Annotated in this window: 62 protein-coding genes (1 of these 62 running past the window's edge); 22 read left to right on the top strand and 40 right to left on the bottom strand. The window is 58.2% G+C overall.

Annotation, left to right across the window (positions count from 1 at the left end):
- Positions 1-73: 73 nt before the first annotated feature.
- The 7 genes from VIN96_RS15210 to wrbA all read right to left on the bottom strand — a co-directional run bounded on the left by VIN96_RS15210 (position 74) and on the right by wrbA (position 4720).
- Positions 74-643, bottom strand: coding sequence for a NapC/NirT family cytochrome c (locus VIN96_RS15210; RefSeq protein ID WP_331897320.1), 570 nt, complete (start codon positions 641-643; stop codon positions 74-76).
- Between the two features lie 78 nt (positions 644-721).
- Positions 722-1450: a c-type cytochrome gene (locus tag VIN96_RS15215; protein WP_331897322.1), complete on the bottom strand. Its 729-nt coding sequence runs from the start codon at positions 1448-1450 to the stop codon at positions 722-724.
- A gap of 286 nt (positions 1451-1736) precedes the next feature.
- Complete coding sequence (locus tag VIN96_RS15220) at positions 1737-2108, bottom strand: hypothetical protein (protein ID WP_331897324.1); 372 nt, start codon at positions 2106-2108, stop codon at positions 1737-1739.
- Between the two features lie 84 nt (positions 2109-2192).
- Entirely contained in the window at positions 2193-2915 is a 723-nt protein-coding gene (locus tag VIN96_RS15225) for a hypothetical protein (protein ID WP_331897326.1), read from the bottom strand.
- Positions 2887-3306: an OsmC family protein gene (locus tag VIN96_RS15230; RefSeq protein WP_331897328.1), complete on the bottom strand. Its 420-nt coding sequence runs from the start codon at positions 3304-3306 to the stop codon at positions 2887-2889. Before VIN96_RS15230 ends, VIN96_RS15225 begins: the two co-directional genes overlap by 29 nt.
- An 88-nt stretch (positions 3307-3394) precedes the next feature.
- Positions 3395-4099, bottom strand: a complete 705-nt coding sequence (locus VIN96_RS15235) for a pirin family protein (protein WP_331897330.1) — start codon at positions 4097-4099, stop codon at positions 3395-3397.
- A gap of 18 nt (positions 4100-4117) precedes the next feature.
- Entirely contained in the window at positions 4118-4720 is a 603-nt protein-coding gene (gene wrbA, locus VIN96_RS15240; RefSeq protein WP_331897332.1) for an NAD(P)H:quinone oxidoreductase, read from the bottom strand.
- 112 nt (positions 4721-4832) lie between these two features.
- On the opposite strand from wrbA, the gene VIN96_RS15245 reads away from it, so the two are divergent.
- From VIN96_RS15245 to VIN96_RS15300, 12 genes are all read left to right on the top strand, one after another.
- The gene (locus VIN96_RS15245; protein WP_331897333.1) at positions 4833-5750 is read left to right on the top strand and encodes a LysR family transcriptional regulator; all 918 of its coding nucleotides are present in this window, start codon (positions 4833-4835) and stop codon (positions 5748-5750) included.
- 118 nt (positions 5751-5868) lie between these two features.
- A complete protein-coding gene (locus tag VIN96_RS15250) occupies positions 5869-6453 on the top strand; it encodes a DUF1285 domain-containing protein (RefSeq protein ID WP_331897335.1) in 585 nt (194 codons plus the stop codon).
- 27 nt (positions 6454-6480) lie between these two features.
- Positions 6481-7113 (top strand): CoA pyrophosphatase, encoded by a 633-nt coding sequence (locus VIN96_RS15255; RefSeq protein WP_331897803.1) that lies wholly within the window; start codon positions 6481-6483, stop codon positions 7111-7113.
- Between the two features lie 51 nt (positions 7114-7164).
- Entirely contained in the window at positions 7165-7494 is a 330-nt protein-coding gene (locus VIN96_RS15260; protein WP_331897337.1) for a hypothetical protein, read from the top strand.
- A gap of 85 nt (positions 7495-7579) precedes the next feature.
- Positions 7580-8797, top strand: coding sequence for a CCA tRNA nucleotidyltransferase (locus VIN96_RS15265; protein WP_331897339.1), 1218 nt, complete (start codon positions 7580-7582; stop codon positions 8795-8797).
- 499 nt (positions 8798-9296) lie between these two features.
- Positions 9297-9950, top strand: coding sequence for a cytochrome c3 family protein (locus tag VIN96_RS15270; protein ID WP_331897341.1), 654 nt, complete (start codon positions 9297-9299; stop codon positions 9948-9950).
- Positions 9951-9966: 16 nt separating this feature from the next.
- Complete coding sequence (locus tag VIN96_RS15275) at positions 9967-12126, top strand: molybdopterin dinucleotide binding domain-containing protein (RefSeq protein WP_331897343.1); 2160 nt, start codon at positions 9967-9969, stop codon at positions 12124-12126.
- A gap of 2 nt (positions 12127-12128) precedes the next feature.
- On the top strand, positions 12129-12989 hold the full coding sequence (locus VIN96_RS15280) for a 4Fe-4S dicluster domain-containing protein (RefSeq protein WP_331897345.1): 861 nt from the start codon (positions 12129-12131) through the stop codon (positions 12987-12989).
- Positions 12990-12992: 3 nt separating this feature from the next.
- Complete coding sequence (gene nrfD / locus VIN96_RS15285) at positions 12993-14459, top strand: NrfD/PsrC family molybdoenzyme membrane anchor subunit (protein ID WP_331897346.1); 1467 nt, start codon at positions 12993-12995, stop codon at positions 14457-14459.
- Position 14460: 1 nt separating this feature from the next.
- A complete protein-coding gene (locus tag VIN96_RS15290) occupies positions 14461-15015 on the top strand; it encodes a DUF3341 domain-containing protein (RefSeq protein ID WP_331897347.1) in 555 nt (184 codons plus the stop codon).
- Positions 15012-15617, top strand: a complete 606-nt coding sequence (locus VIN96_RS15295) for a cytochrome c (protein ID WP_331897349.1) — start codon at positions 15012-15014, stop codon at positions 15615-15617. Before VIN96_RS15290 ends, VIN96_RS15295 begins: the two co-directional genes overlap by 4 nt.
- Positions 15618-15619: 2 nt before the next feature.
- A complete protein-coding gene (locus VIN96_RS15300) occupies positions 15620-16660 on the top strand; it encodes a hypothetical protein (RefSeq protein ID WP_331897351.1) in 1041 nt (346 codons plus the stop codon).
- Positions 16661-16744: 84 nt separating this feature from the next.
- Here the strand turns inward: VIN96_RS15300 and VIN96_RS15305 are convergent, their stop codons facing one another.
- A complete protein-coding gene (locus VIN96_RS15305) occupies positions 16745-17200 on the bottom strand; it encodes a tRNA (cytidine(34)-2'-O)-methyltransferase (RefSeq protein WP_331897353.1) in 456 nt (151 codons plus the stop codon).
- 281 nt (positions 17201-17481) lie between these two features.
- On the opposite strand from VIN96_RS15305, the gene petA reads away from it, so the two are divergent.
- From petA to VIN96_RS15320, 3 genes are read left to right on the top strand one after another with little or no spacing between them, the layout of a single operon-like run.
- Positions 17482-18030: a ubiquinol-cytochrome c reductase iron-sulfur subunit gene (gene petA, locus VIN96_RS15310; protein ID WP_331897355.1), complete on the top strand. Its 549-nt coding sequence runs from the start codon at positions 17482-17484 to the stop codon at positions 18028-18030.
- 8 nt (positions 18031-18038) lie between these two features.
- Positions 18039-19283, top strand: coding sequence for a cytochrome b/b6 (locus VIN96_RS15315; RefSeq protein ID WP_331897357.1), 1245 nt, complete (start codon positions 18039-18041; stop codon positions 19281-19283).
- A 3-nt stretch (positions 19284-19286) separates the two neighbouring features.
- Entirely contained in the window at positions 19287-20123 is an 837-nt protein-coding gene (locus VIN96_RS15320) for a cytochrome c1 (RefSeq protein WP_331897359.1), read from the top strand.
- A gap of 85 nt (positions 20124-20208) precedes the next feature.
- On the opposite strand, the gene VIN96_RS15325 is transcribed toward VIN96_RS15320, so the two are convergent.
- Positions 20209-21138 (bottom strand): histone deacetylase family protein, encoded by a 930-nt coding sequence (locus tag VIN96_RS15325; RefSeq protein ID WP_331897361.1) that lies wholly within the window; start codon positions 21136-21138, stop codon positions 20209-20211.
- Positions 21139-21294: 156 nt separating this feature from the next.
- Between VIN96_RS15325 and VIN96_RS15330 the strand changes: the two genes are divergently transcribed.
- On the top strand, positions 21295-23988 hold the full coding sequence (locus VIN96_RS15330) for a GNAT family N-acetyltransferase (protein ID WP_331897363.1): 2694 nt from the start codon (positions 21295-21297) through the stop codon (positions 23986-23988).
- On the opposite strand, the gene VIN96_RS15335 is transcribed toward VIN96_RS15330, so the two are convergent.
- From VIN96_RS15335 to pgeF, 10 genes are all read right to left on the bottom strand, one after another.
- Positions 23989-24738 (bottom strand): class II aldolase/adducin family protein, encoded by a 750-nt coding sequence (locus VIN96_RS15335; protein WP_331897365.1) that lies wholly within the window; start codon positions 24736-24738, stop codon positions 23989-23991.
- Positions 24738-25841 (bottom strand): S-methyl-5-thioribose-1-phosphate isomerase, encoded by a 1104-nt coding sequence (mtnA, locus tag VIN96_RS15340; RefSeq protein WP_331897367.1) that lies wholly within the window; start codon positions 25839-25841, stop codon positions 24738-24740. Before mtnA ends, VIN96_RS15335 begins: the two co-directional genes overlap by 1 nt.
- A gap of 4 nt (positions 25842-25845) precedes the next feature.
- Positions 25846-26733 (bottom strand): S-methyl-5'-thioadenosine phosphorylase, encoded by an 888-nt coding sequence (locus VIN96_RS15345; protein WP_331897369.1) that lies wholly within the window; start codon positions 26731-26733, stop codon positions 25846-25848.
- A gap of 113 nt (positions 26734-26846) precedes the next feature.
- Positions 26847-28220 carry a S1C family serine protease gene (locus VIN96_RS15350; protein WP_331897371.1) on the bottom strand — a complete coding sequence of 458 codons (1374 nt, stop codon included), beginning with the start codon at positions 28218-28220 and terminating at the stop codon, positions 26847-26849.
- Positions 28221-28341: 121 nt separating this feature from the next.
- Positions 28342-29442, bottom strand: a complete 1101-nt coding sequence (gene ychF, locus VIN96_RS15355; protein WP_331897373.1) for a redox-regulated ATPase YchF — start codon at positions 29440-29442, stop codon at positions 28342-28344.
- Positions 29442-30059: an aminoacyl-tRNA hydrolase gene (gene pth / locus VIN96_RS15360; protein ID WP_331897375.1), complete on the bottom strand. Its 618-nt coding sequence runs from the start codon at positions 30057-30059 to the stop codon at positions 29442-29444. The genes ychF and pth overlap by 1 nt, the downstream gene beginning before the upstream one ends.
- An 18-nt stretch (positions 30060-30077) precedes the next feature.
- Positions 30078-30716, bottom strand: coding sequence for a 50S ribosomal protein L25/general stress protein Ctc (locus VIN96_RS15365; protein ID WP_331897377.1), 639 nt, complete (start codon positions 30714-30716; stop codon positions 30078-30080).
- Positions 30717-30882: 166 nt separating this feature from the next.
- On the bottom strand, positions 30883-31818 hold the full coding sequence (locus VIN96_RS15370) for a ribose-phosphate pyrophosphokinase (protein WP_331897379.1): 936 nt from the start codon (positions 31816-31818) through the stop codon (positions 30883-30885).
- Positions 31819-32064: 246 nt separating this feature from the next.
- Positions 32065-33024, bottom strand: coding sequence for a hypothetical protein (locus tag VIN96_RS15375; RefSeq protein ID WP_331897381.1), 960 nt, complete (start codon positions 33022-33024; stop codon positions 32065-32067).
- Positions 33021-33785 (bottom strand): peptidoglycan editing factor PgeF, encoded by a 765-nt coding sequence (pgeF, locus tag VIN96_RS15380; RefSeq protein WP_331897383.1) that lies wholly within the window; start codon positions 33783-33785, stop codon positions 33021-33023. The genes VIN96_RS15375 and pgeF overlap by 4 nt, the downstream gene beginning before the upstream one ends.
- A 151-nt stretch (positions 33786-33936) precedes the next feature.
- On the opposite strand from pgeF, the gene VIN96_RS15385 reads away from it, so the two are divergent.
- Positions 33937-34188 carry a hypothetical protein gene (locus VIN96_RS15385; protein ID WP_331897384.1) on the top strand — a complete coding sequence of 84 codons (252 nt, stop codon included), beginning with the start codon at positions 33937-33939 and terminating at the stop codon, positions 34186-34188.
- A gap of 25 nt (positions 34189-34213) precedes the next feature.
- On the opposite strand, the gene VIN96_RS15390 is transcribed toward VIN96_RS15385, so the two are convergent.
- From VIN96_RS15390 to rfaD, 3 genes are read right to left on the bottom strand one after another with little or no spacing between them, the layout of a single operon-like run.
- Entirely contained in the window at positions 34214-35302 is a 1089-nt protein-coding gene (locus VIN96_RS15390) for a class I SAM-dependent methyltransferase (protein WP_331897386.1), read from the bottom strand.
- A gap of 33 nt (positions 35303-35335) precedes the next feature.
- Entirely contained in the window at positions 35336-36130 is a 795-nt protein-coding gene (gene lgt, locus VIN96_RS15395) for a prolipoprotein diacylglyceryl transferase (RefSeq protein ID WP_331897388.1), read from the bottom strand.
- Positions 36131-36142: 12 nt separating this feature from the next.
- Positions 36143-37129, bottom strand: a complete 987-nt coding sequence (rfaD, locus tag VIN96_RS15400) for an ADP-glyceromanno-heptose 6-epimerase (protein WP_331897390.1) — start codon at positions 37127-37129, stop codon at positions 36143-36145.
- A gap of 161 nt (positions 37130-37290) precedes the next feature.
- Here rfaD and VIN96_RS15405 point away from each other — a divergent pair, with 161 nt between their 5' ends.
- From VIN96_RS15405 to VIN96_RS15420, 4 genes are all read left to right on the top strand, one after another.
- Positions 37291-37578, top strand: a complete 288-nt coding sequence (locus VIN96_RS15405) for an accessory factor UbiK family protein (protein WP_331897392.1) — start codon at positions 37291-37293, stop codon at positions 37576-37578.
- 282 nt (positions 37579-37860) lie between these two features.
- Complete coding sequence (locus VIN96_RS15410; protein ID WP_331897394.1) at positions 37861-38364, top strand: YbjN domain-containing protein; 504 nt, start codon at positions 37861-37863, stop codon at positions 38362-38364.
- Position 38365: 1 nt separating this feature from the next.
- A complete protein-coding gene (gene proC / locus VIN96_RS15415; protein ID WP_331897396.1) occupies positions 38366-39178 on the top strand; it encodes a pyrroline-5-carboxylate reductase in 813 nt (270 codons plus the stop codon).
- A 2-nt stretch (positions 39179-39180) separates the two neighbouring features.
- The gene (locus VIN96_RS15420; RefSeq protein ID WP_331897398.1) at positions 39181-39522 is read left to right on the top strand and encodes a tRNA-binding protein; all 342 of its coding nucleotides are present in this window, start codon (positions 39181-39183) and stop codon (positions 39520-39522) included.
- Here VIN96_RS15420 and VIN96_RS15425 read toward each other — a convergent pair.
- From VIN96_RS15425 to VIN96_RS15440, 4 genes are all read right to left on the bottom strand, one after another.
- Positions 39519-40313 carry a c-type cytochrome gene (locus VIN96_RS15425; protein WP_331897400.1) on the bottom strand — a complete coding sequence of 265 codons (795 nt, stop codon included), beginning with the start codon at positions 40311-40313 and terminating at the stop codon, positions 39519-39521. The two genes, VIN96_RS15420 and VIN96_RS15425, sit on opposite strands and share 4 nt — an antisense overlap.
- Positions 40314-40582: 269 nt before the next feature.
- Complete coding sequence (locus VIN96_RS15430) at positions 40583-41902, bottom strand: ATP-binding protein (protein ID WP_331897402.1); 1320 nt, start codon at positions 41900-41902, stop codon at positions 40583-40585.
- A 10-nt stretch (positions 41903-41912) separates the two neighbouring features.
- Entirely contained in the window at positions 41913-42617 is a 705-nt protein-coding gene (locus tag VIN96_RS15435; RefSeq protein WP_331897404.1) for a response regulator, read from the bottom strand.
- A gap of 43 nt (positions 42618-42660) precedes the next feature.
- Positions 42661-43173 carry a MarR family winged helix-turn-helix transcriptional regulator gene (locus VIN96_RS15440; protein ID WP_331897406.1) on the bottom strand — a complete coding sequence of 171 codons (513 nt, stop codon included), beginning with the start codon at positions 43171-43173 and terminating at the stop codon, positions 42661-42663.
- 156 nt (positions 43174-43329) lie between these two features.
- Here VIN96_RS15440 and VIN96_RS15445 point away from each other — a divergent pair, with 156 nt between their 5' ends.
- Positions 43330-44247, top strand: a complete 918-nt coding sequence (locus VIN96_RS15445; RefSeq protein ID WP_331897408.1) for a branched-chain amino acid aminotransferase — start codon at positions 43330-43332, stop codon at positions 44245-44247.
- Between the two features lie 67 nt (positions 44248-44314).
- On the opposite strand, the gene VIN96_RS15450 is transcribed toward VIN96_RS15445, so the two are convergent.
- The 14 genes from VIN96_RS15450 to VIN96_RS15515 form a co-directional block, all read right to left on the bottom strand.
- Positions 44315-44749 carry a cytochrome c gene (locus VIN96_RS15450; protein ID WP_331897410.1) on the bottom strand — a complete coding sequence of 145 codons (435 nt, stop codon included), beginning with the start codon at positions 44747-44749 and terminating at the stop codon, positions 44315-44317.
- 75 nt (positions 44750-44824) lie between these two features.
- Positions 44825-45667: an LOG family protein gene (locus VIN96_RS15455; RefSeq protein WP_331897412.1), complete on the bottom strand. Its 843-nt coding sequence runs from the start codon at positions 45665-45667 to the stop codon at positions 44825-44827.
- Between the two features lie 68 nt (positions 45668-45735).
- Entirely contained in the window at positions 45736-46392 is a 657-nt protein-coding gene (locus tag VIN96_RS15460; RefSeq protein WP_331897414.1) for an HAD family hydrolase, read from the bottom strand.
- Positions 46393-46401: 9 nt separating this feature from the next.
- Entirely contained in the window at positions 46402-46851 is a 450-nt protein-coding gene (locus VIN96_RS15465; RefSeq protein WP_331897416.1) for a molybdenum cofactor biosynthesis protein MoaE, read from the bottom strand.
- A gap of 6 nt (positions 46852-46857) precedes the next feature.
- The gene (moaD, locus tag VIN96_RS15470; protein ID WP_331897418.1) at positions 46858-47109 is read right to left on the bottom strand and encodes a molybdopterin converting factor subunit 1; all 252 of its coding nucleotides are present in this window, start codon (positions 47107-47109) and stop codon (positions 46858-46860) included.
- Positions 47106-48365 carry a gephyrin-like molybdotransferase Glp gene (gene glp / locus VIN96_RS15475; RefSeq protein ID WP_331897420.1) on the bottom strand — a complete coding sequence of 420 codons (1260 nt, stop codon included), beginning with the start codon at positions 48363-48365 and terminating at the stop codon, positions 47106-47108. Before glp ends, moaD begins: the two co-directional genes overlap by 4 nt.
- Position 48366: 1 nt before the next feature.
- Positions 48367-48963, bottom strand: a complete 597-nt coding sequence (pgsA, locus tag VIN96_RS15480) for a CDP-diacylglycerol--glycerol-3-phosphate 3-phosphatidyltransferase (protein WP_331897422.1) — start codon at positions 48961-48963, stop codon at positions 48367-48369.
- A 62-nt stretch (positions 48964-49025) separates the two neighbouring features.
- Entirely contained in the window at positions 49026-50996 is a 1971-nt protein-coding gene (gene uvrC / locus VIN96_RS15485; RefSeq protein ID WP_414675638.1) for an excinuclease ABC subunit UvrC, read from the bottom strand.
- A 399-nt stretch (positions 50997-51395) separates the two neighbouring features.
- Complete coding sequence (locus VIN96_RS15490; RefSeq protein WP_331897425.1) at positions 51396-51818, bottom strand: dihydroneopterin aldolase; 423 nt, start codon at positions 51816-51818, stop codon at positions 51396-51398.
- 35 nt (positions 51819-51853) lie between these two features.
- The gene (locus VIN96_RS15495; protein ID WP_414675628.1) at positions 51854-52678 is read right to left on the bottom strand and encodes an SDR family oxidoreductase; all 825 of its coding nucleotides are present in this window, start codon (positions 52676-52678) and stop codon (positions 51854-51856) included.
- A gap of 21 nt (positions 52679-52699) precedes the next feature.
- Positions 52700-53677 (bottom strand): calcium/sodium antiporter, encoded by a 978-nt coding sequence (locus VIN96_RS15500; RefSeq protein WP_331897426.1) that lies wholly within the window; start codon positions 53675-53677, stop codon positions 52700-52702.
- A complete protein-coding gene (locus VIN96_RS15505) occupies positions 53674-54177 on the bottom strand; it encodes an RNA pyrophosphohydrolase (RefSeq protein WP_331897427.1) in 504 nt (167 codons plus the stop codon). The genes VIN96_RS15500 and VIN96_RS15505 overlap by 4 nt, the downstream gene beginning before the upstream one ends.
- A gap of 10 nt (positions 54178-54187) precedes the next feature.
- A complete protein-coding gene (locus tag VIN96_RS15510; RefSeq protein ID WP_331897428.1) occupies positions 54188-55933 on the bottom strand; it encodes a divergent polysaccharide deacetylase family protein in 1746 nt (581 codons plus the stop codon).
- A gap of 69 nt (positions 55934-56002) precedes the next feature.
- Positions 56003-56444 carry the final stretch of a S41 family peptidase gene (locus VIN96_RS15515; RefSeq protein ID WP_331897430.1) on the bottom strand. Its footprint extends 938 nt past the window's final position, so 442 of the gene's 1380 nt are visible here — the last part of the coding sequence; its start codon lies off the right edge, out of view; the stop codon is at positions 56003-56005.

A 56444-nucleotide genomic window follows, 5' to 3' on the forward strand; every position in this document is an offset into this window, starting at 1 on the left:
GGAATAAGAACAACCCACAAATAAAACGGGGGCTCGGTTTCGAGCCCCCGTTTTTCTTTGCCAAGCCGACCGCTTAATCGTCGCGTTCGCGCTTGGGGCGTTTGTGCGCGACGCCTTTGTGGCAGTCGATGCAGGTTTCGCCGTTCTTTATACCTTCTTGCATTTTTTCACTGGAACGACGGCGCTGTTTTTCCCAGTGCATCGCTTCGAAGCTGTGACAATTGCGGCATTCGCGCGAATTGTTGGCTTTCATTTCCGCCCACACCCGTTCGGCCATGGCCAGGCGGTTGGCGTTGAATTTCTCCGGCGTGTCGATGGTTCCGAGTAGCTTGTGATAGAGCTCGTTGCTGGCCTTGATCTTGCGCCACAACTTGGCCCCCCACGGCTTGGGCACGTGGCAGTCGGAACAGATCGCGCGCACGCCCGATGGGTTGGAATAGTGCACGGTCTGTTTGTATTCCAGGTACACGTTGTCATGCATTTCATGACAGGAAATACAAAACTCCATGGTGTTGGTGTATTCCATGAAGGTGTTGAAGCCCCCCCAGAAAATCACCCCACCGAAACCGCCGACGATAAAAATAAGGCCAATGGAGAACCGTCGCGACGGGCTCCATAACCACTGCCAAAACTTACGTATCATTGATCGCTCACCTGAATGGATGCCCGCATTCGAAAAAGAAACTCCCCCTTGCCCGAAAGCAAGGGGGAGTTCTGAAAATCACTTCGTTTTCGGAAGCGTGACGCCATAGGCGAGAATGTCCGCCGCCACTTTCGGACCAAAGGCCCGCATGGCCGGCATGGTTTCCGCCGGTTGACCGTTCATGATCTTCTGCATGATTTCCCAAGGATTGCCGCTGCTCAATTCGCCAACGGTTTCTTCCATTTCCTTGGGCAAGGTACCGTCTTCGCCGTGACATTTGGCGCAAACGGTGTTGTAGATCGCAGCACCTTGAGCTGCATCGCCTTTGACCCCTTTGGTCGCATAGTCGATATAGTCGCGCATGTCGAACTGACCCTTGCTGACGAAGTTGGCCAGATCCATGTAATCCTGATCCGCCATCATGCCACCCATGCCATGGGTGTCATCCTTAATGATGGCGACGATCTTCGCCGGGTCGGCATTGGCCATGCCTTCCAACCCTTTGATGCCGGTGAGGTAAGAGCCTTTGGCGTATGCGCCGTCTTTGCCCTTCAAATCCCAACCGTGGCACGATTTGCAACGCCAGGTGACATCACCGGATTTTTTGGTGTTCGAAGCCGGCCATGCTTTGTGCGTGCCTTCCGGTTTTTTTGCCCCGATCACCTTGTACCACTTATCGTACAGCAAACCGCCGCGTGCGATGGACGATGCGTCTTCTGCCGTGGCCTTAGACACCGGCATGGCGACAATCATGAACGCAGCCGCAGCGCACGACAGAACGGCTGTCGTCATAACTTTCTTAAACATGGTGAACTCCCCTAATTCGGGCGTGATACGCCCAAAATTCAAACTCCCCCCCGCACGCAAACATGCAATGCGTAAGGCCCAAATCCGCCGAAGCGGCGCCTTTCTATCCCGAAACTGTCGGGTCGATTCCACGATTAACGATGACGCTAACCTCTCCCTCAGAAATCAACAAAATAATATTGTATTTATCGCCCGCAATCAACTCTTATTTATACGATTAACTGGACCGCTCTACTTATAATGGATTTTCCGTGAACAACTCGCTACTCGAAAAGGGCCGTTATGTTTACAGGAAACCTTCGCCATCCTCGTCGGGCGGCGGCAAAAACGTATTGTCGTCGGCGTTGAACAAATCGTCGACATAGGAAAACTCTTTGCGCAGACCGCTACGCGCCAACAGCTTGCGCTGCACCGGTTCGGGGAAATCGTTGAACATGATCACACCGCGTTCGATCAGCACGTTGATCAAATCTTCGATGACACGGATCAGGCCAAGATCCGATTCCATCAATTCGCGTTGCGCACGTTGTTCGGGACTATCGGCGGACAGGAAACGCCCGAGTTCCGGGTCGTTGGACCCGACCATTTCGCTGCCTTCGACCTCTTCGCTCAAAACGGCGATGATCCGCCCTTCGGCGTTACGCATCACATAAGGCATTTAGCATCCCCCTAACCAAATGGTTTCATTGTCCTTTATCACTCTAGCGATCCTGCGTGCCCATCGCAATCGCTGTTGTTTCCGTCATTGCCCCAAACTGATAACGCCAAACAATCCGTTTTCACCGACTTTGGTGTGAAATTCGTTTTCGATCACATGACCGTATCGACCGCGTTTGGTGTCGCGGCGGGTGTCGGTTTTGCGTGGCGGATTGACCGCTATGGGGGATGGGTCGAGATCGAACACCACGTCGTCGAACGTCATCGCGTCCCAGGACGGCGAAGGCCATGCTACGGCGGTGAAGCGATAGGCGCCGTCGTGACAGCTTGCGACGGTCCAAAAGAACCCCTTCGACGACAACTCGGTGCCCACGGCGGGTGGACCGAACACACCGTCGCGTTCGAGCGCCGATACGACGCGGGTGGCGTCTGCGTCGCTCAAAGTCCGGCTGGCGGTTTTCGCCCGCCATGGATTGAGCAAATCGTTGAATGTGCCAACACTGCCTTGGGTGATATCCACGGCCTCGGTCACGCCGACGTTCAAACGCTGATCCGCCGCGCCCCACTCATAGGTACGGACCTGTTCCGTATAGACGCCGTTATAGACCAAGCGATATCGGTTCGCCGCACCGGGGCCACACGTGGCGCGAATGTCGCCGCCTTCCATATAGGAAAACCAGCTGAGTTTACCCATCACCGGATTGTCGGTGGTTCCTTGCGAGGCGCAAGCCGACACCAAACCTGCAACAGCACCGGTGACCAGCAAGCCGAGCGCGAGTTTAATCGGCTTCGATGATTTCAAAGTCATGAGTGATCTCCGCTGTTTTCCCGAGCATGATGGACGCCGAGCAGTACTTTTCCGCCGACAGCGAGATCGCGCGCTGCACGCGCTGCGGGTCGAGGCCACGACCGGTGACCTTGAAGTGCACATGCATGCGCACGAACACCTTGGGTTCCGTATCGGCGCGTTCGGCGGTGATTTCCGCAACGCAAGCAGTGACGTCCTGGCGAGACTTTTCCAAGATGTTCATCACGTCGATGGAGGTGCACCCGCCCATGCCCACCATCAACATTTCCATGGGCCGGATGCCGCGATCCTGACCGCCGAAATCGGGCGAGCTATCCATAATCACGCTGTGGCCGCTATCGGGCGTACCTTCGAATGCACGCCCGCCCAACCACTTGACTTCTGCCTTCATGTGAATTCCTCAGTGAATCTCAAACCAGACTTCACCATAGCAAATCCACACGCCCTTGGGGTTGATTATTGTGTGACGGACGATTGTCTCAAGGCAGGTCGAACATCACCACTTCCGCAGCGCTCAACGCCGTGATCTTCAATGCCGTTTCTTGGTTGATCGCCGCCGATCCGCGTTCCGGCACACGCACGCCATTGATTTCGATTTCACCGCGCGCGGGCACCACGTATGCCCGTCGTCCGGGTTCGAGCGACACCTCGTAGGTTTCCCCCGTGTCCATCACCGCCGCCAGAAACGCCGCGTCTTGATGGATGAACAGCGCGTCCTCGTGCTCACGTCCATGGCGGCCCGACACCAGCGTCACGAACCCGTCGCTGACGCGGTCGCGATCGAAGGTGCGGGTGTCCCAGCGCGGCTGGTGTCCGATCTCGTCGGGTTCGACCCACACCTGAAACAGATCCAGATCTTCGCCTTCGAGATTGAACTCGGCATGACGAATGCCGGTGCCGGCGCTCATCACCTGGACCTGTCCGGCGGCGGTGCGGCCACGATTGCCGAGGCTATCTTCGTGACTGACCGCGCCGCGCCGCACATAGGTGACGATTTCCATGTCCCGGTGGGGATGGGTGGGAAATCCCGTGCCGGCCTTGATGTGATCGTCGTTCCACACCCGCAAGGGCCCAAAGCCCATGCGGTCGGGATCGTAATAATCGGCGAAGCTGAAGTGATGACAGGCCTTCAGCCAGCCATGGTCTTGATGACCGAAGTCTTCGAAAGGCGTCACCTTGATCATATCCATCTCCTTCGCGGTTTATGCGGCAAGCTTCACCGCCAGTTGCGCCACATGCGCGCCCTGGGCGTGGGCAATAGCCAATTCGTTTTGCGACGGGGTTCGGCTGCCGTCGCCCTTGGCGATGGTGCTTGCGCCGTAAGGCGTGCCGCCCGACATTTCATCGGTGTTGGAGAGTTCAGCCACCGAAAACGGCACCCCGGCGACCACCATGCCATGATGCAGCAAAGTGGTATGGAAAGACGTGATGGTGGTTTCCTGGCCTGCGTGCTGAACTGCGCTGGAGGTAAACACCGAACCGACCTTGCCGATCAACGCACCCTTCATCCACAGGCCACCGGTTTGGTCGAGAAAACTGCGCATTTGCGCCGACATGTTGCCAAAACGCGTCGGCGTACCGAAAATGATGCCGTCGTAATCGGCCAACTCGTCAGGCGTCGCCAACTCTGCCGCCTGCTCGATTTTCATTCCTGCCGCCGCCATCGCATCGTCCGTCATCAATTCCGGGATGCGCTTCAGCGTAACCTCGACGCCCTCGACGCTTTTGGCGCCTTCGGCGATGGCTGAAGCCATCGTTTCGATATGTCCGTAAGAGCTGTGGTACACGACCAAAATCTTATTCATCGCTAAATCTCCATGTCAGGGGGTGATCTGTGCCCTCACGATATGAGACCCTCAACAGGTAGACAATTATGCTATTTTGAACAATACTGTTTCGAATAAGGAAACAGTACTTATGGACATTCTTTCCGCCATGCGGGCTTTTGTCGCCACTGTAGATATGGGTAGCTTTTCTCAGGCGGCACACGAATTAAACACCACCAAGGCCACCGTCTCGAAACAAGTGGCGGCCTTGGAAGACCATTTGCGGGTACGCTTGCTGCACCGGACCACCCGCAAGCTGAACCTGACCGACGAAGGCCGCGTCTATACCGAGCGCGCACGGCGCATCCTTGAGGACGTGACAGATGCCGAAGACGCCGTATCACCACTCGGCGCGGAACCGCGTGGGCGGCTGCGTATCAGCGCCCCGCACACTTTCGGTGCGATGCATCTGTCCGAAGCCTTGGCGGCGTTCATCGAGCGCTATCCGTTGATCCATCTGGACATCGATTTTTCAGACCGGCTGGTCAACCTTGTCGATGAGGGTTTCGACGCGGTGATCCGTATTTCCCGTTTGCAAGATTCAACCCTCATCGCGCGGCGCATCGCACCAGTGACCATGACCTTGTGCGCCGCGCCGAGCTATTGGCAAAAACACGGAAAACCATCCCACCCTAAAGATCTGCGGCATCACAAAGGCGTTATATATGCGTATTTGAGCACCCCTGGCGAGTGGTCGTTTCGCGATGCGGGCAAGCTCATCCACATTAAAATCGGCGGCAACTTGACCACCAACAACGACGTGGTGATCCGATCCGCCGCGATGCAAGGGGTGGGGATTTTCTATGGCCCCTCGTACATCGTCAGCAAGGAACTCAGCCAAGGTACGCTGGAAACGGCTTTGGAGAGCTTTAACGACGACCCGCTCAGCGTTTATGCACTCTATCCATCGAACAAGAATCTTTCGCCGAAAGTGCGGGCGTTCATCGATTTTCTGGTTGAGTGGTTTCGCCATACCCCACATTGGAGCGCACTAGCGCAAGACGACTGATCATATGATGATAAACGCCCGATCTTTTCCCTTTCTTCCCGCTGAGTACGTGCCTATATGTGAGGTGGTGCTGGGGATTCGCGAAGAAGGACTGTGATGAAGGGGCATCATTGACGTTATGGGCAACCACGAACCGGACGATTTTTCAATTTCCAGGGCAACGCAAATCGAAACGCCACAGGTAGACCTGCCGGTTCCCTTGAACGGCCGAAACTATTGTGGCGAGCTGGATATCCGCATCGATCGCGCCGGAAAGTGGTATTACAACGGCTCCCCGATCGGACGAAAAGTGATGGTCGGCTTGTTCGCATCGCTTTTGATGCGCGCAAAAGACGGCGTGTATTGGCTGGTCTCCCCGACCGAGATGGGACGCATCGACGTCGAGGACGCGCCTTTTGTCATCACCCACATGTCGACCAAGAACCAAGGCGAAGACCAAACCATCGAATTTTGCACCAACGTAGACATCTCGGTGACCGTTTCGGAAGATTGCCCGATCCTCATGAAGCCCAGCCCATTGACCGGCGAAATGACCCCTTACGTGGTGATGCCCGGAAACATCGACGCACGCATCGAACGCGCGGTATACTATGATCTCGTCGATCTCGGCGTGATCATGGATTTTGGTGATGAAGAAATTTTCGGTGTCTGGAGTTCGTGTTCCTTTTTCCCGCTCGGCTCGTTGCAAGACACCGACGCGTGAGCGAGGGAAGCCGACGCCTTGACGATTATGCTTGAGCGCGATTGGATCACCCAGCGCCTTTCCAACTCCACTCCCTCCCACGAACGCGGCGATCACGACCTCAATCCCGGTTTTCGTCCCGACCCGCCGCTACGACCCGCCGCCGTTCTGGTCGGCCTGGTCGACCATGGCGACGGCCTGACCGTTCTGCTGACCCGGCGCACCGACCACTTGGAACATCACCCCGGCCAAGTCAGTTTTCCCGGCGGCCACATTGAACACCACGACGACGATGCCGTCGCCGCCGCGCTTCGCGAAACCGAAGAAGAAATCGGCCTGCCCGCAACGCATATCGAAATCATCGGAACGCTCGATACTTACATCACCCGCACCGGCTTCGAGGTTACACCCGTGGTGGCGATGATCGAGCCGCCGTTCGACCTCACCCCCGACCCTCATGAAGTGGCCGAGGTGTTCGAAGTTCCCTTGGACTTTTTGATGGATCCCGCCAACCATCAACGCCATGAGCGTGAATTCGAAGGCATTAAACGATTCTTTTACGCCATGCCATATCGCGGCTATTTCATATGGGGCGCGACGGCGGGCATGATCGTCGATCTGTACCGGACCCTGAGCGGCAGACCTCTAACACCCCCCATAGACGAAACAAGCCCGACCTGATAAGCCTTGAGGCAACCACAGCAAAGGTCTCAAACCTGACGAGGGGAACCCATGGTTCGCATATTTCTAACCTATATTTTACCGTTGATCCTGCCGACGGTATTGTATTTCGCCTGGACGCTGTGGGTGCGCAAACAAGTCGAACGCCATCGCGCCCAAGCACAGGCCGAAGGCGTCGAGGGTGACCACACCGATCCCGCCGACTACGATATCAAAACGCCCTGGTTCAGGCTCATTTTGGCGGGCGTGGTTTTGATGATCGTGGGACTGGTCATCTCGGTCTTCTTTGGCCCCAAAAACGCGCCGGACAGCGTCTACCAGCCGCCCCGTATGCAAGGCGACACCATCGTACCCGGCCAATACGTGCCCAAATCGAAGTAAGACCCGAGCAAAGGCTGCATCTTTGGAACCAACCGGACTCATCGCCCCACAGCCTTGGATGACAGCGCCGGAAACGCGCGCCGTGATGTCCGCCTTTCACGCTGCCGGTGCCGAAGCGCGTTTCATCGGCGGGTGCGTGCGCGATGCGGTGCTGAAACGCCCAGCCAAAGACATCGACATCGCCACCCCCGAGGAACCGGAACGAGTCCTGGAAATTCTCGAAGACGCCGACATCCGCGCCATTCCAACCGGCCTAAAACACGGCACCATCACCGCCGTGGTTGGCACCCAACACTTCGAAATCACCACCCTACGCGTCGATGTGGAGAATTACGGCCGCCACGCCAAAGTCGCGTTCACCGACGATTGGACCCAAGACGCGGCACGGCGCGACTTCACCATCAACGCCATGTCCTGCGACGAGCACGGCAACGTCTACGATCCATATGAAGGTCTGGAGCACCTGGGTAACGGCTGGGTGCGCTTCGTCGGCGAAGCCGAACAGCGCATCAACGAAGACGTCTTGCGGTTGCTGCGGTTTTTTCGATTTTATGCCCAATACGGCAAACCGCCGATCAATCTTGCGGCGTTGCGTGCGTGCCGCAAGCTGGCCTACCGCCTGCCGGAACTGTCCGGTGAACGCGTGCGCGGCGAACTCTTTCGCATCCTCATGGCGCCCAATCCCGCCGACACCATCACCTTGATGCGCGGTGAAAAGGTTTTGCCTTTCATTTTGCCCGAGGCCGGAGACGTCGGCCGGCTGCGCATGCTGGCGTGGCTTTTGGAACGCGCGGTGAAATTCGACGACATCGACGTCGATCCGGTTCGCCGACTGGCCGCGCTTGTCAAACCTGAACTGACACCGGACGAGCTTGTCGCTCTCAGTGAGCGTTTGAAATTTTCCAACCGTGAACGCAAGCATCTCATCGCCATATGTGCGCCCACCCCCATCATCCATGTCGACATGAGCGACAAAGACGTGCGTCTAGCCTGTGCCAAGGTTGGCGCAAACATAGTCGTCGATCGCGCGTTGCTCAGTTGGTCGGGGGAATTGGCCTTGGAAGCTCACCTTCCGCCTGCGCGGACGGAAAGCTGGCGACGCCTGATTGAAACCGCACGCGACAGCCATTTGCCTGCCTTCCCGTTGAAAGGCCGCGATGTCCTGGACAGGGGCGTCGCCCATGGTCCGGATGTTGGACGCTTGCTCAAGCAAGTCGAAGCGTGGTGGCGGGAACGCGACTTCCGTCCCGACCGCACGGCCTGTCTGAACAAACTGAGCGAATTGCTCGAACCCCACCCGTAAGGGCCGGTTTCCGTTCCCGCCGTTCTCGCAAACTTGCCCACCGAGCCACCCGCCGGGGCACAGAGCACGTTTTCCGATTTTTCCAAAACCACACCTCAAGGGTGGTGTTTTTAGCAGTTGCAGCATTTTTTGGCGTTGAATTTAATCCGTGTATTTACACTCAATCATGCTTCCAGTGGCGGTGTCGAGCCGTTTTTCAGGCATCTAAAAACTGCACGCCGAATATAATAAAAATATAATATTTTGTGCAGTCGCAGCATTTTATGCCGCCTTTTTGGGTAGCACCAACCCCCACGACCTTGTAGTAGCGCAACATGTACTTTTTATTGTATTTATAATTACTGATTATTATTTAAATGAGATCTAACTAATACATGGATAATACTAATATTACTTAGTTGTAATATTAAGGCATTCTAATGTGACTTGCCCGCACGACACACCCGATTGGGCCCGGTTGGGTATGTTTGCACCATGAAGCAAGAGGGAGCGAAAGCCTATGTCACCAGACCGCCGAAAGCGCAGCCCCTTCCCTTGGATCCGCACCATCATGGCGGTCGGCGTGGTCGGCGCATTGATCGTGCTGGGTGGGCAGATGCTGGAACATGAACGTCGTGGCGGCGAAAGCCCCATGACCGAAAGCGGACCGCGGGTGCCGAACGCGGTTTTCCCCACCGACACCTTCGCCGGTAAGGACATCGCCCAACCGATCAACTATTCGCATAAGCTGCATGCGGGCGACTTGGGCATCAATTGTCTGTACTGCCACACCTACGCCCGCCGCTCCAAAGTCGCAGGCATCCCCCCGACCTCAAAGTGCATGGGTTGTCACACCGCCGTCGCAACGGCGGATGATAAGCCGGAAATCGCCAAGCTGTCCGCCATGTGGGAAAGCGGCCAAAGCCCGGCGTGGAACAAGGTCAACGACATGCCGGACTTCGTGCACTTCAGCCACGAACGCCACCTACAAAAATTCCTGTTCGACAACCCCGACATGAACATCCAGGACTCCCGCGAAGTCTGCGCCATGTGCCACGGCGATATGGTCGAGGTCGGCGTGGCGAAGAAGATGCGCCCATTGACCATGGGATTTTGCAATACCTGTCACGAAAACAACGATGGCCCGGCGGATTGCACCCGCTGCCACAAGTAAGGAAAGGTGAGAGATCATGCCGACAAAAATTGATCGCAGAAGCTTCCTGAAAGTGCTCGGCCTCGGCGGTGCGGGCGCAGCGCTAGCGGGATGCGACCGCCCCTCGTACGCCACATTGGAAGAAGGCGAAGAACAGGTCTTTTCCTATCTCGCCCCCGAAGAATACGTGGTCCCCGGTATCGGCGTTTGGTACGCGTCGACCTGCCTGCAATGCCCCGCCGGATGCGGTGTGCACGGCCGCGTGCGCGAAGGCCGCGCGCTTAAACTCGAAGGCAATCCGGACACCGCTCTAAACAAGGGTAAGCTCTGTCAAATGGGCCAAGCCGCCCTGCAAACCCATTACAATCCCGATCGCATCACTAAGCCACGCATCGGCGACCAAGAGGTTACCTGGCCCGAAGCCCTGGCCCATATTCAAAGCAAAAGCGGCGGCGCGACGGCGTGGCTGACCGGCGCAATCAGCGGCCATCAGGCGGTCTTGCTCGACACCCACCTGCACGCCCGCGACGGCGGTGGAAAGCACTACGCCGTCGAAACCGTCAACGCCCAAGCCTGGCAAGCGGCATGCGCCGACACCATCGGCGACGCCCGGCCCGAGCTGCACATCGACAAAGCCAATTCGGTTTTGTCGTTCGGCGCGGACTTCTTAGGCACATGGATATCGCCGGTCAAGTTCATGGCCGATTACGGCGCCTTTCGCTCAGCGCCGCGCGGCGTTCTGACCGTGATCGAACCCGCCATGACCTTAAGCGGCGCAAACGCCGACCATTGGGTCGCGGCACGGCCGGGATCGGAAGCCGCCGTCGCATTGGGCGTAGCCTATACACTTGCCAGTGAATACGGCGTCTCTACGTCCGCTTTGCCATCCGGCGCGGCGGACGCCATCGCCAACATGACACCGGACCGCGTCATGGAGCTTTCCGGCGTCGAAGCCCAAACGCTTTCGAAAATCGCCGCCACGTTGATGAGCAACAGCCCATCCTTGGTGATCGGCGACGGCCGCTATGAAACGGCCGCCGCAGCAATGGCGTTGAATATGATGCTCGGCAACATTGGCGCAACCATCACCCCCGGCGTGGACCTGGTCCCAGCGGACCTCGCGATGCGCAACGGCTCGACCAAAGCCTTGGCCGACTTCGCCGCCGATGCGCTGGCCGGGCGCATTGACAGCGTTTTCATCACCGGGGCAAACCCAGCGTTCACCGCTTCTGGCGGCCTGAAAATCAAAGACGCGTTGGCGAACATCCCGCTCAAAATTGGGGTTTCGATGTTCGAAGACGAAACCACGCAACTTTGCGACGTGGTGTTGCCGCTGGCCTCGCCGCTGGAAGATTGGGGCACTCATGTCCCCAGCAGCGGTGCGGGACGTGGCGAGATTCATGTGCAACAGCCATTGATGGAAAAGCTGCATCCCGAGACCTTGGGTCTTGGCGACATCTTGCTCGGCCTGGCGCAAGACGCGGGCGCGGATGGCCTTGCGGATTTCGAAGATTATTACGGTTATCTGCGCACCGCCGTCAGCGCGCTGATCGGCACCGACCAGGAAACCGCATGGCAGGCCGTTTTGCAGGCCGGTAAAGTTCAAGCCCCGTCCGGTGAGCGCGCGTTCACCGCCAACGGCGCCTTGAATATTCAGATCGCCGACACCCAAGCGCCAAGCGCCGGGCAACTGACGCTGATCACCACCGCGCGACAAGGCCTGTACGACGGCCGCCACGCCAACCTACCGTGGCTGCAGGAAGCACCCGATCAGATTTCCAAGGCGGTGTGGGACAGTTGGGCAGAGATCCATCCCAAAACCGCCGCCGGTTTGGGATTGAAGGATGGAGATTACATCACCATCACCTCGTCCGCCGGGGCCATCACCACCCGGGTGTTTTTATATAAGGGCGTCCATCCCGACGCCATCGCCGTGCCGATGGGACGCGGCCACACACATTATGGCCGCTACGCCACCGGGATCGGCGTCAATCCTTTGAGCGTTCTGGACGGAACTCAGGATGTCCGCACCGGCGAGTTCCTCGCCACCGCATCCGTACGCGTCCAAGCCACCGGCGACAATCGTCATCTGGTGCGCTTGATGGACGTCGATCAACAATATGGGCGCAAGCTCGCGGTAACCATTTCCGCAGATCAGCATCGCCGCAACCAGACCAACAACCAGGGGAGTGCCTGATCATGCCATCGCTTCTGGGAAACATCTTCAAAGGCTGGACCGACTATTCCAAAGGCGTCGAGGAAGGCGGTCACCACGAATACGAACACATGTACGCCATGGTCATCGACCTGGACCTGTGCACCGGCTGCAACGCGTGTTCGACGGCGTGCTATGCGGAAAACAATCTTGCCGTGGTCGGTGAAGATAAATTCGGCGCGCGCCAAGCGATGCACTGGATGCGGATTGAGCGTTATTTTGACGAACCCGACCTCGACAAAACAGAGGCCACAACCGACGCAGACACCCAATCGCGGGGCGCGTCGTTCCTGCCGATGATGTGCCAGCATTGCAACGCTGCGCCGTGCGAGCCGGTGTGTCCGGTGGGCGCCACCTATCACACGGTCGATGGTCTCAACGCTCAGGTCTACAACCGTTGTATCGGTTCGCGGTACTGCGCCAACAACTGTCCGTTCCGGGTACGATATTTCAATTTCTACGACAATGCTGAAAGCTGGCCCGCGCCGATGGACCAACAACTCAATCCCGACCTGTCGGTACGTTCGAAAGGCGTGATGGAAAAATGTTCCATGTGCTTGCAGCGCACCCGCGCGGCGCGCGACACCGCCAAGCGCGAAGGACGTGAGCTCAAAGACGGCGACATCCAGACCGCCTGTCAGCAGACCTGTCCGACCTCCGCCATCTTGTTCGGCGACTTGCTGGATGAAGACAGCGCCATCTCCAAGGTGTGGAAAAATCACCAAGTCAAATTGGGCACCTACAAACAAGACAAAGAGAACCCTGAGCTGCGCGGTTATCGCATTTTCGAAGAGCTCAACGTCGACACCAAGGTTCTCTATCTCGAACGCGTCAGGGAGGTCTAAGGAATGTCCGCACAACAAAGCCTCGCTCACAAGCACCTGACCCAAGAGCAAACAAAAGACATCGATGAAAACATCGAATGGGCGAAGATCAACGCCGACGTCTTGCGCTCGATGGAAAATCCGCGCCGCGGCTATTGGGTCGCGATGTTCATATCAGTCGCGTTGTTCAGCGTGATGATCTACGCCGAGGTCCACCAATACATGTTCGGTATGGGTGACGCCGCGCTCAACACCTCGCACATGTGGGATCTGTATATCTCGACCTTCGTGTTTTGGATCGGCATGAGCCACTCGGGCACTTTGCTGTCGGCGATCTTGCATCTGGTTCACGCCGATTGGCGCAAGCCGATCTACCGTTTCGCCGAAGCCATGACCACGTTTTCGTTGCTGACGGCGGGCATCTTTCCGGTCATCCATTTGGGCCGGGTGTGGAACTTCTATTGGGTGATGCCCTACATGTCCGATCGCGGATTGTGGCCAAACTTCCGCTCGCCGCTGATTTGGGACGCCTTCGCCATCACGGCCTATCTGACCAGTTCGGTGCTATTTTTGTACATCGGCATGATCCCCGATCTGGCGATTTGCCGCGACAACGCCAAGGGCTGGCGTAAAAAGCTCTATACCTGGCTGTCGCTTGGCTGGCGTGGCGATGATGCGCAATGGCGCAACTTCCGCTTCACTTATTTGATGATCGCGTGCCTACTGATCCCGTTGGCGGTGTCGGTGCATTCGATCGTGTCGATGGACTTTTCCATGTCGATCATGCCCGGCTGGCACGTTACCACATTCCCACCCTACTTCGTCGCGGGCGCGCTGTATTCGGGCTGTGCGGCGATCATCACGCTGTTCATCTTGTTGCGCTACTTCTTCAAGTTCGAACACTTCATGACCTTCCCGATCCTCGACAAGGTCTGCAAACTGACCTTCGTCATCGCCATGGTGTGGACGTACTTGAACTTGGTCGAATTCGCATCCGTCTGGTACGGCCACGACATTCCTTCCAAGGAAGTTTTGATCGCCAAGGCCACCGGCCCGTATTCGCCGTTCTTCTGGGGCATGATGGTGTTCGGCTCGGTGTTGCCGTTCGCGCTGCTCAGCCAGTGGGTCCGGCGCAACATGTATGTGCTGTTCTTCGTCTCGGTGTTTCTCAACGTCGGCATGTGGTTGGAACGGTGGATGATCGTCACGCCGACCCTGTCGATGGGCTATCACCCGCAAGCGTTCAACATCATGTGGCCGGGCTGGGTCGAATGGGCCATGGTCGGCGGCAGCTTCGGCTGGTTCGGCATGCTGTTTTTGGTGTTCGTCAAAGTGTTCCCGTCGGTGTCCATGTATGAAGTCAAGGAGATGGTCTATCACCGCAAACGCACCGTCTATGAAGACGTCGACGAAATGATGGAACTTCATTCCGGCGTGCCGGGCCCCGCGCCGAACGGCGTGCCCGCACCGCAAAGCACGGGAGGGGCATGACATGGCCAACCATCACAAAACGCTTCGCATCAAAACCAAGCGCGTACTGGGCCTGTTCGGCGACTTCGACGAAGCCTTCGAGGTAATCGCCGACATCCGCCGCTACAAAGTCCCGGGACTAACCGTCGACGACGTGACCTTGAAGTCGCCCATCGAACACCCGGAAATCGAAGACGTGTTGGGTGAGCGTCCGAGCAACGTGCCCAAGTTCGCCTTTTGGGGCAGCCTGTTCGGTTTGGTGTTCGGCTTTTTGTTCCTCGCCAGCGCGCAGGCCAACTTCCTGGCGCAACCCTCGGGCGGCAAGCCGATCATCACCATTCCGTCCAACATCGTGTTGGCCTACGAAATGATGATCTTGTTCGGCGTGCTGTCGACATTGGCGGGCTTCATCATCGGCGCCAAGCTGATGCGCCGGCGCCAAGGTCTTTACGACACCGCCATCACGGTGGACCAGATCGGCATCGTCATCGAGGTCGCCGACGAGCAGGAGCAACCTTTGAAGGACCTGTTCACCAAACACAACGTCATCGAAGTGCACGAGGAGTCCATCGCATGAACTTGCCCCTTCGCACTTTATATAGTGTCGCCTTCACGTGCGTTGCGGTCGCGTTGAGCACCGCCGACGCCCAGGCATGGCCGTGGTCCAACGACATGATGAACCAGAGCTCGATCAAGCCCCAAGAAAAGATCACGCCGTTCCCGGCCCGTTCGGTGCCCGTAACCGGCATTCCGTCGGCCGCGTGGGAAGACCGCGAAGCCACGACTGATTTGAAAAACCCCCATTCACCAACGCCGGGGTCGCTGAAAACCGGCAAGGTTCTGTTCCAGATCTACTGCGCGGCGTGTCACGGCCTGAGCGGACGGGCGGAAAGCGAAGTCGTCAAACGCGGCATGCCCGCCAACGACCTGACCGACGACTACGTGCAAAGCGAGCTTACGGAAGGTTGGATATTCGGCACCATCACGTTCGGCAGCGCGGTGATGCCGCCTTATGGGCGGGCCGGCGATCAAAACGACGAAGCCCGCGGGTCCAATGATCTCAGCGTCGACGAGCGCTGGCACGTCGTCAACTACGTCAAACACCAGCTCCGCGCGGACGCCGTGGCCGCAGGCCCGCTGCCCGAAGACGCCGAAGAACCGACCCAAGGGGAGAACTGATCATGGATGATTTCGGCAGCTGGTCGGTTCTGACCACGAATTTCCTGGTTGTGCTCTATCTGGCCCTGGGTGGCGCGATCTTTCCGGTGATCTTGCATCTGGCGGGCGCGACCCGCTGGCGCCGCCAAGTGGGCTTTCTCGCCGGAACCTGCACAGCGCTGTTTCCCATCGCGTTCGTGCTGTTGATCATATTGCTGGCCAACGGCGAAATGACCTTTCCGTGGCTGAAATACGCTCACGAAACGGGCGCGCATTTGGGCGGCTGGCACAATTACCGTTTTTTGGTCGCACGTGAAGTCATCGGCTTTTTGATCGTCGCCGGGCTCAGCGTCGCGGCGATCCGCTGCCAGTATCTGGCCGAAGCGCAACCCGAGCAACACCGCCCGGCGCGTTTCAACACCTTGGCGGTGCTGATGCCGTTTGCGTACGTCATCTACGGCACCATGGTGGCGTGGGATTTTGAAATGACCTTGCAGCCGGGCTGGCATTCGGCCAGTTACGGCGCGTATCAGTTCCAAAGCGCGTTTCATGGCTTCCTCGGATTCTTCGCCATGATGCTGTATTTCCTCGACCGATCGGACCGCTTGACCCGCCCGTTCGAGCCCAAGATCTTCAACTACATGGCCCAGTTCATCCTCGCCATGAGCATCATGTGGGTCTACTTCTATTACACCCAGTATCTGGTCATGTGGTACGGGCGTCTGCCCAACGACATGGAACGCTATTGGCGCATGATCGACGAAGGCTACCTGCTCATCGGCGTGGTGTTCTTGATCCTGAAATTCGTCATTCCGTTTTGCGTGTTCTTGTTCAAACGCAACCGCCACAATCCGTTCATCATCATGCTGATGGGCTTTAGCGTGATCCTCGGCACGTGGATCGAACGCTACGTGTGGATTTCAGGTTCCGTCGCCAGCGACCTCTACCACATCCCGCTGTCCAATGCCTTCGATCTGGCCGTTACGGTCGGAATCATGGGCATCAGTTGGCTGGCGGTGGCGTGGGCGTTGATGAATTGGTGGCTGATCCGCCACGAAGCCTAAAACCGCAAGTTTGGGGAGCGCCCTGTTTGGGGAGGGCGAGAAAGGAGGGGACTGTAAAAGGTCTCCTCCTTTTTTTTATGTGTTCTACAGGCCGTCGGTTTGCCGCAACGCCTCGCCCAGCACCATCGCCGCCGCCACGGCGATGTTCAGCGATCGCGCCCCAACGGCCATGGGGATGGTGACGCGGGCGTCCACGGCGGCGTGAACGTCGTCGGGCACGCCTGCACTTTCAGAGCCCAGCAGCAGCACGTCGCTGGGCTGAAAACGGAAATCCGTGTACCGAACGGCCCCTTTGGTGGTCAGCAGCACCAGCCGCCGCCCCTCTTCGACTTGACGTTTGGCGCGAAAGGTATCCCACGAAACGTGGCGCGTGACTTGGGCGAGGTCCAAATAATCCATGGCCGAGCGCTTCAAATGGCGGTCAGAAAACACAAAACCGCACGGCTCAACGATATCCGCGCCCACCTTCAAGCACGCGCAGGTCCGCAGTAGCGTGCCGGTGTTTTGCGGAATATCCGGTTGAAATAAGGCTAAGTTCATGATTTTTCAGCTTTGATCCATTCTATTTCGCACCCGCAAAGTTATTATATTAGAAAGCATTAATTTTTTTCCTTTTTTCTAGTGTGGATTTCTTATATACCGTTCCCGGACTCGGACGGCCTACAATTGTGGGCCGCCCCAGTTTTGCGTTTGGCAGGACGGCTGTAAGGACGGCGCATATGCGGTCCAAGGGCATCGAATAGGCTTCGAAACCCTGAAAACAAGCGGTCCGCCGCTACCTGTGCGTAGAGCCTGTGACCAAGGTCAGGAAAGGCGTCATCATGACGGATAACCCCACGAATAATCCTGAGGAAATGGACGGCGATCGTCGTGACTTTCTTCTGATTTCCACCACCGTCCTCGGCGTAGCTGGCGTTGCCGCTGCGGCTTGGCCGTTCATCCATTCCATCAACCCCGCCAAAGACGTGTTGGCACTGGCCTCGACCGAGGTGGACTTGTCCGCCATCGAAGAAGGCATGGCCATCACCGCCATGTGGCGCGGCAAGCCGGTTTTCATTCGCCATCGTACGGCGGAAGAAATTCAAGCTGCCGAAAGTGTCGATCTGGGCGAACTTCGCGATCCCCAAGCCGATGCAGACCGCGTTCAAAAGCCCGAATGGCTTGTGACCGTCGGCGTTTGCACGCACTTGGGCTGCATCCCGTCGGGCCAGGGTATCGGCGACACCCGTGGCGACTTCGGCGGTTGGTACTGCCCGTGTCACGGTTCGCACTACGACACCTCCGGCCGCATCCGCAAGGGTCCGGCGCCGTTTAACCTGCCCGTGCCGCCGTATGCCTTTACGGACGACACGATGATTGTGATTGGGTGAGGCCGGCTATGAAACGTACTCAAAGCTCGAACCGCTTGGTTCAATGGATCGACGACCGGCTGCCGATTTTCAGCTACGCCGATCATAACGTCATCGCGTATCCCACGCCGAAGAACCTGAACTACTGGTGGAACTACGGTTCCATCGCCGGCATCATCTTGGTGATTATGCTGGTCACGGGCATCTTCCTGGCGATGAACTATCAGCCGCACGCCGATGTGGCGTTCGCCAGCGTGGAACGCATCGTTCGCGACGTCAACTACGGTTGGCTGCTGCGCTATCTGCATATGAACGGCGCGTCGATGTTCTTCATCGTCGTCTACATTCACATGTTCCGCGGCCTGTACTTCGGTTCCTACAAGGCACCCCGCGAAATCCTGTGGATGGTCGGCGTGACCATTTACGTCGCAATGATGGCCACCGCCTTCATGGGCTACGTGCTTCCCTGGGGCCAGATGAGCTTCTGGGGCGCGACGGTTATCACCAACCTGTTCTCCGCGATCCCGCTGGTCGGCGATTACATCGTGACCTGGATCTGGGGTGGTTTCTCGGTCGACGTTCCGACCATCAACCGTTTCTTCGTGTGGCACTACCTGCTGCCGATGATCCTGGTGATGTTGGTTGTGGTCCACCTGTGGGCGTTGCACGTTCACAAGTCGTCCAACCCGTTGGGCATCGACATCAAAACCCCGCAGGACATGATGCCGTTCCACCCGTTCTACACGATCAAGGATCTGTACGGGTTGGGTCTGTTCATGATCTTCTTCCTGTTCTTCGTGTTCTTCTACCCGAACTTCTTCGGCGAAGCGGACAACTACATCCCGGCCAACCCGATGGTGACCCCGCCGCACATCGTTCCGGAATGGTACTTCCTGCCGTTCTACGCGATCTTGCGCGCAATCCCGGACAAACTGGGCGGTGTCGTGGTGATGTTCGCAGGTGTGTTGATCCTCTACGTTCTGCCGTGGTTGGACACCTCCAAGGTTCGCTCCGCGACCTTCCGTCCGATCTTCAGGCAGTTGTTCTGGATCTTCGTGCTGAACTGCATCCTGCTAGGCTATGTCGGTGCCAAATCGCCGGACGAAGAACTGCTTGGCATGTCCATGACGTACTGGGGTCGCATTGCGACGTTCTACTACTTCTTCCACTTCATGGTGTTGTTGCCGCTGGTCGGCAAGCTTGAGAAGCCCAAACCGCTTCCCAGCAGCATCTACGAAGAAGTGGCGAAAAAATGCCGCGCGAAGGAGGACTAATCCATGCGTAAACTTCTCATCACTGCTGCAATGGGCGTCAGCCTGGCCGTTTCCAACGTGGCATACGCCGCAGGCAACATGGTCAAACCCATTGATGTGAACTGGTCCTTCGAAGGCATCTTCGGCACCTTTGATCGCGAAGCGATCAAAAAGGGTGGGCAGATTTTCTTCGAAGTCTGCAATGCCTGTCATTCCATGAACCTGATGTCGTACCGCAACCTAGTCGACATCGGTTGGACGGAAGACGAAGCCAAGGAATTGGCGGCGAACTACGAAGTGCAAGACGGCCCCAACGAGGAAGGCGAGATGTTCATGCGTCCCGCACGCCTCTCGGACCGTTTCGTGTCGCCGTTCCCCAACGAAAAGGCTTCTCGCTTCGCCAACGGTGGCGCTTACCCGCCGGATCTGTCGGTGATCACCAAGGCGCGCGTCGGCGGCCCGGACTACATCTACAGCCTGCTCGTGGGCTACAAGGATGAAGCTCCCGAGCACGTCACCATGGCCGAAGGCACGCACTACAACGAGTACTTCCCCGGTCACCAGATCTTCATGGCTGCGCCGCTGTACGGCGAAACCGTGGAATTCCCCGACGGCACGTCGGTGGATCTGGATACCGAAGCCAAGTACATCGTCAACTTCCTCGCCTGGGCGGCCGAGCCCGAGTTGGAAGAGCGTAAATCCCTGGGCATCAAAGTGCTGTTGTACTTGATCGTGCTCACGGCCATGCTCTATGCACTCAAGCGCCGCATCTGGAACCGCATCTGCCTGGACGAATACACCCACGGCCCGTATGTGGACCAGTACCAGAAGGATCTGGACAAGCACAAAATGCCGGGCTAAGCCTCGCTCTTGCGCTCATGCAAAACCCCCGCTCTCGCGAGCGGGGGTTTTTCTTTGCCGCTCTAACTGGCTAAGCCATGAAAACCTATTCGGTCATCAGAATATGAACGTGGACGCCGACGCTGGCGGCAAGCGCGCGCAGGTCATAGCCGCCTTCCAAAACCGACACCACCTTGCCCTGACAGCATTGATTGGCGAGTCCGACCAGTTCCGCCGTGATCCAGGCGAAATCGCCGGTCTGAAGGCGTAAATGCGCCTGAGGGTCGCTTTCGTGAGCATCGAAACCGGCGGAGACGATCAGCAGTTCGGGATGAAACCGCGCCAGCTTGGGTAAAATGCGCGCCGACCATGCGGCTCTGAATTCGTCCGAGCCCGCACCGGGGGCGAGCGTCGCATTCACGACGTTGCCGTCGATCCCGGTTTCGCTTTCCAAGCCCGTATCCGGCCAACATGGATATTGGTGCGACGAGGCATAAAAATAATGCGGATCGTTTTCACAAAATGCCTGACTGCCGTTGCCGTGATGAACGTCGAAATCGACGATCGCGATGCGGGTCAGGCCATGTTCATGGCGTGCGTGCGCGGCAGCGATGGCGGCGTTGTTGAACAGACAAAAACCCATCGCCTGGTTTGGCTCGGCATGATGGCCTGGGGGGCGAATGGCGCAAAAGGCATTGCGCGCCAAACCGTTCATCACATCATCGACGGCTTCGCACGCCGCCCCCGCCGCGAAAAGCGCCGCTTCCACACTGCCCGTCGAAATGGCTGTGTCCGAATCCAAATACGCGACCCCCGATTGCGGCGCACAGCTTAAAATATAGTCGATGTGCGCTGACGAATGCACTCGTTCGAGCTGGGCGCGTGTCGCCTTCTTCGCCTGGGCGCGGACCAGGTCGGAATAGCGCTCGTTCTCCAACACCGACGCGATGGCGCGGTGGCGCAACGGGTGTTCCGGGTGATCGTCCCCCGTGTCGTGGTTTAAGCATGCCGGAGGTTGATAAAGAACAGTCGCCATGAAGATGATCCTTGTGGGCGGCATTGCCGCTGCATAGGTTCTGATTCTATCGTCTATCGCATGACGTCACAAACCCTATGTTGCAGTGCAGCATGTGCTATACTGGAGCATACCCCCCTTGCCGCACGGCGCAGGGCCACAGCATTAGGTGACGCCATGAGCACCAGAAACCTCGATCGTATGTTCAAGCCGAACTCGGTGGCCGTGATCGGCGCTTCGCCTCAGCCCCAATCGATTGGCCGCCTGGTCATGGACAACCTGTTGCATGGTGGGTTCTCCGGACCGATTATGCCGGTGAACCCCAACCATCGCTCGATCAGTGGGGTTTTGGCGTATGCCGACATAGAGAGCCTACCGGAAACACCGGACCTGGCGTTGATCTGCACCCCGCCGGAAACCGTCCCCACAATCATCGATCAACTGGGCGCGCGCGGCGTGCGTGCCGCGGCGGTTTTGACGGCGGGACTAAGCGCCATCGTGCAAGACAACGGCGAAACCATCACCCAATCCATGGTGAGTGCCGCCAAACGTCACGGCATGCGCATCCTGGGGCACAACTGCTTGGGTCTGCTGGTGCCGGGTATCGGCCTCAATGCCAGCTTTGCCCACACCTCCGCATTACCGGGACAAATCGCCTTTGTGTCGCAATCGGGTGCGCTGTGCACGTCCGTTTTGGATTGGGCCAAGCCGCGCGGCATCGGCTTTTCGCACTTCATATCCATGGGCGATATGGCCGAGTTGGATTTCGGCGACGTACTCGATTATCTGGGCAGCGACCCCGATACCTCGGCCATTTTGCTGTACATCGAAACCATTCGTCACAATCGCACCTTCATGTCGGCGGCGCGTGCCGCCGCGCGCAACAAACCTGTCCTGGCGATCAAGTCCGGGCGTGCCAAGGAAGGCGCACGCGCAGCCACGTCGCACACCGGCGCGCTGACCAGCAACGACGCGGTTTACGACGCCGCGTTCGCGCGCGCGGGTATGTTGCGCGTCTATGAATTCGAAGAACTGTTCGCCGCCGTCGAAACACTCAGCCGCGGGCGCCGTCCCGGTGGCGAGCGCCTGGCGATATTGACCAATGGCGGCGGCCTTGGGGTGATGGCCGTCGACGACCTGATCGAATTGGGCGGCACGCTGGCCGAACTGAGCGACAAAACCATTGCTGCGCTGGATGCCGTCCTGCCGCAAACATGGTCGCACGCAAACCCCGTCGATATCATCGGCGACGCCAACGGGGAACGCTATGAAGCCGCTTTGCGGGTGCTTTTGGACGCCAAGGAGATCGACGCCATATTGGTCATGCACTGTCCCGTCGCGGTTGTAAGGCCAACGGAAATCGCCCAAACCATCGTGAAATTGGCACAGGAAAAGCCGCGCTCCGCGATCATGACCTGTTTTGTCGGCGAAGAATTCGCCGCCCCTGCGCGCGAGATCATGGCGCAATCCAACATTTCGTGCTTCGACACGCCGTTGAAGTCCGTGCAGGCATTCATGCATACGGTCAACCATCGCCGCAACCAAGTGATCTTGATGGAGACGCCTCCCTCGCTGCCGACCATTTTCAAGCCCGCCACAGCAACAGCAAAACTGATCGTCGAATCCGTTCTGGCGAGCGGCCGCACGACCCTGAGCGAGCCGGAGGCAAAAGCCGTTCTGTCCGCATACGGCATACCCATCGTCGAAACCCACATCGCCAAATCGCCGAGCGACGCCACCCATATTGCCGATGCCATGGGTTATCCCGTGGTGGTCAAAATCATGTCTCCCGACATCACCCATAAATCGGACGTCGGCGGGGTGATCTTGGGTCTGAAGAACCGACAAGCGGTGGAACAAGCCTGCAACGCGATGACGGAGCGTCTCAAAGACAACCTGCCACATGCCCAAGTCAGCGGTTTTTCCATCCAGAAAATGGCCCGGCGTCCGGATGCCTATGAATTGATTGTCGGCGTCACCTTGGACCCGGTCTTCGGCCCGGTCATCATGTTCGGTCAAGGCGGCACGGCGGTCGAGGTGATCAGCGATCGCGCCGTCGCACTGCCGCCGCTGAACATGGCCCTGGCGCGCGATCTGGTATCGCGCACCAAGATTTCCAAACTGCTCGGTGGGTATCGCGATCATGCGCCGACCGACATCGACGCCATCTGCCTGACGCTCAATCAGGTGGCCCAACTGATCATCGACATTCCCGAAATCGAAGAGCTCGACATCAATCCGCTGTTCGCCGACGACCAAGGCGTATTGGCGCTGGATGCGCGCATCAAAGTCGCAACGGCGACGGGTGTGGGCAGCGACCGTCTGGCTATTCGGCCATATCCGCAAAACCTGGAAAGTACCTTTACCATCAAGGGGCACGACGGCGAAGGCCCACGGCACGTGCAAATCCGCCCGATCCGCCCCGAAGACGAACCCAACCACCACGTCTTCATTTCCAAGCTGACCCCCGAAGACATCCGCTTTCGCTTTTTCGGCTTGGTGAAGGAATTGCCGCACAGCCAAATGGCGCGTTTGACGCAGATCGACTACGACCGCGAAATGGCCTTCATCGCGACCTGGACGACACCCGAGAACAAGCAAGAGACCCTCGGCGTGGTGCGCGTCTTTACTGATCCCGACAACGACAAGGCCGAGTTTTCCATCGTGGTGCGATCAGATATGAAGGGCGCGGGCTTGGGTTATGAACTGTTGCGCAAGATGATCGACTACTGCCGTTCACGCGGCACTCGAGCGATGGTCGGTCAAGTCCTCAGCGAAAACCGCCGTATGCTCAACTTCGTGCAAACGCTTGGTTTTGAAATCACCGGCCGTGTCGAAGCGGACATTGTCGAGGTGCAGTTGCAACTTTAGTTACAGGCTGTCTTTTTCTTCCGGACGTTTGTAAAACGTACTGCGCTTGGGGTACGTGATGCCCGACTTCCACGTTTTACGCGGCTTGCGGCGCTTTTCGTTTTCGACCTTTTGGGCGTTGTCGCCGTAGGTCCAAAAGCGGTGCAGCACGTCTTCCATATCTTGCTCGCTGAGCAATTCGGGCTCGCCCATTTGCAGCACCAGTTGGTATTGCTGGGCCAGCACCTCGACCTCGACGGCGAGGCTCATGGCCTTTTCCAGATTGTCGCCGAACGCGATCAGGCCGTGGTGGCTCATCAGGCACGCCCGGCGCCCTGCCAGCGCGGCGAGGACTTCTTCGGACAGCTCCGGGGTGCCGAACGGCTTGTACGCGCAGCAACGAATGTCCTTGCCGCCCGCCACCGCGACCATGTAGTGAAACGCCGGAATGCCTTTGTTGAGGCACGCCAACGCAGTCGCGTACGGCGGATGGGCATGCACGATTGCTTTAGCTGAGCGGCGCTGACGATAGATATCCAAATGAAAGCGCCATTCGCTGGACGGCACGAAATCTCCGGTGGCGTTGCCGTCCATGTCCATGAACACGATGTCTTCGGGGCGCAGCTTGTGATACTTGACGCCCGACGGCGTGATCAGGAACCCGCCCTCGACCCGTGCCGAGACGTTGCCCGACGCACCCGCGCTGAGACCGGTTTCATTGAGGCTCAGCGCAGTCTTGATGATCTTGGCGCGCAGATCGAAGTGACGCATCAGGACCAGGCCTCGGGCATTTCGGGAAACAGAGAGCGCAACCCGCTTTCGGATGCCTCGCACACGCCGCGTTCCGTGATCAGTTTCGTCACCAACCGTGCCGGGGTGACGTCGAACGCCGGATTGCCGCCTTTGGAGCCTTCGGCGACGATGCGCACGCTGCGCACGACGCCGTCGCGGTCCTTGCCGTTCATCCTCGTGACTTCGGTGTCGTCGCGTTCTTCGATGGGAATTTTAAAGCCGTCGTCGAGCTTCCAGTCGATGGTCGGTCCCGGTAACGCGACGTAAAACGGCACCTTGTTGTCGTGGGCCGCCAAGGCTTTGAGATACGTTCCGATCTTGTTGCACACGTCGCCGGTGCGGGTCGTGCGGTCGGTGCCGACGATGCACAGATCGACCTTGCCGTGCTGCATCAGATGCCCACCGGCATTGTCGACGATCACCGTGTGCGGCACGCCGTGTTGACCCAGTTCCCACGCCGTCAGGCTGGCGCCTTGGTTGCGCGGGCGGGTTTCGTCGACCCACACATGTACGGGGATGCCCGCATCGTGAGCCTTGTAGATCGGCGCAATGGCGGTGCCCCAATCCACGGTCGCCAGCCACCCGGCGTTGCAGTGGGTGAGGATGTTCACCGGGCGCGATTTGCCGGCTTTTTCATAGGCGATCTGGATCAGGTCCTTGCCGTGATCGCCGATCGACGAGCACATGGAGACGTCTTCGTCGGCGATGTCGGCGGCGCGCTTCCAGGCAGCGTCGAAACGCTTTTCCGGTTTCAGCGGTTCGAGCAACGCCTTTTGATCTTCGATTGCCCAGCGCAGGTTGACCGCCGTCGGACGGGCCTCGAACAAGACCTTGGACGCGTGGGCGAGATTTTCGTCGGACGGATCGTCCTTCATCGCCAAGGCCATGCCATAAGCCGCCGTCGCACCGATCAACGGAGCGCCGCGCACCAACATGTCGAAAATGGCGTGGGCGGCTTCCTGCACCGTTTCCAGCCGTACGGTTTCGAACTCGAACGGCAGCTTGGTTTGGTCGATGATATCGACCGCTTCGCCATCGTCCGACACCCAAATGGTGCGCATCGGCGTTCCGTTGACCTTCATGGTATCAGCCTTTCAAAACACGCCCGGCGACGGCGTCGAGCTTTTCGATCATGGCCGGATCGCGGGCGTCCGGCGCGGTGATGATGGCGGTATCGAGCGCGGTGTGACAACCCGATGAGCAGCTCTCGCTGCGGCCCGAAAGTTTCGGTGCAACCGTCTTGACCAAGGAGCGGCCTTTGTCGGCGTTGTCCAGCAAGGTTTTGATGATGCTGTCGACCGTAACGTGGTCGTGATCGGGATGCCAGCAATCGAAATCGGTGACCATGGCGACGGTGGCGTAACACATCTCCGCCTCGCGGGCCAACTTGGCCTCGGGCATGTTGGTCATGCCGATCACGTCGCAGCCCCAACTGCGATAGAGGTGCGATTCCGCCTGGGTGGAAAACTGCGGTCCTTCCATCGCCAGATAGGTGCCGCCACGCTGATGGTCGATACCCAGTTCTTTCGCGGCCTCTTCCAACGCATCGCCCAAACGCGTGCACACCGGATCGCCGAGCGCCACGTGCGCCACCAAGCCGGTACCGAAGAAGCTTTTGGTCCGCGCGAAGGTGCGGTCGATGAACTGGTCGCAAATCACGAAGGTGCCGGGCGGCAATTCTTCCTTGAGCGAGCCGCACGCGGAAACGGAGATGATTTCGGTGACCCCGGCACGCTTCATGGCGTCGATGTTGGCACAGAAATTCAGCTCGGAGGGCGGAATGCGATGGCCGCGGCCATGACGGGGCAAAAACACCATTTTCTGGCCGCCCAACTCACCGAACAACAATTCGTCCGACGGTGCGCCGAAAGAGCTTTCGACCTTTTCCCAACGGGTGTTTTCCAACCCGTCGATTTCATAAATACCGCTGCCGCCGATCACACCGATGACGGGCGGGGTTCCGGATGCCGTCATGTGGCCACCCCCCAATACAAGCTATACAAAATGGTGCGTACACACCTTATCTAAGCTTCTAGCATGCAAAAATGGCGGAGAACAGACCTGAGAAAATGCCTGCATCGGCATTTTTAACCGCCATCGACGGTAATATTCAGGAACTCCAAGGCGCTGTCGATGGGAATGAAAAGATTCAATCCCGAGGAAAAGGAATCGGCCGAATACCCCGCCACGGAGATTCCCACGACATTGCCATGCTGATCCAACAACGGACCGCCGCTGTTGCCCGCCGAAATATCGACATCCGACTGAATCAAAGGCAAGGCGCTCGTATCTTCGGTGCGAAAGGCACTGACGATGCCGCGCGTAACCGTCGATTTCAGACGTTCCTCAATGGGTGAGCCAATGGCGTACACCACATCCAGACGTTTGAGCGGTTGGCGTGTGCGTATCGGCAGGGATTGGAGTTTGCGCAAGGGCACCTGAATCAACGCCACGTCGCGGACCGGATCCTTGCGTACGACGGTACCGTTGACCTCCACACCAGTATTAAAAACGACCGCTACCTCGCCTGCATCCCCGACCACATGGTGGTTGGTCAGAATATACCCTTCACCCGACACGACAAAACCGCTGCCGTGGCCGCTACCAGCACGGACGGTCACCGTGGATTCGATCGCGTCCGCAACGCGGTTTTGAAACGGTTCGACGGATAGCCTCGCCGTCGATAAAACGAGCGCGGAAAAAGCATTGTCCGGTCCCTTGTGAACGCGGTTTTCACCACCCCCGCCGCGGGAGATCAGATCTAAAAACGACTTGTCCGCCGCCAATGCCTCCGTAGCCGAGACGAAAGCCGAATTGAACGCCACCATGATGCCTTCGGGGGTCGCCCGATCTTGGCGCCCTACGCCCTCGGTCGCGATGTTGGCGACCACTCGGCGTTCAAAGTTGGAATACACCGACCATTCGATTTTTTGATAAAACTCGGCCGCGTATTTTCTTAACGGGCGACCGTCCCACCAATGGTGCTCTTCACATACGTTGCCGCGAATGTCGACCATACGCGCCGCCACGCGGTACTTCGCGGCCTGACGGGACTTGGTGACTTCAAACAACTCTTTGGGGTCGCCCACAACATTGAGCCCGGATTGGCTCATGGTTTCGTTGAAGATTTCCGCCAACTCATCCGTCCAGCCACCCAACAACGCGCTGCCGCTACCCCATTCCAACCGCGCATCATTGCTGTAGGTCTGGTTGCACAGCGTGGCATCGAACTTCGCATTCGTGACGCCTGGATAATGGGCGATCACGCGCCCGCGTTTCAATCCGGCGATGGCTTTTTCAAACGTGATCGGGGCAAGTTCCTGATGAGGCCGCAGTTGTCCGCCCTCAGGTGCCTGCACCTTTGGAATCGCCATCGACGTGGTCATATTGCAGCCGGCGAGCCCCAACGAAACCAAACCCACCAGCATTGCCGCATGAAACGGCTTACAGAACCGCGACATACCCCCCCCGATAAACAACCACTATATGTAATTTTATTTATCGCACGACCATTGGTGAAGGTCCATACTTTCGCACGGCAGTACGAGAGCATGCTGTTGATAGGGAGTCTTCGGGTACTGCTTAGACGTTGAAGCGGAAGGTGAAAATATCACCGTCCTTGACCAAATAGTCGCGGCCTTCCTGGCGCATTTTGCCCGCTTCCTTGCACGCGTGCTCGCCGCCCAACGCGACAAAGTCGTCATAGGCGATGGTTTCGGCTTTGATGAAACCGCGTTCGAAATCGGTGTGAATTACACCCGCCGCTTGCGGAGCCTTGGCGTTTTTGTGCACCGTCCAAGCGCGCGCTTCCTTGGGACCGACGGTGAAGAACGTGATCAGGCCAAGCAGTGCGTAACCTTCACGGATCACCCGCGCCAGACCGGTTTCTTCCAAGCCCAGGGTTTCTAGGAATTCCCGTTTTTCCTCATCGGAGTCCAGTTGGCTGACTTCTTCTTCGATTTTGGCCGAGATCACCACCGAACGCGCACCCTGCGCTGCCGCCATTTCGGCAACTTTATCCGACAAGGCGTTGCCGGTGGCCGCCGAGTCCTCGTCGACGTTGCACACATATAGGATCGGCTTGGACGTCAGCAGTTGCAGCATCTCAAACGCCTTGCGCTCGTCTTCGGAAACCTCGACCGTGCGCGCGGGCTTGCCATCTTCGAGAACCTTTAGCGTTCGTTCAACCAATTCCAACTGGGTCTTGGCCACCTTGTCGCCACCACGGGCTTTTTTGGTCAAAGACGTAACGCGCTTTTCCAAGCTTTCCATATCGGCGAGCATCAGCTCGGTCTCGATGGTTTCAGCGTCACGGATCGGATCGACACCGCCCTCGACATGGGTCACATTTTCATCTTCAAAGCAGCGCACCACCTTGATGATGGCGTCGGTTTCGCGAATGTTGGCGAGAAACTGGTTGCCCAGCCCTTCACCCTTGGATGCGCCACGCACCAGACCGGCGATGTCGACGAATTCCAGCTGGGTCGGAATGATCTGCTTGGAACCGCCGATCTCGGCGATCTTGTCCAAGCGCGGATCGGGCACGCCGACGCGCCCGACGTTGGGCTCGATGGTGCAAAACGGAAAGTTTGCGGCTTCCGCCGCGGCAGTCGCGGTGAGCGCGTTGAAAAGAGTCGACTTACCCACATTGGGAAGGCCCACGATGCCGCACTTGAAACCCATCAGTCGTCGTCCTTTTCGTTGCCGGAAGGCTTGTTATTAGAGCTGCGCGGTGGATTAATCGCCTGCGCCACACGGGTCATGAAATCGGAATCGCGCCCCGCGAAAATTAAATCGATGTTATCCGCCACGGCGTCGAGTTGAGGGACGATCCAGTCCTGGTCGGCCTTGGCGAAATCTTTCAATACATGCCCCGTCACCCGGTCTTTGGATCCCGGATGGCCGATGCCCAACCGCACCCGGGCATACCCCTCGCCGACATGGGCGTGAATGGAACGCAGACCATTGTGGCCCGCATGACCGCCGCCACGCTTAACCCGCAATTTGCCGGGGGCCAAATCCAGCTCATCGTGCAGCACGATGATGTCTTCGGGCGCGATCTTATAGAACGTCACAGCCTCTTTCACGGAGCGGCCGGATTCGTTCATGAACGTCTGCGGTTTCAACACCAGAACCTTTTCGGTTCCGATCTTGCCCTCAGAGATCTCACCCTGAAATTTGGCGCGATACGGGGAAAAGGAATGGCGGCGGACAATTTCGTCCGCCGCCATAAACCCGATGTTGTGGCGGTTCCGGGCGTATTTTTCGCCGGGATTGCCGAGCCCCACAACAAGATACATAAGAAGTCGCGGTTAGGATTACTCCTCGCCGCCCTCTTCCGTTTCGCCTTCGGCGCCTTCTTCGCTTTCGGTTTCGACAGCTTTGGAAACCGTCGGCGCGGCGATGGTGGCGATGGTGAAGTCACGATCGGTGATCGTCGGGGTCGCGCCAGCCGGCAGCGCCACGGCGCTGATGTGGATGGAATCACCCACTTCGAGGCCGCTCAGATCAATTTCGATGAACTCCGGAATGGCTTCCGGGGACACGTTCAATTCGACTTCGTGACGCACTGCGTTCAACACACCACCATACTTGAGGCCCGGCGAGGCTTCTTCGTTGATGTAGTGGATCGGAACGTTGACCGCGATGGTCGCGCCCTTGGAAATGCGCATGAAATCGACGTGCAGCGGACGGTCGGTGACCGGGTCGAGCTGGATGTCACGTGCGATCACGCGATGGGAATCCTTACCGGCCTTGATATCCACCAGATGCGAGAAAAAGCTACCGGTGTTGATCAGGCGCTTGAGTTCGAGCGGTTCGATCGAAATCAAAACGGATTCTTTCTTGTCACCATAGATGACGGCAGGCACGCGCCCCGCACGGCGGGTCGCGCGGGCTGCCCCCTTACCTGCCCGCTCACGCATTTCAGCGTTCAGCTCAAAAGCATTAGAAGCCATTTGGCTATCTCCTATAAAAGCGACACGAGCCTCCAGGGGTGCCCGTGTCTTTGCGACACAAAACGATTTTCGTGTCATTCACGACGCGTGTAACACGCGCCTTCCAAAACCCTACCGTGGCCAGACTTTATCTAAGGCGCTGCCCCGGCCGGGTAACTTTCAAATCTTAATCAAACAGCGACGAAACCGATGTTTCGCTGCTGATGCGCTGGATGGCGGCTGCCATCAACGGCGCAATCGGAAGCTGTTCGATGTTGCGCGCTTCCTTAACGGCTTCGGTTGCCGGAATACTGTCGGTCACGATCAGCTTTTCCAACGGCGAGGCCGCAATACGCGCCACGGCGCCACCCGAAAGCACGCCATGGGTGATGTAGGCATAAACCTTCAAAGCCCCTGCATCCTTCAATGCAACCGCCGCATTGCAAAGCGTGCCGCCGGAATCAACTATATCGTCGATCAAAATGCAATGATGATTTTCAACATCGCCGATGATGTTCATCACCTCGGAAACACCGGCGCGTTCGCGGCGTTTGTCGATAATCGCCAAATCGGCGTCCAAACGCTTGGCCACGGCGCGCGCGCGCACCACACCACCGACGTCGGGCGAGACCACCGTGATGTTCTTTTCTCCGGCTAAGCGCGCCTTGATATCGCGGGTAAAAACCGGCGCGGCGTAAAGGTTGTCCAGCGGAATGTCGAAGAAGCCCTGGATCTGCCCAGCATGCAAATCCATCGTCAGCACGCGATCGGCACCGGCGGCGGTGATCATGTTGGCCACCAGCTTGGCGGAAATGGGCGTGCGCGGGGCAGGTTTGCGGTCTTGGCGGGCGTAACCGAAATACGGCAACACCGCCGTGATACGGCGCGCCGAACCACGACGCAAGGCGTCAATCACGACCAGCAGCTCCATCAAGTTATCGTTTGCGGGATACGACGTCGACTGAATGACAAACACGTCTTCACCGCGTACGTTTTCCTGAATTTCAACGAAAATCTCCATATCGGAGAAACGCCGGATCGTACCTTTGGCCAGCGGTATGTCCAATTCCTTGGAAATAGCTTCGGCCAGCGGCAAATTGCTGTTGCCTGCGACAATCTTCATCGAATTAACCCGGCTCAACTTGGGGCGCGTAGCCCTTCATTTCTCACCCGAACTGACGTACGAAGCAGTGCTCCAGATCGGTTCGTTTCCGCCGACCTTGATGCCGAGGGGAAACGCGGCGGAACATACCAAGGCGAACCGCCGCTGTAAACGTGCAATACGCTTTGAAAACAAGCTAATTGAGCCGAAAACGCCGTTTTTCGCGCCAGCACACCTGAATATGCGGCCGTGGGGTCACACGGAGGGTCACATAGGCGGTGGCATGGCGCGTCCCGGCTCGCCCGGCAAAACAATGGCGGGCGGCTCTCCGGTGGCGCGGGTCGGCGCGCCTGGCGGCGGTCCGACGCGGGTTCCGAAGACATGCTCGACGCCCACAGCGGCGGCCTTGCCGATGCTCGGCGAAATATCGGCCCACCGTCGCAGAACGGTATCTGCAGGTAGGCGGTTTTCCTGCACCGCACTGCCCAATTCGCGCCGGTCCATGGTCAAGACCCGCCACACAATGCGCACATCGACGAAACCGCCCTCTACGTTCGACATTTCCACATGCCCGGCCAAGCGAAACGATGCCTGACGCGGATCACCAGTGACCAAGACGTCCGATGTTCGTAGAGCCACCGCCACCGCTTGGGTCAAATGTCGGGCATCGTCGGATGACAGGCCGGTCACTTGCTCGACCAAGAGCCCGCGGCGCAGCGGATCGATGGGCACGGTGGCTTTGACTTCCTTCAACACCATCTGCGACACCGGCCCTGCGGTGCCGATGCCGATTGAGGCCAACAGTTGAGGATCGCCGAAATCCCATTCACGCTCAGTGCCTTCGATCCCGAGACTGTAGGTGGATATCAGCCGGCCATTCCCATCGGACAGCATCCAACGCAAGATCCGGCTGTATTTTGCCCGCGGCTCGGCCTTGTTGGCCTCGGCCATGCCGGTCAGCACGAAATGTCGCGCATTGGCCTGCTTGCCATCACCAATCTGGGCGGAAATCTTTTCTTGTTTCAGGTGATCGGCGACGTATTGCGCGATCAATTTGGCCATCGGCACGGTGGTGCCTTCTGGTGGGACCACCTCCACGTAGGCGCGCGGGGTATCGGTTCGGGCGTAATACGCGTCCCAGCGCGAAACCTTCTTACCCGTAGGGCCCGCACACGCCGCCAACCCTAAGGAAAAGGCCACCACCGCAACAGACAACCAACGCATCATGGCGTCAAACCGATGGCGGAAATTTGCCGCCCGTAATCCGGCTCCCCCCTGTGGGTCGTACGCCGGTAGCTGAAAAAGCGCTGCTCATCCGTATAAGTGTCGAAATCCAGCACCTCGACCGCGCCCAGGTCTTGGCGTTGCAATTCGCCGCTGACATAACTGGGCAGGTCGAATTGATAGTGACCCGGTCGAGCGGCACGTTCGAAGCACCAATCGGCCCACGGTGTCGCCGAAATGACCTGAAGACGCAGATCTTCGCCGACTTCGTATGATGGCTGATGGATGCACGGCCCGACGACCGCGTGAATACGCTCCGTTTTAGCGCCCAAGGCGACCATTTCAGCGACGGTGGCGCGCAAAACCCCACCCACGGCCCCTTTCCAGCCCGCGTGCGCGGCGCCAATAACCCCCGCCTCGACATCGGCGAACAAGACCGGTGCGCAATCGGCGGTGAGAATCCCCAGCACCACTCCCGGGCGGTTCGTCACCATGGCGTCGGCACGTGGCGCATCGCCATGTTCCCAAGGTGCTTCTACGCGCACCACGGTGGGCGAATGAACTTGATAGCACGTCACCAACCGATTTTCGCCAAGCCCCAACATGGCTTGGGCGCGGCGGCGGTTTTCCGCCACGGCCTGGGCATCGTCGGACGATCCCGGGCCGCAGTTGAGACCGGCGTATATGCCTTCGCTCACCCCACCTTCTCGGGTGAAGAAACCATGACGAATGCGCGGATGGTCGAGGGTGCTTGCCGTTAACATGATCTTATTTAACGGCCTGGCGTGCGGAAAGCCAACCACTTCGATATCGAGCGGTTAGAAGGATCGGAATTTCCGAAACTTTTATGAACTTTACCGGCAATTCTATCAATGATAGGTTGTGCGTGCTGGACATGAGGAAAAGGGGCACGTTATGAATGGCACCATTGTGGCCATCAACCGCCAACTCGGCGCGGTGGTGGCGGAAACGCAAGATCACAAGTGCGTGGTCTTAGGCACCATCGGTCGGATCACCGCCGATATCGGCGATGTGCTTCGCGGCGATTGGTCGGAAATGGGAAACAAGGTCATCGACAATGTAACCCAAGGCACACAAATGCAGATGGTCTTGCAAGCGGTCGACATCACGCGCAACGAGGCCATTGGCCGAGTGACCATTATATAGTCGTGTCGGCCAGATCCCGCCGTTTTTAACCGGCCCAGGGCGGAACGCCAAAGCCGGGCGGGACCACGGCGATGACCTTGAACAACGCACCCATCTGCTCAGAATCGGTCAGGCGCGCATAGGCTGCATCGATTTCCGCCATCTGTTCCTCGCTGGCGTTCATCATCAGCATATCGGCGCGTTGGCGCATGCCCAAGCGTTCCAGGAACGCGCCTTGTGGCACCGGCCCCAAGACCTCGGCCCCGGCTTCGCGGGCGACCTCAGAGAGTTGTTGGAAATCGACGTGTGCAGTCAAGTCGGCGTCGCCGGGATTGGCCAAGACATCGGAAAATTCGTGATTCTGTACCGCTTGAAGGGTATCGCCGACACCATGTTCGCCGTGGCCGTAATCAATAAACAGGGCCGCGCCGCCATGTTCGACGATACGTGCCGCCACCTGACGCATCACCGCGCAGGCGGCGGGCTGGTGCTCGAAAATGCCGCCCGTTTCGGTCGCATCGCGCAGATCTTCCGGGATCAAGGAGCTGTCGGCGAGCTCAGATGATATCGTAAAGGTCAATGCATCGCCTGCCGTATTCAGCCCGACCAGACGCTCGCGCCAGCCATCCTCGACCCGTTCATATTGGCGGATCGGCAGGGCATCGAAAAATTCGTTGCCAATCACCACCAACGGGCCGGAACCGACGTCTTCGAAGCGATCGCGCCATGCTGGCATCATCAAGCTCGGCGTCATCGCGACTTTCTGCTTTGCGCGCAACGCCGGGCTGGTTTCGATCAACCACAAACGCGCCGCATCGTCGAAATCTTCCATCGCGTAAGCCGCGCGCAACGCGTCCGCCATCAAGGTGCCACGACCGGGACCCATTTCAACCAAGTTGAGCGGATCGGGCTGGCCCATCGCCTGCCACACCACCGCCGTCCACAAGCCGATCATTTCGCCGAACATCTGGCTGATTTCCGGCGCGGTGGTGAAGTCGCCTTCCTCGCCGAACGGATCTTGCTTCATATAATAGCCGTGCTCGGGATGAGCCAGGGCCAGTTCCATGTAACGCGCCACGGTGATGGGGCCGTCGCTTTGAATCTCGGCCTTGATGATGTCGAAAAGATCGCTCATGTCGAATTCCGTCTTGATAGGGGGAGGCCGCCTTTATGTAGGACGCTTGCGCGCATATGCAATAAGCGCCATGCCCGCAAGCACCATCGGGATGGACAGCAGCTGGCCCATGGTCGCGCCGCCCCACAAATAGCCCAGGTGCGCGTCCGGTTGGCGATAAAACTCGACGATCACCCGCGACAGGCCGTAACCGATCAAAAAAGCGCCCGAAATCACGCCCGGCTTGGTGCGCAGACTTTCGCTCCGCCACACCAGATGCAGCAGCACCAGCAACACCAGACCTTCCAGCGCCGCCTCGTACAACTGGCTGGGATGGCGCGGGTACGGCCCGCCGTTGGGAAACACCACACCCCACGCCACATCGGTGGGACGTCCCCACAGTTCGGCGTTGATGAAGTTGGCGATGCGCCCGAAGAACAGCCCGATCGGCGTCACCACGGCTGCCAAGTCGATGAACGCCCAAAAGCGGATTTTGCGCGCCCGGCAAAACAGCAACGTGGCGATGAGCACGCCCAAAAAGCCGCCATGAAACGACATGCCGCCTTGCCACGTTTGCACGATTTCGGTCGGGTTCGCCAAATAGTACGCCGGTTTGTAAAACAGCACGTAACCGAGCCGCCCGCCCAAGATCACGCCGAGCACCGCCCACACCAGAAAGTCGTCGGCATCCTGAGGCTTGATCAACGCACCTGGTTGACGCGCCAGCCAAATCATATAACGCCAACCCATCACCAAGCCCGCGATATACGCCAACGCGTACCAACGAATGACGACCGGGCCGATTTCGACCAGCACCGGGTCGATCATGGGAAACGCAATGGCGAGCATGTCGGATATCCTCTAGCGGTAAGGGTCGGCGGTGTAGAGAAAATCCTGAACGTAGGCGCGCACGCCTTCTTCCAACGGCGTAAATTCCTTGGTGTAACCCGCCGCGCGCAGTTTGCTCATGTCGGCCTGGGTGTAATACTGGTATTTGTCGCGCAGATGTTCGGGCGTCGGCACGTATTCGATAGTCGGTTCCAACCCCAGCGCCGTGTAGACGGCGGCCGCCAGATCCTTGAACGGCCGCGCTTGGCCGGTGCCGCAATTGAACAGGCCCGAAACGGTTGGATTGTCCAGCAGCCACATCATCACATCGACGCAATCGTCGACCGACACGAAATCTCGCAGCTGCCCGCCGTCTTCGTAATCGGGGCGGTGTGATTGAAACAGCTTCGCCGCTTCGCCGCGGTTGGCGACCGGAAAGACGTGGCTGACCACGCTCTGCATGGTGCCTTTGTGATATTCGTTGGGGCCATAGACGTTAAAGAACTTGAGCCCCGCCCACTGCGGCGGATGCGGTTCGTTGCTCGCCATCATGCGCGCCACGCGGCGGTCGAACAGCTGTTTGCTCCAGCCATAGGGGTTGAGCGGCTGCAGCTTGGCCAACGCATCGATCGCCGCGTCATCGACGAACCCGTGCTCGCCGCCGCCATATGTCGCGGCGCTGGAAGCGTAGATGAAGCGCACATGGTGTGCCGTGCACCATTGCCATAAATCAAGCGACAGGCGGAAATTGTTATCCAGGATCTTGTCGGCGTCTGTTTCCGTGGTCGACGAAATCGCCCCCATGTGGAACACCGCTTTGACGTTGGAATTGTGTTTGTCCAAAAAGGCGAACAGGTCGTCGGGATGGACCACGTCGTAGAGTTCGCGCTTGGCGATGTTTTTCCACTTCACGCCGTCACGCAGACGGTCCACCACCACGATTTTGCTGTAACCGCGCTGTTCCAACGCCCAGACGATGTTGGAGCCGATAAATCCGGCCCCGCCGGTGACGATATACATGAAAAAACCCCTTTGAATTCCGGTCCTCGTTTATAGGACCCACGCGGCTTCCCGGCAAGTGGGGCGACACGTGAGGTTCAAGGGGAGCGGTTGCGTAATCGAACCGCGCGCTTCATAATGCGCCACCTCGAAATTCACGCTTTCCATAAGGACTTCGCACCATGCAGACCTCGAACCGCATTCTCGACGATATGGCAAAAGTGGCGAGCGGCGCCGTGTCCGCGGTCACAGGGCTCAAAGGCGACGGCGAAAACTTCCTGCGCCGCCATGTCGAAAAATTGCTCGCCGACATGAACCTGGTCACCCGCGAAGAATTCGACGCCGTGAAAGCCATGGCCGCCAAGGCCCGCACGGAACAAGAAAAGCTCGAAGCCCGTGTGGCAGAACTGGAAGCTCAATTGAGCGCACCGAAAAAGCCCGCGCCACGTAAAAAACCTGCGTCGAAGTAAACCCGATTCGCCCCGATTCTCTGCGTTTTTGTAAAAAAGCGTGGTTTCTGAATCATTTAGCCCCCCGATTCGCCCGATTCGGGGGGCTTTTTGCGAATCGAGGCTAACCACATGGAATCATTGAAAATTACTTCCAAAAGACTCTTTATCCACACATTTCCTCTGGACTCAGCTTGCGAGTCTCTCCCCCCTTCGACACACTAAATCTAGTGCTCATGCCTTAACAGGCACACATCAAGTGGCCCACAACGAGGGGTCCCGTGGATTTGGGGAATTGACACCATGCCGCTTATGCATCGTGAAATCGAAGTTTCGCAGCACCATCCGATGGACGTGGTCGAAAAGACCGTCGGTCTGTACGAGTGGCAAACCGAACGCAGCTGCGATACCGAAATCGCCGCGCAGGTTCCCGGTAAATGGTGCGATTACTCCATGTACTTCACCTGGAGCGACAACGCCGAGGCCTTGCAACTGACGTGCGCGTTCGATATGCGCATCCACAAGGACAAGCGCGCCGCGGTTCACGAACTGCTGATGCTGGCCAACGAAAAGCTGTGGCTGGGTCATTTCACCTTGTGGGCCGACGAAGGCTTGCCGATGTTCCGCCATGCCCTGCCGCTGCGCGGGGCCGAAGCGCCGACCATCGAACAGATCCAAGACATGGTCGAAACCGCGCTGTACGAATGCGAACGCTTCTACCCGGCGTTCCAGTACGTGATCTGGGGCGGACACAGCGCCGAACAGGCCATGGCGTCGGCACTGCTTGAAACCGTGGGTGAAGCCTAACATGCCGACTTTGTTGCTCATCGGCTGCGGCAAGATGGGCGGCGCCATGCTGGAAGGCTGGCTCGACCAAGGCATCGCCGCCACCGACATAACCGTCATTGAACCCAGCGCCGAGCTGGCCGCGACGCTGGCCGGAAAGTACGGCGTAAATGCCGTCAGCGGCGCACACGCGCTGGCGGAAGATTATGCCCCCGACGTTGCCGTGTTGGCGGTCAAACCTCAGGTCATGGACCAAGTTCTTCCGCCTTACAAAAACCTGGTCGCGCACGCCACCGTGTTCCTATCCATCGCAGCGGGCCGCACCATCGCCAGCTTCGAAACGATCTTGGGGACGAACGCCGCCGTGGTGCGCGCCATGCCCAACACCCCCGCATCGGTCGGACGCGGCATCACCGTGGGCTGCCCCAACGCCAACGTCACCGACACCCAAAAAGAGCTGTGCGATCGACTGCTGACATCCGTCGGCCAGGTCGAATGGGTCGACGACGAAAAGCACATGGACGCGGTCACCGCCGTGTCTGGCAGCGGCCCGGCGTACATCTTTTTGCTCGCCGAGGCCATGGGCCACGCCGGACGCATGAGCGGTCTGCCGCCGGAGCTGTCCGACAAGTTGGCCCGCGCCACAGTCGCGGGGGCCGGTGAGCTGCTGCACCAATCCCCGGAATCTGCGGCCACCTTGCGCGAAAACGTCACCTCGCCGGGCGGCACTACGGCGGCGGCTCTGGAGGTTTTGATGGGACCGCATGGGCTAAAAGAACTGATGGAAAAGGCTATCGACGCCGCAACCCGGCGCTCGAAAGAACTTGCCAGTTAAAGATGAGCGCAGACATCACCTTCGACGACTTTCTCAAAGTCGACATCCGCGTCGGTCAAGTGATGCGCGCCGAACCGTTCCCCGAAGCGCGCAAACCCGCCATCAAGCTGTGGATCGATTTCGGCGCTGAAATCGGCGAGCGCAAAACATCGGCGCAAATCACCGTCCATTATGATCCCGAAACGCTGATCGGTCGGAACGTCCTGGCAGTGGTCAATTTTCCGCCGCGCCAGATCGGCAAATTCATGAGTGAAGTTCTGGTGCTTGGCGTGCCCGACCAAAACGGTGAGGTGGTGCTGCTCAGCCCAGACCAAGACGTCCCACTGGGCGGGCGTCTGTACTAGCGGGTACTTGCGCTACCCTGCGCCTGAAAACTGCGACAATCCAACCCTGCATAGTATTTCGCCATGCGGCCAATCTCGACATCCGAAAGCGGTTTTATTTTCGCCTCCATGAGAGGGTGGTTCCTGCGGCTTTTGGTATTTATTGACTTCTGACCGTTGGCACGGTCGCGGATCAGCAACAATTGTTTGCGCAAATACGTTTGCGATTGGCCGGCAAGAATGGGCACGTTATACGCCGTGCCCAACCCATCGACACCATGACAAGATGTGCATTGTTCGACCAATTGAGGCGGAGGCTTATAGGCTGACGGCGGGCGCGTTCCGGGCTCGGATGAACTGCATTCCATCTTGTCCAGAACGTCGGAAAGATAAGGAAAAAGCTCCGTTGCAACCTTGGACGTAACCCTGTTCATATTTTCGTCAGAGCGCTCCCAAAGACTCCACTCGCTTCTGCTATCGGCCATTTTGTCGATGTTGTTTTTATCGAAGACTTCCAGTTGCTTGAGAACGTAGTAGTACTTTTGTCCCGCAATTTTCGGGATGCGAGAGTCCTTTTGTCTTTTCTCGGGACCGTGACAGGCGGTGAAGCAAGCGTCGATCGTTTTGGTAACCCGACGCTGCAGGGCAGCATCTTGTTGCCATTGCTTATCGGGCCGCGCATTTAGGCTGACGTAACCCACGTCACCCAAATCCAAACCGTCGAACGTCGTTTCTGCATGCGCAATCGTTGAAACGCCGCAAAATAGAGCGAACGTCACCGCACAGAATCTCATGCATACGTTGAGTTTCATGGCGCCCCACCATGCCCACACGCTATTATTAATATCATACAATATTAATCATAACATGAATGAATTCGATGGATCGATTTTTTTGATGGCGCCCTGTTCGTAGAAAAATACGTATCGACGGTCGAAGACATTTTCAACACCTGAACTGAGGCCTTGCGCGCCGATCAAAATAGGATGAGTGCAACCGCCAACCCCACCAAGGGCATACTCCCGTTTTGATGGATAAATATCGCGATATGTCTCACCAGCTTGTAAGCGGCCATCAATGCTTACACCGGCAACGACACCCGCACACGCAGTCCGCCGCCGGGGGCGTCTTCCAGTTCAATTTCACCGCCGTGGCCGCGGATCACGTCGCGCGCGATGGTCATGCCAAGGCCGACACCGCCGGTGACCGGATTGCGCGAGGTGTCGAGACGCACGAACGGCTTGAACACGTCGGCGCGCTTGTCTTCGGGAATACCAGGGCCATCATCGTCAATGACGATTTCCACCGTCTCGCCACGCACCCCTGAGCGAATGGAAATGTGCTGGCCATGGCGGATGGAGTTTTCCACCAAATTGGTCAGTGCACGTTTCAGCGCATTGGGCTTGATCGGGGCGCGGATGTCGCCTTCGCTATGCAAATCGATTGCCGCGCCCTTGCGCCGCGCCTGACCGACGATTTCCGAAAGCATGTCCGAAAGGCTGAAGTCCACCGCCGTTTCGCCACCTTCTCCGCGGGCGAAGGCAAGGTATTCTTCGAGCATGTGCTCCATGTCCGCGATGTCGGTTTTCAAATCCGCCACACCGTCCACGTCGCCCATCATTTCCAGTTGCAGCTTCATGCGCGTCAACGGCGTGCGCAGATCGTGCGACACCCCTGCCAACATGTCGGTGCGTTGTTGGATATGACGCTTGAGGCGGTTACGCATGGCGATGAACGCGCCTGCCGCACGACGAACCTCGGTCGCGCCTTCGGGTTTGAAGCGCGGCGTGTCGCGGCCCATGCCGAAATCCTTGGCTGCGCGGGCGAGCCTGCGGATGGGACGCACCTGGTTGCGCATGAACACCATGGCGACCGCGAACAACAGCATCGAGGTGCCCGCCATCCACAGCACGAACACATAGGTGGTGGTGGAAAACAGCCGCTTTCGCGGCACCGTGACGTTCAGCACGCCATCGGCCAATTGCACGTCGATCTCGACAAAGCGATCCTGGCTTTGCGCATCGATGCGATGCGGCTTGGCCACCGCCTCGTCCATGGCCCCGGTCAATTGGCGCACCAAGATGGTTTCGCCGAGCTTGCGGGTGTCGCGCAGCACGTCGCCGCGCTTGAACGCAATATCCAATTGCAACGAAACTTCCACTTGGCGAAACAGGGCCTGCTGCGCCAGAACGTCCGGCGCGCGACGCATCCCTTCGATCACCACCGCGATTTCACCGGCCACGCCCAACGCCAAACGACGCCCGACCTTATTCCAGTGGTTTTCGAAAAACACCGTCGCGCTGATCACCTGAAGCAAGATCAGCGGCGTGACGATGATCAACACCGATCGCCCGAGCAGGCTTTTGGGCAAGTACGGTTTCAAGACCGTGGACAGTTGCATGGCGCGCCCCTCAATCCGGCATCAGGACGTAGCCCTTGCCACGCACCGTCTGAAGATAGCGCGGCAGCTTGGGATCCGCTTCGATTTTTCGGCGCAACCGCGTGACTTGCACATCCACCGCACGTCCGCCGCCGCTGGCATCGGCGCCCGCGCCGGTGCGTTCGATCAAATCGTCGCGCGACAACGGCTCCCCCGGACGTTCGGCGAGCACCTTCAGCAACTGAACCTCGACCGTGGTCAGGCGCACCGGCCGGTCGTCGACCTTCAACACGCCACGATCCAAATCAAAGCTTGCCGCACCCATGGTGATCATGCGCGGTGCTTCGTCGACGTCGTTGCGTTGCGGGGCGCGCTTGAGGATGTTGTTGACGCGCAGCAACAATTCGCGCGGTTCGAACGGTTTGGTGAGATAGTCGTCGGCACCGTGTTCCAGCCCACGGATGCGGTCTTCGGCCTCGCCCATGGCAGTCAACATCAAGATCGGCACGTCGGAGGTGGTGCGCAGATCGGCGGCGAAGTCGAGGCCGCTTTCGCCCGGCATCATCAAATCCAGCACGATCAGGTCGAACGCCAACGACGCCAGCTTGGCGCGCGCGTTGGCGGCATCGGTCGCACTGATCACGATGAAGCCGTTGTCGCTGAGATACTTTCTCAACAACTCGCGCAGACGATCATCGTCGTCCACCACCAATATGTGCGGAAGATCCGCCACCATGCCCCCAGGCCTCCTCACCGTTTCATAGCGCGACCTTAGCACCTCAATCGGTATGAGGGCCACCACCCGTGAAACGCGCCCGATCGTCGGCGTTGATGATTTCCGTCAACACCGCCTTGAAGCCTTGAACGGCCTGTGCCCCGGCGGCCTTGTAGGCCCGGCTGATGCGCGCGCTTTGACAGCCCGTCAAGCGGCCTTCCAACGCTTCACCTTTATCGGTCAGGGCCAAAATGCGCCGCCTGCGATCACCCACATCCGTTTCTTGATCGATGTAACCTTCGCGCACCAATTGGCCCAGCACCCTGGACAAGCTTTGCTTGGTGATCTTCAAGATGCCCAACAGCCGATTGACAGTGATGCCGGGATTGCGTTTGACGAAATAGATGACGCGATGATGGGCGCGGCCGAAGCCGTCGTCGGCAAGAATCGCATCCGGCTCGCCGGTAAAGTCGCGATAGGCAAAGAACAAAAGCTCCAGTGCTTGGCGCAGTTCCTCGTCACTGAGATAGGCGTTCAGCAGCTCATCGTTCGCGCCTGCCGGCTCGCTCTGGCTCATATCGCCTCCACATCAAATTAAGTCAGCCTTGTTGACATATATGCCGAGTCCTGATAAAAAACGCAACAACATTCCTGGGAAAAGTCCCAATTCGGTAATATTATTCCAAAATATCCTTTGGCTGAGTAAGCTGAAGCAACGAGAAGGGTGAAGACGATGGCGGGTCCCGCTTACGACGACCGTGATGGCAAGATCTATTACGACGGTGAAATGGTGGACTGGCGCGATGCCAAGGTTCACTTGCTGACCCATGCCTTGCATTACGGATCGGCGGTGTTCGAAGGCGTTCGTATGTATTCGGGCAAGATCTTCAAGCTGCGCGAGCATTCCGAGCGTTTGATCAAATCCGCCGAAATCATGGGCTTTAAAATCCCCTACAGCGTCGAAGAGATCGACCAAGCCTGTATCGACGCGTGCACCGTCAACGGTATCACCGACGGCTACCTGCGCCCGGTGGCGTGGCGCGGCAGTGAAATGATGGGTGTGGCAGCGCAAAGCAACACCATCCATTTCGCCGTGGCGGCGTGGGAATGGCCCAGCTATTTCTCGCCCGAAGCGCGCGCCAAAGGCATCAGCCTGACGACGTCGCAATGGCGACGCCCGCCGCCCAACACCGCACCGGTTCATGCCAAGGCCGCAGGGCTTTATATGATCGCTACGCTGTCCAAACACGCAGCCGAAGCAAAGGGCTTCACCGATTCGTTGATGCTCGATTGGCGCGGACAGGTCGCAGAAGCCACCGGCGCGAACATCTTCATGGAAATGGGTGACGGCAAACTTCACACCCCGATTCCCGACTGCTTCCTCGACGGCATCACCCGACGCACGGTCATCGACCTGGCCCGCGCGCACGACATCGAAGTGGTCGAACGCGTGATCATGCCCGAAGAACTGGGCAACGCGACGCAGGTGTTCCTCACCGGCACGGCCGCGGAAGTCACCCCGGTGGGACGCATCGACGATCACACCTACCAAGTTGGCGAGATTACCCAAACCTTGATGACCGCGTACGAAAGAGCTGTCGGCAAAGTCACCGCCGAAATGCCGCTCAACAGCCAAAGCCGCGCATCTTAAAGCTTAAAGCTCAAAGCCTAAAACCGCATCGGTGCATCACCGATGCGGTTTTTTTGTGACCTGAGAGCTACATCCTGTGTTCGCGATAAACGATCCCGTTGGCCTGCTGCAATTCGCGCACATAGATGATGATCGAGGCCATCTTCTTGGCTGAGACCTGAGGCTGAGGCGGCATGTCGCCAAAGTTCCAATGGTGGCGTTTAACGCCGCGCACAGCTGCCAATTGGAAGGTTTGGTCGCTGTGATGCCCAGGATTGTATATATCGTGAATCAACGGCGGGCCTTGTTCACTGCCCGATGCATTTTTGCCATGACATTGGGCGCAGATCGCCTCAAAGCTCTCCTGACCGACCTTCGCTTTAGAGGAAAGCAGCGGAACCTGAACATCCACCAACGTGGCACTGGACGCTGAGCGGCTGGTTATTTTTGAAGCGATGACACCGCCGCTGGCCAACAGAACCAGGACAACGATAAACTTGGGTAGATGATTGACCATACTCATCGTTTCTCACATCCCCTTGCTTTTATAGAACCTTAAAAGCAGCGTAAACGCTCCAGAGATGGGAAGGTCAATACGTCACATTGCCCCGCCGGGTTTGTCGACGTGATGCTCGCTCAGCTTTTCGACGAGAAAATCGAACGCATCGTCAACACTGTCGGAACAATGAAACAGTTCCAGGTCGCTGGGCGAGATGGTGCCGTATTTGACCATCGCGTCGAGGTTCAAGATCTCGTTCCAATACTCAGACCCGTACAGCACGACCGGCATGGCCTTGCCCATCTTGCGGGTCGAAACCAAAGTCATCAACTCAAAGAACTCGTCGAGTGTGCCATAGCCGCCGGGGAACACGATCATCGCCTTGGCGAGATATGAAAACCAAAATTTGCGCATGAAGAAGTAATGAAACTCGAACGCCAACTCGCGCGAAACGTAGGGATTTTCATGCTGTTCGAACGGCAGAGAAATATTAAGCCCTATGTTGTGGCCCTTGGCGTCGGCGGCGCCGCGATTGGCGGCTTCCATGATACCGGGACCGCCGCCGGTACACATCACGAAGCGTTTGGAGCGCCCTTTCAGACCCTTCGACCATTCCGTCAGACGCCGTGATAATTCGCGCGCTTCTTCGTAGTAGCGAGACATCTGCAACGTTTGTTCCGCCCGAGCCACGTCGCCGCCGTGGTTCTTGGCCGATTGCAACGCTGCTTCCGCGACCTCGCGCGAACGAATGCGCGCGGAACCGAAAAACACGATGGTGTCGGAAATGCTATGACGTTCGAAGCGATCTTCCGGCTCCAAAAATTCCGCCATAATGCGCATGGGGCGACCGGCGCGGCTTCGGATGAAGTCCAAATCTTTATAGGCTTTGATCGGCCTGTCCGCGCCGTTTTCGCCATCGCGCTTGTCGGGCTTTCTCGCCATGATCGGGTCTCCAGATCTAAGTCCTTATTGCTCTTATAGTTTTCACCCAATCGAAAACAAAAGCAAGATCAGCCTGAGACCCGTTCCAGCAAGTCTGTCAGGTCCGGAACCGTTTCGGTGCCAGGGGGGAACAAGTTGCTGTGGTGCGGCGCGACGCGGCCCAAAAACGCAACGTTGCGGTCGTGGGCGGCATCATAATCCGTCATCGCATCGCCGACGAACAACACCCGCTTCAGATCGAGCCCATTGCGGGTCGTGATGTCGTCGATGATCTCGGGCTTCAAGCGCGGCGAGCCATGGACCTCGTCAAAATATTCGTCCCATCCCCGCTTGGTGACGATGCGTCGCAACTCGTCCTCGGGGGTGCCGGAAATGACATACAGCTTCATTTGTCCCCGCACCGCTTGCAAAAACTCGACCGCGCCAGGCACGGCGCAAACCGCAACAACTTTGCTTTCGACGATGCTCGCATAACGTCCAACCCAGTCGTCCAGGTCTGCCTGGCTCAAGGGCTGGCCTAAATATTCCCTGTGATACATTTCGATTTTTCGCACCCGGGATATTCCGCCATGACGGATATGATGGGCCACGCAACGCTGAACCACCTCGGGTCCAAACTCACCATACAGTTCGCGAAAGGCATCGGTTTTGATGTCGGCGCTTTCCACCAACACGCCGTCGAAGTCGAAAAAAATCGCGTCGTACCGGATGATCCAGCCCCCCACACTAAAACGCTATTGATCCCAGCGCTTGGTCGCGTCGTCGTCGCTGGCCTTGGCTTCGACCCAATGATCACCCGTCGGCGCACTTTCTTTTTTCCAAAACGGCGCCTTGGTTTTCAACCAGTCGATCAGAAAATGGCAGGCCTCGAACGCGGCCTCGCGGTGGGCACTGGCGGCGGCGACAAACACAATCCGTTCGCCTGGTTCCAACCGACCGAAGCGGTGAATGATCAGCGTGCCATCCAACGGCCAGCGCGCGTGGGCTTCTTTCTCGATCGCTTCGAGTTGTTTTTCGGTCATGCCCGGATAGTGTTCCAAGGTCATAGCCGAAATTTTCTCGTCCCCGGCAAAATCGCGCACCAGCCCGATGAACGAGCACACCCCGCCGATGGTGTGGTTGTCGGCGGTGAGGCGTTCCAACTCTTGCCCCGGATCGAAGTCGTGTTCCTGGACGCGGATCATCTCGGCTCAGCCCCCGGTTACCGGCGGAAAGAAAGCGACCTCGTCGCCGTTGACGAGCGCATGATCGGTCGCGACGTGCTCTTGATTGACCGCCACGCGCACCACCGCCTCATTGGCGAAGGCATCGGCGAAACCGTCACCACGGCCCTTGAGCCACCCGATCAAGCCGGAGACATCGGATACGCCATCCGGCAAATCAAACTCTTCCTGCCCCGTTCCGGTCTTTTCCTTCAACCAGGCAAAATACAAAACCTTCACGATGTCATCTCCACAAACGGCAAGAAATCAACCATATCGCCTTCGTTCACGCGCACCAAATCTTCCGGCAGTTCTACCAATCCGTCGCTGGCGACCATCGAGGTCAGAATACCCGAGCCTTGGGACGGGTGCTTGTGCACGCAGGTCACGCCATTTACATCCGTCTGTAAATTCGCGCGCAGCCATTCCCGTCGTCCGGCCTTTTTGTTCATCGCGAACGCAGCGGGGATGCGGTACACGTGCGGGTCCATCGCTGTGCGTCCCGACAGCGCCAAGATCAACGGCCGGGCGATGCGCATGAACGTCACCATCGCCGCAACCGGGTTTCCCGGCAGGCCGACGAATGCGGTATCGACGATCTTGCCCAAGGCCATTGGCCGGCCCGGCTTGATGGCCAAACGCCAAAAATCGATGCTGCCCAGGCTTTGCACCACATGGGTGATGTGATCTTCTTCGCCCAGGCTGACCCCGCCCGAAGTGATGATCAGATCGTGACCCGGATAAGCGTCGTGTAAAGCCGAGCGAATTTCAGCGACCCGGTCCGGTAAAATACCAAGATCGGTGACTTCGCAGCCCAGCCCCTTCAGCAGCGCGCTGATCGCATAGCGGTTGGCGTCGAAAATGGCCCCCGCACCCGCTTGATCGAATTCCGGATCGACGACCTCGTCGCCGGTGGAAAAAATCGCGCACCGCAGGCGGCTGTATACCTTGAGCGTGCCCAGTCCCAGCGACGCCGCCAAACCGATTTCCTGGGCGCGCAGGACGCTACCTGCCTTGATCACCACGTCGCCGGCGAACACGTCCTCGCCCCGCTTACGGCGGTTGGCGCCTTGCTTGATGCCCGGCGGCAAAATGACGGTGTCGCCATCGAGGCTCACGTCTTCTTGCATGAATACGGTGTCCATGCCCTCTGGCACCGGCGCGCCGGTGAAGATCTGTACCGCCTCACCTGCTTCAGAAGGCCGTCCCAGCGGATGGCCCGCGGCGATGCGGGCGCTCACCGGCAAGCGGGTGTCCGTGCCGTCGAGCAAATCCGCATACCGCACCGCGTACCCATCGACAGCCGAATTGTCGTGCGGCGGAACGTCGCGCGGCGCGGTGATGTCTTCGGCCAGCACCCGGCCAAAGGCATTGCGCAACGACACCGTTTCGGTGCCAACGACAATGCGAGCGCGGTCTTTGAGCACCCGCAGCCCTTCGTCAAAAGGCATCAAGTCATCGCCAATTTTAAAGCAATCGTCTTGCAAGCCCGCCATGTCACTTCCCTTGCGTAGATTTCCCGCCGGCAGCGTCCGTTTCGGCAATGTGGCGCAGCCCCGCGCGCAGATAGTCGTACCCCGTAACAATGGTGATCGCGGCGGCGATCCACAAACCATAAATGCCGATTTCCCAGGTGGTGGCGAAACCGAAGTCGGGCCCAACATCGCCGACGATCAAAAAACCTAAGGCCAACATTTGAATGGTGGTCTTCCATTTTGCCAGCAGGCTCACCGGCATGCCCACTTGGGCCTCGGCCAGGAACTCGCGCAAGCCAGAAACCAAAATTTCCCGGCATAAAATCACTGCGGCGGGCAAGATGTGCAGCGCGCTGATGCTTTCCACCCCGACCAACATGAACAGAACCCCGGCGACCAAAAGTTTGTCCGCGATGGGGTCCAGGAACCGTCCGAACGCCGATTGCTGGTGCCAAGCGCGCGCCAGATAGCCGTCGAAAAAATCGGTGACGCAGGCATAGGTATAAGCCGCGAACGCCAGCCAGTTGCCCAACGGTCCGCCCAGCATGATGAAGCCAAGCACCACCGGGATGGCAAGGATACGCGAAACGGTCAAAACATTGGGAACGTTGAGAATCATAATTCTTTGCTTGGAGGGCCAAAATTTTAAAAATTGCGGTCGAACGATTGCATTCTAGCGCTCTATGCGTCGGGATGAAACCAGTCATAAATCTGTTTGGCGGTTGATTTTGAAATGCCATCCACCGCTTCCAAATCAATCAACCCGGCTTCTTCCACCGCCTTGGCCGAACCAAAGTGATGCAGCAGCGCCTTTTTGCGCTTCGCACCGATCGATGGAATGTCGTCAAGTTTGGAATGCTGCTGGGCTTTTGCGCGCCGCGCCCGATGGGTGCCAATGGCGAAGCGATGCGCCTCGTCGCGCAGACGCTGGATGAAATACAGCACCGGGTCGCGCTCTTCGAGCTGCTTAGGCGCTTGGCCGGGCAAAAAAATGCGTTCGCGCCCGGCGTTGCGGTCCGGCCCCTTGGCGACGCCGGCCACGGTGATCCCCTCGATATCCAGTTCGCTCAAGACTTCCACCGCAATGCCTAGCTGACCGCGCCCGCCGTCGATCAACAACAGATCCGGCCAGTCCGAGCCTCGCTCGCCGCCTTGTTCCTCGCTGTCTTTCAGGGCGCGCTTGAAGCGTCGTGTGAGCACCTCGCGCATCATTGCGTAATCGTCGCCGGGCTCATACCCGTCCGCGCCGCCCCCCTGTGCTATGGGAACATTGGATGCACCGCGAATGTTGAACTTGCGATAGGCGTTTTTACGAAAGCCTTCCGGTCCCGCGACGATCATCGCGCCGACCGCATTGGTGCCGGAAACGTGGGAGTTGTCGTAGACTTCAATGCGGTTGGGCGGGTGATCGAGGCCAAACAGCACAGCCATTTCTTCGAGCATCTTTTCTTGGGTGGCGAATTCGGCTGAGCGGCGCGCCAGCGCATCGCGGGCGTTGTCCAAGGCATGCGCGACCAACCCGGCGCGGTCGCCGCGGGTCGGACGGTTGAGTTTGACTTTGCGTTCGGCACGTACCGCCAAGGCATCCGCAATCAAGGTGGCGTTGGGAATATCGTGGCTGAGAAGGATTTCGCGCGGCGGCACATGGGCGGCGTAGAACTGGCCCAGGAAGGCCTCCAACACATCGGCCACGTCCTCGCCTTTGGCTTGGGCCGGGAAATAAGCGCGATTGCCGAAATTACGCCCGCCTCTAAAAAAGAACACTTGCACGCAATTGAGGCCGTTTTTGTGGCTCAACGCCACAACGTCGGCATCGACAACGGTGCCGGGGTTGATGTCTTGGTGTTGCTGGATGCGTGTCAGCGCGCGAATGCGATCGCGGTATTCGGCGGCTTGCTCAAATTCCATGGCATCGCTGGCGTCCTGCATCGCACGCGCCAGGCGCTTTTGAATGTCCTGGCTCTTGCCTTGCAGAAACTGCCGCGCTTCGTTGACCAATTGGGCATAGGCCTCCCGATCGACCTTGCCTTCCACGCACGGGCCCGAGCAGCGCTTGATTTGATACAGCAGACACGGCCGGGTGCGGTTGGCGAACACGGAATCGGTGCAAGTACGCAGCAAAAACGCGCGTTGCAGCACGGTCAGGGTTTCGTTGACCGCCCACACGCTGGCGAAAGGCCCGAAATAATCGCCCTTTTCCTTGTGTGCGCCGCGATGTTTGAGGACCCGGGGATAGTCGTGCGCCGTGGTCACCAGGATTTCCGGAAAGCTTTTGTCGTCGCGCAACAAGATGTTGTAGCGCGGCGCCAGCTTCTTAATCAGGTTGGCTTCCAACAGCAGCGCTTCGGCTTCGGTGTGTGTTGTGACGAATTCCATCGCCTGGGTCTGCGCCACCATGCGCCGGATCCGCACCGACTGGCGTTCGGGCTTGGTGTAGCTGGCCACCCGTTTTTTCAGATTTTTCGCTTTGCCGACGTACAAAACCTTTCCACCCTCGCCGAGCATGCGGTACACCCCCGGTTTGCCGGGCAGGGTTTTGAGATAGCGCTCGATCACCGCAGCGCCCGACTTATCCCCACGAGCGGCCTGCTCGGCGTCGCTTTCAGCTGAGTTTTCGACGGACGGATCGGTGGGCGGCAAGGTTGTCTGCATACTGGAAATTACGCTCATCAGACGTTCGGCGTAAAGGTTTCTAATACTTTCAGATGGTTGCTAAAGGGGTTCCGAACGGCGGTAAACGCGATGTTCGTTCTTGACCTTGGAACTATCCACCAAAGCTGTGGATAAGTTTGTGCACAATGAGCTTCCGCCGGGGTCCCGTCCAAGGAGTCCCTCACATCCTTCTCTTTGCACATTTATTATGCAATTTCCTAATGTATTGATTTTGTTAAAATTTTATAGATTCACGAGACAATCGTCTTAAAACCAGCTTACAGACAAGTTACAGCATGGTTTCAATCAAGAATGCAACGGGCTGTGCAAAACCGACATTGCAAGTCGAGCTTAAGCGCTATTGAGGGGCATTTTGCCAAAGGGTAAATAAAGCCAAAACTATACTTCGGGATTAAAGCGCTCGATTTCGACGCCGACGCTCGAGGCGTCTTCGAAGACATCCAATTTTTCTACCCTAACGCGCACCGAACGCACCTGCGGGGAGACCAGACAGACCGTGGCAATTTCCTCGGCCAGGGTTTCCACCAGTTTGGTGTGTCCACGGTCGCAAACCGCGCGCACCGCGGTGGTGATTTGCTCGTAACAGACCACATTGTCGATATTGTCGGCCACGCTGGCGATATCACCTTCGAACACGGCGAGGTCCAAATTCAGGCGCACGCGTTGTTTGGCGTCATGCTCGAAATCATGCACGCCGATGGAGCTCATCAACACCAGATCGCGCACGAAAACGTGACGAATGCCGACGCGGGCATCTGCGACTGAGGGTGTGGAAACGAGGCGGATCGGGGCGTTGCTCATGGCATGGCCTTTGCTGCAGGGGGTCTGAGGGAACGTCATTCATTCGGTGGGTTGAGGTTCGATGCTTGCGCCCAGCCCAAGTGTTGCCCGCCATCGAGCGCGATCATCTGCCCGGTCATGGACGGCGCGTTGATGATGAAACGCACCGCATCGGCGATTTCATCGGGCATCACCCGCCGCCCAAGCGGGACTTCCGACCATTGACGGGCAAAATCGTCTTCCGATTGGCGCACGTTCTTGATGGTCGGCCCGGGACCGACCCCATTGACCCGAACCTTGGGCGCCAAAGCCAAGGCCAACGTCTGGGTTAACGTCCACAACGCAGATTTGGACACCGTATAGGACATGAAGAACGGCGTCAGATTCCATACCCGCTGATCGAGAAGGTTGATGATCGCCCCTTCAAGGCCGTCGGGAAGTTGTTCGGCGAACATTTGCGACAACACGAAAGGCGCGCGCAAATTCACATTCATATGCATATCCCAGCTTTCGCGGGTGCAATTTTCCACCGTGTCGTTTTCAAACAAAGACGCATTGTTGACCAGCGCCGTCAGCGGGCCGAGGACCTTCGTCGCGGCGGGTATGATGGCGCGCACCTCATCCTCATCGCCGAGATCGGCTTTGATCGCGACCGCTCGTCCCCCCACTTCGTGGATGGAAGCAACCAACTGATCGGCTTTTTCGTGAGAATTCAGGTAATGCACCGCGACGCCGAAGCCATGCGCGGCCAAATCGAACGCAATGGCGCGCCCGATACGGTGCGCCGCGCCGGTGATCAGTACATTGGGGTGTCCTTGGCTATCCATGGTCGGAGAATGAGCGAAGTCCGCGCCCGATGCAAGCCTCGGATTGACAGGCAAAAGCCAAACTCACCCAACCGCTCAACCGATCCAGGACAGAACCCGTTCTACGCCATAGCTCTGCGCGGCGATGTACAGGCCATACCCGCCCAGAAACAGCACGCCTTCGCGCCGGCCCAAGCGTGCCCCCATGGCCAGATACGCCAAAATGACCAGGGTCGCGGCCATCATCACCCACAGATCGAACTGAACCAATTGGCTGGGAACCGCCAAGGGAATAATTGCCGAAACCCCGCCGGCCACGCCCAAGGTGTTGAAAAGGTTGGACCCGATGACATTGCCGATGGAAACATCCGTGTGCCCGCGCCGCGCCGCCACCACCGACGCCGCCAATTCCGGCAATGAGGTGCCAAATGCGATCAACGTCAGACCGATGACTTCTTCGGACACGCCGAAATTGCGGGCAATTTCACTCGCCCCCGCAACCAGTTGATCTGCGCCGAAACTCAGCGCGATCAAGCCGCCGATGACACTGACCCAGGCCAACCACATGGGCATCTGAACATCTTGAAATTCTTCCGCCTCGCGTTCGTGCAAGTGGGCGCTGGCAATGCCATCGCGGCGTTCGCGCAGATAGGAACGCAGGAAATAACCGATCAGCACCAAGACCATCACCCCGCCCGCTATCTGGCTGACGGTTCCCGCCAGACACAGCCACGTGAACAGCACCGATGCGCCGGTCAACATCAGGCCGTCGCGGATCACCGCGCGGGTATCCACCACGATCGGGGCCAGCAACGCCGTGGCGCCGAGAATCAGCAAGATGTTGGCGATGTTGGAACCCACCACGTTGCCCAGCGCAATGGCCCCAGAGCCGTCCAAGGCGGCATTGAGACTGACGACGAATTCCGGCGCGGAGGTACCGAACGCCACCACCGTCATGCCGATCAACAGCATCGACAGTCCCAGCTTGACCGATACCTGCACCGCACCGCGGACCAAAAATTCCGCGCCCCCCAAAAGCAACGCAAAGCCAAAAATCACCTGCAAATAGATCATGCCTGTTGGTCCTTTTCGGCCGATTCGGGCGTTAGGTCGACGAAGGCATCGACGATATCGAGATAGAGGTCGCGCTTAAACGGCACGATCAGGTCCGGCAGATGTTTCATGTCGACCCACCGCCATTCGGAAAATTCCGGGTGTTTGTGGGTGTTCAAGTCGATGTCGGAATCATCGCCGAGAAACCGCATTGCATACCATTTTTGTTTCTGCCCCCGATAACGGCCTTTCCAGACTTGTTTGCGCACCTCTTTGGGTAAGTCGTAGGTCAGCCAGTCTTCGGTTTCGGAAATGATTTCAGCTTTGTTGGTGCCAATTTCCTCGTCCAACTCACGCATCACCGCTTCGCGCGGGTCCTCGTCGGCATCAATACCGCCTTGGGGCAGTTGCCACGCATCACCCGGCGTGTCGATACGCTTGGCGACAAAAACAAGGCCGTCGGCGTTCAAGAGAACGGCGCCGACACCAAGACGGTAAGGGAGATCGCGTTTTTTTGTCATAAATGTTTGTTTATCTGATGAGTTGTTTGTTGGCCAGGGACGACACCGGCACCAATTGCAGGCCCTTTTGATCTAGCGTCTTCAGCCACGTCGTCAAGCGCTCCAACGCTAATGGGCTGGCCGAAACGCGGGCAATGGCGATGGCGCGCTTTTTGGCCAAGGCTTCCAGTTCCTGCAATTGTAGATCCAGCGCGGTGCGTCCCGGATTGGCATCGAGGGTCAGATCCACCGTGGCCCACTTGGCGCCGACCTGATACGCCACACGGCTGCCCAACGAGTCTTCCATGCCGCCGTCAACGTACATCAAACCGCGCTTTTTCAACGCCTCGATGACTGTTTTCAACTGTTCCTCAACGGTCAGGAATTTACTTCCGTATACGCTCAACACCCCGAAATAGCCTGTGGTCTGGCTTAAGATCCATTCCAGTTTCTTGATGTTTTCATCCGGTGTCGCCAACGCTTTCAAGGCACTGGGGCCCGGGTCCGAGAACGGGAAATCGCTGGATTCAGAAGGCATGTTCAACAGCACCTCATGGCCCGCCGTGCGCGCGCGCTTGACCCAGAAATCCAAACCGCGCGCGTACACATCCATCGACAACGCAACGTCGGCGGGCGTGATGGAGATGGCCGCTTCGGTGGTGGCGCGCGACATACCCAAACCGGTGACGATGATGGCAATTTTCGGATCGCCGCTTTTGGTTTGCGGTTCCGGACGAGCGTAGGCGTCGTACGGTGTGTTGCCTTCGACGTCGATTTTCGGCAGCAGGCCGTGCTCGCTCGGTTCGACAAGAGTGTCAAGCGGCGCGGGCTGCAATGGTTCCGCCGCTGGCCAAGGCGTCAAGTTCTCATAGGACGCCTTGGTGGTCGACGGAATCACAACACCGACGCCGGGCTCCATCTGCACATCCAGGCCAAGTCGGCCCAACTCTGATTGCGGTGCCCCATCACCCGCGCTGGACATTCCTTCCACTGGCATGGCGGTCGCGCTCTCAACGCCAGTTGTGGCGGGCATTTCTGGGGCCGAAGCACCGAAGTTTGGTGCGGTGCTTCCCGGTGCAGAAAGCGCCGGCGCGGCCGTTTCGGGCACAGGCGCCGGAGCGAAATCATCCAGATTAAGAACCAGACCGCCGGCACCATCAGGCACAGGCGCATGGGTTCCCGCGGCGACGTCTTCGGTTGATTGCGGTCCTGCATCGCCGCCCAACAACCACCAGGAAAGGCCACCGATCACCATCGCAATCGCAACGCCGCCACCGGCCAAAATCCCGAGCTTCTTCAGCTTTGCTTTCTGCGCTTCTTCTTCGTCGTCTTCTTCGTCGTCGTCATCGAACCCGTCGCCGATATCAAAATCGGCGAGATCCTTCATGACCTGATCCGAAGCGCTGTCCGCGGACGTTTCGTCCGCTTCATCTAAGTCAAGGGCTTGGTCGTCGAACGGATCGTGCTCGTCACCCTCTTGATGGTCGAATTCGTGCTCATCGAATTCATCGAGCTCTTTGTTGTCGAAGTCGTCAAAATCGCCTTCGCCGTCCTCTTCGGCCTTTTCCCGGGCCTCCGCGTCGAGCTCATCCAAATCACCCAGATCGGCAAATAAATCGTCACCATCGCTGCCGGACGGACGGAAGTCGCGATCATCGTCTTCTTCGTCGTCGCCACCTTTTTTGCGCGACTTCAGCTTCGCGATCAAACCCATGGGGTTGAGACGTGCAAAAACACCGGTCACCGCCGACAGCTTATTGATCAACGGGAGTTTCACGTATCCCTCGCCCCCTGGCAGTGTATCCCCATGCGTCGGGTGCGCCGGGCAGCGGCACACCCGCCCTTATCAGCCCTTCGGGGCCGCCGTCATGTCGTTGTACAGATTGATGCCGCGTATCAAGTCCAGCGCCCGGGTGAGCTGATAATCCGACTGGGTCGCGGCTGCTTCGCCATCTTTCTCCGCCGCTTTTTCATCCCCTTGCGGGTCGGCTTTCTTGCTTTGAGTTTTGTCTTCTTTTTGATCCGGTTTTTGGCCGTTTTCTTTATCCAAGGCACCACGCAGATCGCGTTCGCGACGTTGGCTGTCGGGCTCCAGACTTTCAATTTTGGACTGCGGCACGTTGATATCGGGGGTGATGCCGACCGATTGAATGGAACGGCCGGACGGCGTGAAATAGCGCGCCGTGGTCATCTTCATGGCGCCATACTCACCCAGCGGCGAAATAGTCTGGACCGAGCCTTTGCCGAACGACTTGGTGCCCATCAAAATCGCGCGGCCATGATCTTGA

Origin of the sequence: Magnetovibrio sp., assembly GCF_036568125.1 — a bacterium.
Taxonomy (GTDB): Bacteria; Pseudomonadota; Alphaproteobacteria; order Rhodospirillales; family Magnetovibrionaceae; genus Magnetovibrio.

Coding starts and splice junctions, on each gene's coding strand:
- VIN96_RS15210 (WP_331897320.1), bottom strand. CDS start 643: ATGATACGTAAGTTTTGGCAGTGGTTATGGAGCCCGTCGCGACGGTTC.
- VIN96_RS15215 (WP_331897322.1), bottom strand. CDS start 1,450: ATGTTTAAGAAAGTTATGACGACAGCCGTTCTGTCGTGCGCTGCGGCT.
- VIN96_RS15220 (WP_331897324.1), bottom strand. CDS start 2,108: ATGCCTTATGTGATGCGTAACGCCGAAGGGCGGATCATCGCCGTTTTG.
- VIN96_RS15225 (WP_331897326.1), bottom strand. CDS start 2,915: ATGACTTTGAAATCATCGAAGCCGATTAAACTCGCGCTCGGCTTGCTG.
- VIN96_RS15230 (WP_331897328.1), bottom strand. CDS start 3,306: ATGAAGGCAGAAGTCAAGTGGTTGGGCGGGCGTGCATTCGAAGGTACG.
- VIN96_RS15235 (WP_331897330.1), bottom strand. CDS start 4,099: ATGATCAAGGTGACGCCTTTCGAAGACTTCGGTCATCAAGACCATGGC.
- wrbA (WP_331897332.1), bottom strand. CDS start 4,720: ATGAATAAGATTTTGGTCGTGTACCACAGCTCTTACGGACATATCGAA.
- VIN96_RS15245 (WP_331897333.1), top strand. CDS start 4,833: ATGGACATTCTTTCCGCCATGCGGGCTTTTGTCGCCACTGTAGATATG.
- VIN96_RS15250 (WP_331897335.1), top strand. CDS start 5,869: ATGGGCAACCACGAACCGGACGATTTTTCAATTTCCAGGGCAACGCAA.
- VIN96_RS15255 (WP_331897803.1), top strand. CDS start 6,481: ATGCTTGAGCGCGATTGGATCACCCAGCGCCTTTCCAACTCCACTCCC.
- VIN96_RS15260 (WP_331897337.1), top strand. CDS start 7,165: ATGGTTCGCATATTTCTAACCTATATTTTACCGTTGATCCTGCCGACG.
- VIN96_RS15265 (WP_331897339.1), top strand. CDS start 7,580: ATGTCCGCCTTTCACGCTGCCGGTGCCGAAGCGCGTTTCATCGGCGGG.
- VIN96_RS15270 (WP_331897341.1), top strand. CDS start 9,297: ATGTCACCAGACCGCCGAAAGCGCAGCCCCTTCCCTTGGATCCGCACC.
- VIN96_RS15275 (WP_331897343.1), top strand. CDS start 9,967: ATGCCGACAAAAATTGATCGCAGAAGCTTCCTGAAAGTGCTCGGCCTC.
- VIN96_RS15280 (WP_331897345.1), top strand. CDS start 12,129: ATGCCATCGCTTCTGGGAAACATCTTCAAAGGCTGGACCGACTATTCC.
- nrfD (WP_331897346.1), top strand. CDS start 12,993: ATGTCCGCACAACAAAGCCTCGCTCACAAGCACCTGACCCAAGAGCAA.
- VIN96_RS15290 (WP_331897347.1), top strand. CDS start 14,461: ATGGCCAACCATCACAAAACGCTTCGCATCAAAACCAAGCGCGTACTG.
- VIN96_RS15295 (WP_331897349.1), top strand. CDS start 15,012: ATGAACTTGCCCCTTCGCACTTTATATAGTGTCGCCTTCACGTGCGTT.
- VIN96_RS15300 (WP_331897351.1), top strand. CDS start 15,620: ATGGATGATTTCGGCAGCTGGTCGGTTCTGACCACGAATTTCCTGGTT.
- VIN96_RS15305 (WP_331897353.1), bottom strand. CDS start 17,200: ATGAACTTAGCCTTATTTCAACCGGATATTCCGCAAAACACCGGCACG.
- petA (WP_331897355.1), top strand. CDS start 17,482: ATGACGGATAACCCCACGAATAATCCTGAGGAAATGGACGGCGATCGT.
- VIN96_RS15315 (WP_331897357.1), top strand. CDS start 18,039: ATGAAACGTACTCAAAGCTCGAACCGCTTGGTTCAATGGATCGACGAC.
- VIN96_RS15320 (WP_331897359.1), top strand. CDS start 19,287: ATGCGTAAACTTCTCATCACTGCTGCAATGGGCGTCAGCCTGGCCGTT.
- VIN96_RS15325 (WP_331897361.1), bottom strand. CDS start 21,138: ATGGCGACTGTTCTTTATCAACCTCCGGCATGCTTAAACCACGACACG.
- VIN96_RS15330 (WP_331897363.1), top strand. CDS start 21,295: ATGAGCACCAGAAACCTCGATCGTATGTTCAAGCCGAACTCGGTGGCC.
- VIN96_RS15335 (WP_331897365.1), bottom strand. CDS start 24,738: ATGCGTCACTTCGATCTGCGCGCCAAGATCATCAAGACTGCGCTGAGC.
- mtnA (WP_331897367.1), bottom strand. CDS start 25,841: ATGAAGGTCAACGGAACGCCGATGCGCACCATTTGGGTGTCGGACGAT.
- VIN96_RS15345 (WP_331897369.1), bottom strand. CDS start 26,733: ATGACGGCATCCGGAACCCCGCCCGTCATCGGTGTGATCGGCGGCAGC.
- VIN96_RS15350 (WP_331897371.1), bottom strand. CDS start 28,220: ATGTCGCGGTTCTGTAAGCCGTTTCATGCGGCAATGCTGGTGGGTTTG.
- ychF (WP_331897373.1), bottom strand. CDS start 29,442: ATGGGTTTCAAGTGCGGCATCGTGGGCCTTCCCAATGTGGGTAAGTCG.
- pth (WP_331897375.1), bottom strand. CDS start 30,059: ATGTATCTTGTTGTGGGGCTCGGCAATCCCGGCGAAAAATACGCCCGG.
- VIN96_RS15365 (WP_331897377.1), bottom strand. CDS start 30,716: ATGGCTTCTAATGCTTTTGAGCTGAACGCTGAAATGCGTGAGCGGGCA.
- VIN96_RS15370 (WP_331897379.1), bottom strand. CDS start 31,818: ATGAAGATTGTCGCAGGCAACAGCAATTTGCCGCTGGCCGAAGCTATT.
- VIN96_RS15375 (WP_331897381.1), bottom strand. CDS start 33,024: ATGATGCGTTGGTTGTCTGTTGCGGTGGTGGCCTTTTCCTTAGGGTTG.
- pgeF (WP_331897383.1), bottom strand. CDS start 33,785: ATGTTAACGGCAAGCACCCTCGACCATCCGCGCATTCGTCATGGTTTC.
- VIN96_RS15385 (WP_331897384.1), top strand. CDS start 33,937: ATGAATGGCACCATTGTGGCCATCAACCGCCAACTCGGCGCGGTGGTG.
- VIN96_RS15390 (WP_331897386.1), bottom strand. CDS start 35,302: ATGAGCGATCTTTTCGACATCATCAAGGCCGAGATTCAAAGCGACGGC.
- lgt (WP_331897388.1), bottom strand. CDS start 36,130: ATGCTCGCCATTGCGTTTCCCATGATCGACCCGGTGCTGGTCGAAATC.
- rfaD (WP_331897390.1), bottom strand. CDS start 37,129: ATGTATATCGTCACCGGCGGGGCCGGATTTATCGGCTCCAACATCGTC.
- VIN96_RS15405 (WP_331897392.1), top strand. CDS start 37,291: ATGCAGACCTCGAACCGCATTCTCGACGATATGGCAAAAGTGGCGAGC.
- VIN96_RS15410 (WP_331897394.1), top strand. CDS start 37,861: ATGCCGCTTATGCATCGTGAAATCGAAGTTTCGCAGCACCATCCGATG.
- proC (WP_331897396.1), top strand. CDS start 38,366: ATGCCGACTTTGTTGCTCATCGGCTGCGGCAAGATGGGCGGCGCCATG.
- VIN96_RS15420 (WP_331897398.1), top strand. CDS start 39,181: ATGAGCGCAGACATCACCTTCGACGACTTTCTCAAAGTCGACATCCGC.
- VIN96_RS15425 (WP_331897400.1), bottom strand. CDS start 40,313: ATGAAACTCAACGTATGCATGAGATTCTGTGCGGTGACGTTCGCTCTA.
- VIN96_RS15430 (WP_331897402.1), bottom strand. CDS start 41,902: ATGCAACTGTCCACGGTCTTGAAACCGTACTTGCCCAAAAGCCTGCTC.
- VIN96_RS15435 (WP_331897404.1), bottom strand. CDS start 42,617: ATGGTGGCGGATCTTCCGCACATATTGGTGGTGGACGACGATGATCGT.
- VIN96_RS15440 (WP_331897406.1), bottom strand. CDS start 43,173: ATGAGCCAGAGCGAGCCGGCAGGCGCGAACGATGAGCTGCTGAACGCC.
- VIN96_RS15445 (WP_331897408.1), top strand. CDS start 43,330: ATGGCGGGTCCCGCTTACGACGACCGTGATGGCAAGATCTATTACGAC.
- VIN96_RS15450 (WP_331897410.1), bottom strand. CDS start 44,749: ATGAGTATGGTCAATCATCTACCCAAGTTTATCGTTGTCCTGGTTCTG.
- VIN96_RS15455 (WP_331897412.1), bottom strand. CDS start 45,667: ATGGCGAGAAAGCCCGACAAGCGCGATGGCGAAAACGGCGCGGACAGG.
- VIN96_RS15465 (WP_331897416.1), bottom strand. CDS start 46,851: ATGATCCGCGTCCAGGAACACGACTTCGATCCGGGGCAAGAGTTGGAA.
- glp (WP_331897420.1), bottom strand. CDS start 48,365: ATGGCGGGCTTGCAAGACGATTGCTTTAAAATTGGCGATGACTTGATG.
- pgsA (WP_331897422.1), bottom strand. CDS start 48,963: ATGATTCTCAACGTTCCCAATGTTTTGACCGTTTCGCGTATCCTTGCC.
- uvrC (WP_414675638.1), bottom strand. CDS start 50,996: ATGCAGACAACCTTGCCGCCCACCGATCCGTCCGTCGAAAACTCAGCT.
- VIN96_RS15490 (WP_331897425.1), bottom strand. CDS start 51,818: ATGAGCAACGCCCCGATCCGCCTCGTTTCCACACCCTCAGTCGCAGAT.
- VIN96_RS15500 (WP_331897426.1), bottom strand. CDS start 53,677: ATGATCTATTTGCAGGTGATTTTTGGCTTTGCGTTGCTTTTGGGGGGC.
- VIN96_RS15505 (WP_331897427.1), bottom strand. CDS start 54,177: ATGACAAAAAAACGCGATCTCCCTTACCGTCTTGGTGTCGGCGCCGTT.